Origin of the sequence: Nocardia bovistercoris (assembly GCF_015674855.1) — a bacterium.
Classification (GTDB): Bacteria; Actinomycetota; Actinomycetes; order Mycobacteriales; family Mycobacteriaceae; genus Nocardia; species Nocardia bovistercoris.
In genome coordinates this window covers 1-57671 of the sequence record NZ_JADMLG010000027.1, presented here as the reverse complement: position 1 = coordinate 57671, position 57671 = coordinate 1, and the positions used below count along the sequence as shown (strand labels likewise).

At 68.3% G+C, this 57671-nt stretch carries 56 protein-coding genes (1 of these 56 running past the window's edge); 38 read left to right on the top strand and 18 right to left on the bottom strand.

What is annotated here, in order from left to right:
• The 5 genes from IT779_RS35870 to IT779_RS35850 all read left to right on the top strand — a co-directional run.
• Nucleotides 1–413, top strand: the end of a protein-coding gene (locus tag IT779_RS35870; protein WP_332839113.1) for an aldehyde dehydrogenase family protein. 952 nt of this gene lie to the left of the window's left edge; only the last 413 of its 1365 coding nucleotides appear in the window; the start codon falls outside the window, past its left edge; it ends in the stop codon at nt 411–413.
• Nucleotides 410–625, top strand: a complete 216-nt coding sequence (locus IT779_RS35865; RefSeq protein ID WP_196153947.1) for a hypothetical protein — start codon at nt 410–412, stop codon at nt 623–625. Before IT779_RS35870 ends, IT779_RS35865 begins: the two co-directional genes overlap by 4 nt.
• Nucleotides 626–747: 122 nt before the next feature.
• Nucleotides 748–1512 carry a 3-oxoacyl-ACP reductase gene (locus IT779_RS35860; RefSeq protein ID WP_196153946.1) on the top strand — a complete coding sequence of 255 codons (765 nt, stop codon included), beginning with the start codon at nt 748–750 and terminating at the stop codon, nt 1510–1512.
• A 244-nt stretch (nt 1513–1756) separates the two neighbouring features.
• The gene (locus IT779_RS35855; RefSeq protein WP_196153945.1) at nt 1757–3106 is read left to right on the top strand and encodes an MFS transporter; all 1350 of its coding nucleotides are present in this window, start codon (nt 1757–1759) and stop codon (nt 3104–3106) included.
• Nucleotides 3107–3244: 138 nt separating this feature from the next.
• Nucleotides 3245–3595, top strand: a complete 351-nt coding sequence (locus IT779_RS35850; protein ID WP_196153944.1) for a ribosomal subunit interface protein — start codon at nt 3245–3247, stop codon at nt 3593–3595.
• Nucleotides 3596–3605: 10 nt separating this feature from the next.
• On the opposite strand, the gene IT779_RS35845 is transcribed toward IT779_RS35850, so the two are convergent.
• Nucleotides 3606–4037 (bottom strand): hypothetical protein, encoded by a 432-nt coding sequence (locus IT779_RS35845; RefSeq protein ID WP_196153943.1) that lies wholly within the window; start codon nt 4035–4037, stop codon nt 3606–3608.
• Between the two features lie 377 nt (nt 4038–4414).
• Here IT779_RS35845 and IT779_RS35840 point away from each other — a divergent pair, with 377 nt between their 5' ends.
• Entirely contained in the window at nt 4415–5269 is an 855-nt protein-coding gene (locus IT779_RS35840) for a cyclopropane mycolic acid synthase family methyltransferase (protein ID WP_196153942.1), read from the top strand.
• A gap of 147 nt (nt 5270–5416) precedes the next feature.
• Here the strand turns inward: IT779_RS35840 and IT779_RS35835 are convergent, their stop codons facing one another.
• Nucleotides 5417–6106: a hypothetical protein gene (locus tag IT779_RS35835; protein WP_196153941.1), complete on the bottom strand. Its 690-nt coding sequence runs from the start codon at nt 6104–6106 to the stop codon at nt 5417–5419.
• A 265-nt stretch (nt 6107–6371) separates the two neighbouring features.
• Nucleotides 6372–7121, bottom strand: a complete 750-nt coding sequence (locus tag IT779_RS35830; protein WP_196153940.1) for an SDR family oxidoreductase — start codon at nt 7119–7121, stop codon at nt 6372–6374.
• Nucleotides 7122–7183: 62 nt separating this feature from the next.
• Between IT779_RS35830 and IT779_RS35825 the strand changes: the two genes are divergently transcribed.
• The 4 genes from IT779_RS35825 (at nt 7184) to IT779_RS35810 (ending at nt 10800) form a co-directional block, all read left to right on the top strand.
• Nucleotides 7184–7753, top strand: coding sequence for a sigma-70 family RNA polymerase sigma factor (locus IT779_RS35825; RefSeq protein ID WP_332839112.1), 570 nt, complete (start codon nt 7184–7186; stop codon nt 7751–7753).
• Nucleotides 7754–8133: 380 nt separating this feature from the next.
• On the top strand, nt 8134–9165 hold the full coding sequence (locus tag IT779_RS35820) for an N-acetylmuramoyl-L-alanine amidase (protein WP_196153939.1): 1032 nt from the start codon (nt 8134–8136) through the stop codon (nt 9163–9165).
• A 178-nt stretch (nt 9166–9343) separates the two neighbouring features.
• Entirely contained in the window at nt 9344–10390 is a 1047-nt protein-coding gene (locus tag IT779_RS35815) for a CobW family GTP-binding protein (protein WP_408637830.1), read from the top strand.
• A gap of 218 nt (nt 10391–10608) precedes the next feature.
• Nucleotides 10609–10800 carry a hypothetical protein gene (locus IT779_RS35810; protein ID WP_196153937.1) on the top strand — a complete coding sequence of 64 codons (192 nt, stop codon included), beginning with the start codon at nt 10609–10611 and terminating at the stop codon, nt 10798–10800.
• Nucleotides 10801–10834: 34 nt separating this feature from the next.
• Here IT779_RS35810 and IT779_RS35805 read toward each other — a convergent pair whose 3' ends face one another.
• From IT779_RS35805 to IT779_RS35790, 4 genes are all read right to left on the bottom strand, one after another.
• A complete protein-coding gene (locus IT779_RS35805) occupies nt 10835–11842 on the bottom strand; it encodes an AraC family transcriptional regulator ligand-binding domain-containing protein (protein ID WP_196153936.1) in 1008 nt (335 codons plus the stop codon).
• A gap of 92 nt (nt 11843–11934) precedes the next feature.
• Nucleotides 11935–12375 (bottom strand): molybdenum cofactor biosynthesis protein MoaE, encoded by a 441-nt coding sequence (locus IT779_RS35800; RefSeq protein ID WP_196153935.1) that lies wholly within the window; start codon nt 12373–12375, stop codon nt 11935–11937.
• Nucleotides 12362–13375 (bottom strand): bifunctional molybdenum cofactor biosynthesis protein MoaC/MoaB, encoded by a 1014-nt coding sequence (moaCB, locus tag IT779_RS35795; RefSeq protein WP_196153934.1) that lies wholly within the window; start codon nt 13373–13375, stop codon nt 12362–12364. The genes IT779_RS35800 and moaCB overlap by 14 nt, the downstream gene beginning before the upstream one ends.
• 42 nt (nt 13376–13417) lie before the next feature.
• A complete protein-coding gene (locus IT779_RS35790; protein WP_196153933.1) occupies nt 13418–14623 on the bottom strand; it encodes a molybdopterin molybdotransferase MoeA in 1206 nt (401 codons plus the stop codon).
• A gap of 133 nt (nt 14624–14756) precedes the next feature.
• Here IT779_RS35790 and moaA point away from each other — a divergent pair, with 133 nt between their 5' ends.
• Both moaA and IT779_RS35780 read left to right on the top strand, forming a co-directional pair.
• Complete coding sequence (gene moaA / locus IT779_RS35785) at nt 14757–15815, top strand: GTP 3',8-cyclase MoaA (RefSeq protein WP_196153932.1); 1059 nt, start codon at nt 14757–14759, stop codon at nt 15813–15815.
• Nucleotides 15808–16050 carry a MoaD/ThiS family protein gene (locus IT779_RS35780; RefSeq protein ID WP_196153931.1) on the top strand — a complete coding sequence of 81 codons (243 nt, stop codon included), beginning with the start codon at nt 15808–15810 and terminating at the stop codon, nt 16048–16050. The genes moaA and IT779_RS35780 overlap by 8 nt, the downstream gene beginning before the upstream one ends.
• A 3-nt stretch (nt 16051–16053) precedes the next feature.
• On the opposite strand, the gene nadE is transcribed toward IT779_RS35780, so the two are convergent.
• Together nadE and IT779_RS35770 are read right to left on the bottom strand one after the other, a co-directional pair.
• Complete coding sequence (gene nadE / locus IT779_RS35775; protein ID WP_196153930.1) at nt 16054–16905, bottom strand: ammonia-dependent NAD(+) synthetase; 852 nt, start codon at nt 16903–16905, stop codon at nt 16054–16056.
• Between the two features lie 33 nt (nt 16906–16938).
• Nucleotides 16939–17595, bottom strand: coding sequence for a TetR/AcrR family transcriptional regulator (locus IT779_RS35770; RefSeq protein ID WP_408637829.1), 657 nt, complete (start codon nt 17593–17595; stop codon nt 16939–16941).
• A gap of 88 nt (nt 17596–17683) precedes the next feature.
• Here IT779_RS35770 and IT779_RS35765 point away from each other — a divergent pair, with 88 nt between their 5' ends.
• From IT779_RS35765 to nrdE, 4 genes are all read left to right on the top strand, one after another.
• Nucleotides 17684–18253, top strand: a complete 570-nt coding sequence (locus tag IT779_RS35765) for an NAD(P)H-dependent oxidoreductase (protein WP_196153929.1) — start codon at nt 17684–17686, stop codon at nt 18251–18253.
• Nucleotides 18254–18739: 486 nt separating this feature from the next.
• Nucleotides 18740–18973 (top strand): glutaredoxin-like protein NrdH, encoded by a 234-nt coding sequence (gene nrdH, locus IT779_RS35760; RefSeq protein WP_196153928.1) that lies wholly within the window; start codon nt 18740–18742, stop codon nt 18971–18973.
• A 35-nt stretch (nt 18974–19008) separates the two neighbouring features.
• Nucleotides 19009–19479: a class Ib ribonucleoside-diphosphate reductase assembly flavoprotein NrdI gene (gene nrdI, locus IT779_RS35755; RefSeq protein WP_408637828.1), complete on the top strand. Its 471-nt coding sequence runs from the start codon at nt 19009–19011 to the stop codon at nt 19477–19479.
• A 62-nt stretch (nt 19480–19541) separates the two neighbouring features.
• Nucleotides 19542–21623 carry a class 1b ribonucleoside-diphosphate reductase subunit alpha gene (gene nrdE / locus IT779_RS35750; RefSeq protein ID WP_232542412.1) on the top strand — a complete coding sequence of 694 codons (2082 nt, stop codon included), beginning with the start codon at nt 19542–19544 and terminating at the stop codon, nt 21621–21623.
• 19 nt (nt 21624–21642) lie between these two features.
• Here the strand turns inward: nrdE and IT779_RS35745 are convergent, their stop codons facing one another.
• A complete protein-coding gene (locus tag IT779_RS35745) occupies nt 21643–22728 on the bottom strand; it encodes a restriction endonuclease subunit S domain-containing protein (protein WP_196153926.1) in 1086 nt (361 codons plus the stop codon).
• Nucleotides 22725–24275: a type I restriction-modification system subunit M gene (locus IT779_RS35740; RefSeq protein WP_196153925.1), complete on the bottom strand. Its 1551-nt coding sequence runs from the start codon at nt 24273–24275 to the stop codon at nt 22725–22727. Before IT779_RS35740 ends, IT779_RS35745 begins: the two co-directional genes overlap by 4 nt.
• A 130-nt stretch (nt 24276–24405) precedes the next feature.
• On the opposite strand from IT779_RS35740, the gene IT779_RS35735 reads away from it, so the two are divergent.
• A complete protein-coding gene (locus tag IT779_RS35735; protein ID WP_196153924.1) occupies nt 24406–24621 on the top strand; it encodes a type II toxin-antitoxin system VapB family antitoxin in 216 nt (71 codons plus the stop codon).
• Between the two features lie 49 nt (nt 24622–24670).
• Here IT779_RS35735 and IT779_RS35730 read toward each other — a convergent pair whose 3' ends face one another.
• Entirely contained in the window at nt 24671–25663 is a 993-nt protein-coding gene (locus tag IT779_RS35730; RefSeq protein WP_196153964.1) for an LLM class F420-dependent oxidoreductase, read from the bottom strand.
• Nucleotides 25664–26311: 648 nt separating this feature from the next.
• Between IT779_RS35730 and IT779_RS35725 the strand changes: the two genes are divergently transcribed.
• The 8 genes from IT779_RS35725 (at nt 26312) to IT779_RS35690 (ending at nt 34770) form a co-directional block, all read left to right on the top strand.
• Nucleotides 26312–27391 (top strand): ABC transporter substrate-binding protein, encoded by a 1080-nt coding sequence (locus tag IT779_RS35725; RefSeq protein ID WP_196153923.1) that lies wholly within the window; start codon nt 26312–26314, stop codon nt 27389–27391.
• Nucleotides 27388–28248 (top strand): ABC transporter ATP-binding protein, encoded by an 861-nt coding sequence (locus IT779_RS35720; protein ID WP_196153922.1) that lies wholly within the window; start codon nt 27388–27390, stop codon nt 28246–28248. Before IT779_RS35725 ends, IT779_RS35720 begins: the two co-directional genes overlap by 4 nt.
• Nucleotides 28241–29125, top strand: a complete 885-nt coding sequence (locus tag IT779_RS35715; RefSeq protein ID WP_196153921.1) for an ABC transporter permease — start codon at nt 28241–28243, stop codon at nt 29123–29125. The genes IT779_RS35720 and IT779_RS35715 overlap by 8 nt, the downstream gene beginning before the upstream one ends.
• Nucleotides 29126–29157: 32 nt before the next feature.
• On the top strand, nt 29158–30498 hold the full coding sequence (locus IT779_RS35710) for an LLM class flavin-dependent oxidoreductase (protein WP_196153920.1): 1341 nt from the start codon (nt 29158–29160) through the stop codon (nt 30496–30498).
• Complete coding sequence (locus IT779_RS35705) at nt 30495–31733, top strand: MFS transporter (RefSeq protein ID WP_196153919.1); 1239 nt, start codon at nt 30495–30497, stop codon at nt 31731–31733. The genes IT779_RS35710 and IT779_RS35705 overlap by 4 nt, the downstream gene beginning before the upstream one ends.
• A 4-nt stretch (nt 31734–31737) precedes the next feature.
• The gene (locus IT779_RS35700) at nt 31738–33324 is read left to right on the top strand and encodes an FAD-dependent oxidoreductase (protein WP_196153918.1); all 1587 of its coding nucleotides are present in this window, start codon (nt 31738–31740) and stop codon (nt 33322–33324) included.
• On the top strand, nt 33321–33647 hold the full coding sequence (locus IT779_RS35695) for a 4Fe-4S dicluster domain-containing protein (RefSeq protein ID WP_196153917.1): 327 nt from the start codon (nt 33321–33323) through the stop codon (nt 33645–33647). Before IT779_RS35700 ends, IT779_RS35695 begins: the two co-directional genes overlap by 4 nt.
• Nucleotides 33648–33771: 124 nt before the next feature.
• Entirely contained in the window at nt 33772–34770 is a 999-nt protein-coding gene (locus IT779_RS35690; protein WP_196153916.1) for a TauD/TfdA dioxygenase family protein, read from the top strand.
• A 253-nt stretch (nt 34771–35023) separates the two neighbouring features.
• On the opposite strand, the gene IT779_RS35685 is transcribed toward IT779_RS35690, so the two are convergent.
• A complete protein-coding gene (locus tag IT779_RS35685) occupies nt 35024–35764 on the bottom strand; it encodes an IclR family transcriptional regulator (protein ID WP_196153915.1) in 741 nt (246 codons plus the stop codon).
• Between IT779_RS35685 and IT779_RS35680 the strand changes: the two genes are divergently transcribed.
• From IT779_RS35680 to IT779_RS35670, 3 genes are all read left to right on the top strand, one after another.
• Entirely contained in the window at nt 35763–36125 is a 363-nt protein-coding gene (locus IT779_RS35680) for a hypothetical protein (RefSeq protein WP_196153914.1), read from the top strand. The two genes, IT779_RS35685 and IT779_RS35680, sit on opposite strands and share 2 nt — an antisense overlap.
• A 400-nt stretch (nt 36126–36525) precedes the next feature.
• Nucleotides 36526–37911 carry a magnesium transporter gene (gene mgtE, locus IT779_RS35675; protein ID WP_196153913.1) on the top strand — a complete coding sequence of 462 codons (1386 nt, stop codon included), beginning with the start codon at nt 36526–36528 and terminating at the stop codon, nt 37909–37911.
• A 96-nt stretch (nt 37912–38007) separates the two neighbouring features.
• Nucleotides 38008–38973, top strand: a complete 966-nt coding sequence (locus tag IT779_RS35670) for a dioxygenase family protein (RefSeq protein ID WP_196153912.1) — start codon at nt 38008–38010, stop codon at nt 38971–38973.
• Nucleotide 38974: 1 nt separating this feature from the next.
• On the opposite strand, the gene nrdF is transcribed toward IT779_RS35670, so the two are convergent.
• Complete coding sequence (nrdF, locus tag IT779_RS35665; protein ID WP_196153911.1) at nt 38975–39937, bottom strand: class 1b ribonucleoside-diphosphate reductase subunit beta; 963 nt, start codon at nt 39935–39937, stop codon at nt 38975–38977.
• 415 nt (nt 39938–40352) lie between these two features.
• On the opposite strand from nrdF, the gene IT779_RS35660 reads away from it, so the two are divergent.
• Nucleotides 40353–42485, top strand: coding sequence for an MMPL family transporter (locus IT779_RS35660; protein ID WP_196153910.1), 2133 nt, complete (start codon nt 40353–40355; stop codon nt 42483–42485).
• Between the two features lie 336 nt (nt 42486–42821).
• Here the strand turns inward: IT779_RS35660 and IT779_RS35655 are convergent, their stop codons facing one another.
• Both IT779_RS35655 and IT779_RS35650 read right to left on the bottom strand, forming a co-directional pair.
• On the bottom strand, nt 42822–43883 hold the full coding sequence (locus IT779_RS35655; protein ID WP_196153909.1) for an ABC transporter substrate-binding protein: 1062 nt from the start codon (nt 43881–43883) through the stop codon (nt 42822–42824).
• Nucleotides 43884–44205: 322 nt separating this feature from the next.
• Nucleotides 44206–45000 carry a VOC family protein gene (locus IT779_RS35650; protein WP_196153908.1) on the bottom strand — a complete coding sequence of 265 codons (795 nt, stop codon included), beginning with the start codon at nt 44998–45000 and terminating at the stop codon, nt 44206–44208.
• Nucleotides 45001–45276: 276 nt separating this feature from the next.
• On the opposite strand from IT779_RS35650, the gene ctaD reads away from it, so the two are divergent.
• The 9 genes from ctaD to IT779_RS35605 all read left to right on the top strand — a co-directional run bounded on the left by ctaD (nt 45277) and on the right by IT779_RS35605 (nt 56014).
• A complete protein-coding gene (gene ctaD, locus IT779_RS35645; protein ID WP_196153907.1) occupies nt 45277–47013 on the top strand; it encodes an aa3-type cytochrome oxidase subunit I in 1737 nt (578 codons plus the stop codon).
• A gap of 143 nt (nt 47014–47156) precedes the next feature.
• Entirely contained in the window at nt 47157–48380 is a 1224-nt protein-coding gene (gene serB, locus IT779_RS35640; RefSeq protein WP_196153906.1) for a phosphoserine phosphatase SerB, read from the top strand.
• Nucleotides 48381–48769: 389 nt separating this feature from the next.
• A complete protein-coding gene (locus tag IT779_RS35635) occupies nt 48770–49225 on the top strand; it encodes a protease inhibitor I42 family protein (RefSeq protein ID WP_196153905.1) in 456 nt (151 codons plus the stop codon).
• Between the two features lie 372 nt (nt 49226–49597).
• On the top strand, nt 49598–50380 hold the full coding sequence (locus IT779_RS37315; RefSeq protein ID WP_408637827.1) for a peptidyl-tRNA hydrolase: 783 nt from the start codon (nt 49598–49600) through the stop codon (nt 50378–50380).
• A 560-nt stretch (nt 50381–50940) separates the two neighbouring features.
• Complete coding sequence (locus tag IT779_RS35625; RefSeq protein WP_196153904.1) at nt 50941–51774, top strand: ABC transporter ATP-binding protein; 834 nt, start codon at nt 50941–50943, stop codon at nt 51772–51774.
• A 118-nt stretch (nt 51775–51892) separates the two neighbouring features.
• Complete coding sequence (locus IT779_RS35620; RefSeq protein ID WP_196153962.1) at nt 51893–52663, top strand: NUDIX hydrolase; 771 nt, start codon at nt 51893–51895, stop codon at nt 52661–52663.
• A 174-nt stretch (nt 52664–52837) separates the two neighbouring features.
• A complete protein-coding gene (locus tag IT779_RS35615; protein ID WP_196153903.1) occupies nt 52838–53614 on the top strand; it encodes an enoyl-CoA hydratase-related protein in 777 nt (258 codons plus the stop codon).
• A 234-nt stretch (nt 53615–53848) separates the two neighbouring features.
• On the top strand, nt 53849–54826 hold the full coding sequence (locus tag IT779_RS35610; protein ID WP_196153902.1) for a class I SAM-dependent methyltransferase: 978 nt from the start codon (nt 53849–53851) through the stop codon (nt 54824–54826).
• Nucleotides 54827–56014: a THUMP-like domain-containing protein gene (locus tag IT779_RS35605; protein ID WP_196153901.1), complete on the top strand. Its 1188-nt coding sequence runs from the start codon at nt 54827–54829 to the stop codon at nt 56012–56014.
• Nucleotides 56015–56042: 28 nt separating this feature from the next.
• Here IT779_RS35605 and IT779_RS35600 read toward each other — a convergent pair whose 3' ends face one another.
• Both IT779_RS35600 and IT779_RS35595 read right to left on the bottom strand, forming a co-directional pair.
• Nucleotides 56043–56582, bottom strand: a complete 540-nt coding sequence (locus IT779_RS35600) for a DUF1697 domain-containing protein (RefSeq protein WP_196153900.1) — start codon at nt 56580–56582, stop codon at nt 56043–56045.
• A 64-nt stretch (nt 56583–56646) separates the two neighbouring features.
• Entirely contained in the window at nt 56647–57396 is a 750-nt protein-coding gene (locus IT779_RS35595) for an acyltransferase (protein WP_196153899.1), read from the bottom strand.
• Nucleotides 57397–57671: the final 275 nt, after the last annotated feature.

Genomic DNA, 57671 nt, shown 5'->3' with positions numbered 1-57671 from the left:
TGGGCTTCGTGGAGCCGTCGACGGTCGCCTACACCGGCGCGTGCCCCTCGGGGCCGGGTTTCTGGTACCCGCCGACTGTCGTCCTGCCGAACGGCGCGAGCGACCGTGTGCTGACCGAGGAGGTGTTCGGCCCGGTCGTCGCCGTGCTGCCCTTCGAGGACGAGGCGGACGCCGTGCGGATCGCCAACGCCACCGACTACGGGCTGTCGGGGTCGATCTGGACTTCCGATGTCGGTCGGGCGCTGCGGGTTTCGCGCGCGGTCGAGGCCGGGAATCTGTCGGTCAACTCGCATTCGTCGGTGCGGTACTGGACACCGTTCGGCGGATTCAAACAGTCCGGACTCGGTCGCGAACTCGGCCCGGACGCGGCGTCGGCCTTCACCGAGACCAAGAACGTCTTCATCGCCACATGACAAGCCGCGGCGATCTGACCGGACACGGCGTTCCGATCGGGCACGGCGTTCCGATCGGGCACGGCGTTCCGATCGGGCACGGCGTTCCGATCGGGCACGGCGATCCGATCGGGCACGGCGATCTGACCGGGCACGGCGATCTGACCGGGCACGGCGATCTGATCGGGTGCGGCGACCTGGCCGGGCGCCGTCACTCGACCGGACGCGGCTAGCTGCTCGGCTCGCCGCTGCGTGACACAACTGCCATCCGGAGCTCCGTCGAACGAGACCTCGGGCCGACGAGACCTCCATCATCCGACCCCCATCGAGACAGTCCCGCTGAGAAGGAGATGCGTTGCAGCGCTTACAGGATCGAGTCGCCGTCGTGACCGGCGGCGGTAGTGGTATCGGGTTGGCGACCGCGCGGCGGTTCGCGGCCGAGGGCGCGAAGGTGGTCGTCGCCGATATCGACGTCGCTGCGGGCACGGCCGCTGCGGGCGAGGTGGACGGCGGTTTCGTCGAGGTCGACGTCACCGACGAGGAGCAGGTGCGCGCCCTGTTCGACACCGCCGCGCGCACCTACGGCGGTGTCGACATCGCGTTCAACAACGCGGGAATCTCACCGCCGGAGGACGATTCGATCCTCACCACCGGGATCGAGGCGTGGCGGCGGGTGCAGGAGGTCAATCTGACCTCGGTCTACCTGTGCAGCAAGTACGCGATCGAGCGGATGCTGGAGCGCGGGCGCGGCTCGATCGTGAACACCGCGTCCTTCGTCGCGGTCATGGGTGCGGCCACCTCGCAGATCTCTTACACCGCCTCCAAGGGCGGCGTGCTCGCGATGAGTCGCGAACTCGGCGTGCAGTTCGCCAGGCAGGGGATCCGGGTCAACGCGTTGTGTCCGGGGCCGGTGGACACGCCGCTGCTGCGCGAGCTGTTCGCCAAGGATCCCGAGCGGGCCGCGCGGCGCCTCGTGCACATTCCGCTCGGCCGGTTCGCCCGCCCGGAGGAGATCGCGGCGGCGGTGGCCTTCCTCGCCAGCGATGACGCCTCGTTCATCACCGCCTCGCAATTCCTGGTCGACGGCGGCATCTCGGGCGCCTATGTGACGCCAATCTGAAACGGCGGAAATCGCCCCGAAGATCGGTATGTGATCTATTTCACAATGCCCGATGTAATGGCAGGTAGCTCGGGGTGTGCGAAAGGGGTACGTGACGGGTCGATAGTTTGCTGCGGTGAATATCCGGGTATCGGTCCGTTCCGTGCCGGTTCATGAGAATTTCCCGTCCGCTCCGCGAGCCGCGCCGATGGTGGTCCGCCCGGACGGGCCGGACCGTGGGGACGGGCCGGAAGAGGAGACGCGCATGGCCGACAAACCCCCTGACTCCGCACCCCTTCGACCCGCGGTGCTGCGGCGCTCGGTCGCGGCATCGGCCATGGGTAACGCCACCGAATGGTTCGACTACGGCGTGTACGCGGCCACCGCCACCTACCTCACCGACGCGTTCTTCCCCGGCGACCTCGGAACCCTGGGCACCATGCTGGGTTTCGCGGTGTCGTTCCTGCTGCGTCCGCTCGGCGGCATGGTCTGGGGCCCGCTGGGCGATCGCGTCGGCCGAAAAGCGGTGCTGGCCACCACGATTCTGCTCATGGCCGCGGCCACCGGCGCCATCGGCATCCTGCCCGCGCACTCCAGCATCGGTGTCGCCGCGCCCATTCTGCTGATCCTGCTCCGGGTCGTGCAGGGCTTCTCCACCGGCGGCGAATACGGCGGCGCGGCAACCTATCTCGCCGAATGTTCGACCGACCGCAAACGCGGATTCTTCGGCAGCTTCCTGGAATTCGGCACCATGGCCGGATTCGTGGGCGGTACGGCGGTGGTGCTGGTCTGCCAGCTCGCGTTCGGATCGGAGGCGATGCACGACTGGGGCTGGCGCATCCCCTTCCTGCTCGCCGTGCCGCTCGGCCTCACCGGCTGGTATCTGCGTGCGCGACTGGACGAATCGCCGGTCTTCGAGGAGATCGCCGACGAGGAGAAGTCCAAGGGCGGCCTGATCGAGCTGATCACCACCTACCGCCGCGAGATCCTCACCCTCGGCGGACTCGTGGTCGCGCTCAACGTGGTGAACTACACCCTGCTCACCTACCAGCCGACCTACTTGCAGAACACCATCGGCATGGGGGAGTCGACGACCACGGCCATGATGCTGATCGGCCAGCTCGTGATGATGCTGGTGCTGCCGTTCTTCGGCGGCGTCTCCGATCGCGTCGGGCGCCGCCCGATGTGGCTGATCTCACTGGTCGGGCTCACGGTACTCGCGGTGCCCATGTACTGGCTGATGGGGCAGGGCACCTTATGGGCCATCGCGGGCTTCGTCGTGCTCGGCCTGCTCTACGTACCCCAATTGTCCACCATCAGTTCGACTTTCCCGGCGATCTTCCCGACCCACGTCCGCTACGCCGGGTTCGCCCTCGGCTACAACGTGTCCACCGCGCTGTTCGGCGGCACCGCGCCACTGGTCAACGAGGCGGTCATCGAGGCCACCGGCTGGACGCTGTTCCCCGCGGTCTACATGGTCGGCGCCTCGCTCGTCGGGCTGGTCGCGTGGTCGTTCCTGCGGGAGACGGCGGGCGCGTCACTGCGCGGCACGACGGTGCCCGATGCCGATGCCGATGCCGACGCACCGCCACTGTCGGCGAAGGTCGCCACCTGACGGATTCGGCTCGAAGCCGTCGGGTTCGAATATCCCGGAAACGGGTATCGTCGAAATCGCGGAAAGATTGCCATGGAAATCGATCTTCGCGATTTTCGGATATCGCGAACCGATCGCCCGGACGGAATGGAGACGCGCGTGCAGATTCAGATCAACACCGACAGCAATATCGACGGCGGCGAAGACCTGATTCGGCGGGCGTCCGACCGGATCTCCGGCATCCTGGAACGCTTCGAATCGCAACTCACCAGGATCGAAGCGCACCTCAGCGATCAGAACGCCCACAAGGGCGGTCCCGAGGACAAGCAGTGCGTCCTCGAGGCGCGCCCGAACGGGCAACCGCCGGTCGCGGTGACGCACCGCGCCGAGACCGTGGAGGACGCCTACACCGGCGCCGCCGACAGCATGGCGAATCTGCTGGACAGCCGGTTCGGGCGTCTGCATCAGACCAAGGGCGGCGAATCCATCCGGCATCTGCCGGTCGAATGAGCGGATCCGGTCATCGATTGTCCTGGAGGAGTCCGTAATCGATGAAGATCTCCGCGGCGGTCGCGGCGTCGTAGGCGGGTTCGGCGATCGCGCGCGGATCGGGCCAGCGGTCGGCGATGATCAGGCCACCCGCGCGCACCGTCGCCGAATAGCTCTCGGCGACAAGGGTGACCGGGTAGGTGGGCCAGAACGACACCGCGCCGGTGTCCTTGTCGATGACGTACACCGATCCGCCGACGGTCGGCGGCGGGAGGACCCGAGGGTCGGCGGCGGGCGTGCCTCGGACGCCGATCACCGTGAATCCGGTGTCGAATTCCGTGATGACGCGCGTTATCCCGGCCGCGCGGTCACCGGGTTCGGACAGGTGCCGATCGACTATGCGCCGGGCCAGGTCGAGGTCGACCGGGCCCGACACATCGGTCGGATAGGCGTGGACGTACATGTTGCCCCTTTCGCTGGGCCCCTGCCTACCACCGATACGCCGCACGCGGAAGGCGATGGCGGCGAATTCCGGGATCGGTGACCAAAGGCCCTACGGTGCGCAGCGGGTCGTTGGCCCCGGCGGGCGTCCTGCTCCCCCCTCCTGGGGCAGGCTCCGCCGGGGTTGGGAAAACCATGCCCCGGGTACCTTGACAGGGCCTTAAAGAGGGCTTAAGGGCGTCGGGCGCCCGCGCGGGCGGCGATATGTCGCTATTGTGTGTGTTCACAGGCCGAATCGGGTCCGGTGGATCAGAAATTCCGGATTTCCAGGGGAAATTCGAACCGAGCGAGGCGCTGATTCGTACCATCTTGTAGTCCATCACAAGCGAGGAGCCTCTTATGGCCGCTTTGAAACCGTTCTACAAGGATGTGCAATCCCACTACGACCTGTCCGACGAGTTCTACCGGCTTTTCCTCGACCCCTCCATGACCTACAGCTGCGCGTACTTCGAGCGACCCGAGATGACGCTCGAGCAGGCGCAGCTCGCCAAGGTCGACCTCGCGCTCGGCAAACTGGACCTACGGCCGGGCATGACCCTGCTCGACATCGGATGCGGTTGGGGCTCAACGCTTTTCCGTGCAGCCGAACGATACGGCGTGCGTGCCGTCGGGCTCACGCTGAGCCGTAATCAGCACGATCACGTGCGCGCCGAGATCGACCGGCGCGGCCTCGACGCGCAGGTGCGGTTGCAGGGCTGGGAGGAATTCGACGGCCGCGCCGACGCCATCGTGAGTATCGGTGCGTTCGAACATTTCCGGCACGAGCGCTACCCGGACTTCTTCCGCCGGTGTCGTGCGATCCTGCCGTCGGGCGGACGAATGTTGTTGCACACCATCATCGGTAATTCCCTCGAGGATATGCGCCGCCTGAATATCACGGTGACTCGCGAGGACGCGCTGTTCCACATCTTCGTCAAGCGGGAGATCTTTCCCGGCGGACAGCTGCCGCAAGCTGCCGAGGTCACCACCCTCGCCACGGGCGCGGGCTTCGAAGTCGAACGGGTGCAAGCACTTCAGCAGCACTACGCGCAGACCCTCGACCTGTGGGCGCTGGCGCTGACCGAGCGCCGCGCCGAAGCCGTCGCGCTGACCTCCGAACAGGTCTACGACCGCTACCTGCGCTACATCACCGGCTGCGCCGATCGGTTCCGGCGCGGCATGCTCGACGTCATGCAGTTCACGCTGACCGCCTAGTGCTCCCGGGTCGGTGACCTCGGCGACCGGAGAGCCCGCATAGTTCTGCACCGCGATGCGGATGCGGGGAACCGTGACGAGGAGCCCAGACGCCCCGATGCCCGGTGCGCAGCGCACCGGGCATCGGGGAGAGCGGACAGGCCGGGCTCAGGCGCCGTAGACCGCGCTGAAGAACTGGATCGCGCTGGCAACGCCGACCGGCACGCCGACGAGAAGCATGCCCGCGGCCGCGCCGAGGGTGATGCCGACGCCCGCACCGGCCAGGCACAGGCCGATCGGTCCGGCGAAGAAGGTCGGAACGACCAGTGGCGCGCCGATGATCGCACCCGCCACGCAGCCGAGGACACCGCCGATCAGGGTGCCGACGAGGGTGCCGACACCGGTCGCGAGGCCGAACTGGGTGGCGGCCGTGCTCAGCGAGGTATTGAAGTCGGCGCCGACGGTCTGCGCGTCGACCGGCTGCAACATGGTCGCCGGACGGGCGTCGGCCGGATTCGTGCTCGGGGTGAATGTCGCCGTATTTCCCTCGACCTGGGCGGCGATCGGCCATTCCATGCCGTCTTTGAGATAGGTCAGCGGCATTCCGGCTACCAGATTGCCCTGGCCGTCGAGTACCTGGAACTGGGTTCCCTGCGTGGTGAGCGAACCGGCGTCGGTCTTCAGGACGACCGAGTTGTCCACGATATTGGCGGTGTAGTGGATGCCGGGCAGAATATCGGTCTGGATGGTGGTGCCGGGCGCCGGAGCGGGCGCGGGCGCCGCGTAGGCGGTCGCACTCGAGATGCCGACCGCCGCGATGAGCAGGGCAGACGTTGCAGCGATTTTCTTGATCTTCATCAGCTTCGAACACTTTCCTCAGCGGTCGCCTTCGGGCCTCGAGGTGGCTCCAGCCGGCGCGGTTCACATCGGCGAACCTGTCAAAAGGCTGAACTCAGTCTATTACGAAGAGGTAACATAACCCGCAAATAAAGTGTCAAATTGAAGTGAACCATGTTATGAAAGCGTAAATTCGGACATTTGGCTAACTTTCAGCTTCCAATATGTGACGGGGATAACGCCATCGGCGGCCAGCGCGAGCGGCGATTATGCGGGAAGGGTGCTGTCAACTGATCCGTGCGACGACGGCGCCGGGAAGTAGCGGCAGGACGATATCGAGCGCCCGCCACGGCCACGCGGGCACGCACGCGCGGGTCCGCTCCTTCTCGATGGCGCCGACCATTGCCGCCACACCCTTGTCCAGCGGCGCGACGAGCCGGGTGGCGCCCGAGGTCGCGGACATATCGGTGGCGATGAAACCGGGCAGCAGGGTCGTCACCGCGATCGGCGTGCGCGCCGTCTCCACCGCCAGCGCCTCGCCGAGGGCAGCGAGACCGGCCTTGCTCGCCGAATAGGCGGCCTTCTTGCCAGGTAGGCCGCGCACCGCGCTCATCGAGGAGACCAGCACCAGATGCCCCGCGCGCCGCTCGCGGAAGATGGCCATGGCGGCCTCTACCTGGGCCAGGGCGCCGACGAAATTCGTGGCGGCGGTCGCGAGATTGGCCTCGGCGCGTCCGGTGCCGATCTTCGCGCCCTTGCCGATGCCCGCGTTGACGATCACCCGGTCCAAGTCGCCGAGTTCGTCGCGCAGTTCGCCGAAGACCCTCGGCACCGCCGCGTGGTCGTCGACGTCGAGCGCGCGCACCGCCACCGTGATCCCCGGATGCGCGGCCAGCAGTTCCGCACGCAACTCCTCGAGCAGTTCGACCCGTCGTGCGCACAGGGCAAGGTCACGGCCGCGAGCGGCGAAATCGCGCGCCATCGCGGCGCCGAGTCCGGCGCTGGCTCCCGTGATCAGAATCTTGGTCCTCGTCATGAGGTGACGATAAATCCGCGCGCGAGGATGTCATTCGGCGGGCTCGCCGCGATAACCCTTATGTGAGATGTGATCGGCCGGTCACCGCGCGCACGCGCCCGACCTGCGGCGTGTCCTGTGCCGGACTGTGCACCGACGGCGGTATCGCCGCGGTGCTCGCCGCCGACCGCGCGCTGCTGTACTGGCGCGCCATGCGCGGACTCGGCGACAGCGGCCTGGCCGAACAGGTGGTCCAGGAGACGTTGCTGCGGGCCTGGCGCTCCTGTGACCGGTTCGACTCCGGCAAGGGTTCGGTGCGCGCCTGGCTGCTGCGCATCGAACGCAATGTGCTGATCGATCTGGCGCGGGCGCGGGCCGCGCGGCCGGGTGAGGTCGGCTGGGACGATTCGCGCGAAACAGCGGAATCACGGTGCGTGAGTCCCGATTTCGCCGACAGCCTGTGCGACGGACTGCTGGTCGCCGACCTGCTCGCGGCGCTGCCGGGGCCGCAACGCGCGGCGGTGGTCGAAGTGGTCATGCGTGACCGGGCCTATCAGGAGGTCGCCGACGACCTCGGCGTGCCGGTCGGCACCGTGAAGACGCGGGTGCACTACGCCCTGCGCTCGCTGCGCAAGCTGCCGCGCGGGGCCTGAACGGTTCCCCTCGACTGACCCTGCCGTATCGACTGACCCTGCCGTATCGACTGACCGCTGCCGTGCTTGGCGGGTGTCGATGGTTCCGCGTGCGATCCCTGGACCGGGACAGACCGCCCACTCCGGTCGCCGAACAGGCATTTCGGACCGGCCACCGGGCGCGAGATCGGCGGCCGCGCTCGGGCGTCGCGCACCCGCGGCAGGGCGATGGAGATCTCGGTGGCGGCGGCTGATCTGGCGCGATGCGGTCCGGGAAAGGTGGCGTAACATCTCGGCAACGTGGCTTGCGCGGCCGAGACGGCGTTGCCAGAGTTAACCACTGGGTTTGGTGTTACTAGTGAGAAGGGAGTGGCGTCCCGTTCCGGGCGCCGAGACCGCACATGAAGCCAACCATCATCAAGACCGGTCTGCGCGCCGCCCTCGCCGCGGCGGTGGTCGTGAGCGTGTCGGCGGTGGCGCCCGCCGCCGTCTTCGCCGACCCGGTCCCGCCGGACGTCGCGAACAAACTCGCGGGCCGCACCGTCTTCGTCGACCCGGGGCACCAGGGGACCGGTCACGGCGAGAACCTGTCCCGCCAGGTCGACAACGGACGCGGCGGCGCCAAGGACTGCCAGACCACCGGCATGACCTCGCTCAACGGCATTCCCGAGCACACGATCAACTGGAACGTCGCGCAACTGGTCAAGACCGCGCTGGAGAGCCTCGGCGCGCGGGTGGTGCTCAGCAGGCCCGACGACACCGGCTGGGGCGGCTGCGTCGACGACCGCGCGCGGGCCGCGAACGCCTCGGGCGCGGCCGTCGCGGTCAGCATCCACGCCGACGGCGCGCCCGCAGGCGCGCGCGGTTTCCACCTGATCGTCCCGCAACTCCCGATCCCGGACGCCGTCGCGGACCGGGTGCAGTCCACCGAGGGACTCGCCGCCACCAAAGCGGTGCGCGACGCCTACGTCCAGGCCGGATTCCAGCCCGCGAACTACGCGGGCGTGCAGGACGGACTCCAGACCAGGGCCGATATCGCCGGTCCCGCGCTCACCAGGGTGCCCGGCGTCTTCGTCGAGATGGGCAACGGCGGCGACCCGCAGGACGCGGCGGTGCTGGAATCGCCCGACGGCCAACTGAAGCACGCCGTCGCCATCACCACCGGACTGGTCGGCTACCTGCTCTCGGCCAACCCCGCGGGCACGACCGGTTCGGCGCCCGACCGCCCCGCCACCGCACCCGACCCGGCGGCCCCGAAGTCGCCCGCCCCGTCCACGCCGAGCCCCGAGGACGGCGGCGACCTCGTCGCCATGGTCACCAGACTGCTGTCCCCGCTGACCAGGGCGCTCGGCATCGACGACACCATGCTCACCACCCAACTGATCAACATGGTCTACAGCCTCGCAGGCATGCTGTCCCGCCCCACCGGATAGCGCCCGAGTCGCGCCGTCGGACACCGAGGGCGGACACGCGGAGCCGGGCACCGCCGCCACGGTGTCCGGCTCCGCGCCGTCCGGGGATCCTCGCGGATTCGCCGTTTTCGGAGGTGTCCGGTCACCGCGCGGCGCCACAGCCTCGCGCTTGGAAGTCTTCGCCGCGCCCCCGACTAGGGTGGTCCGGGTGGCCGAGCGGATTCCTGTTCTCATCGTGGCCGGATTTCTCGGATCCGGGAAGACGACGCTGCTCAACCATCTGCTGCGCGACAATCGCGGCACTCGGATCGGGGTGGTGGTCAACGACTTCGGGGCCGTCAACATCGACGCGATGCTGGTCGCCGGGCAGGTGGACGCGACGGTCTCGCTGAGCAACGGATGTGTGTGCTGCGCGGTGGACATCGGCGAACTCGACGAGATGTTCGCCCGCCTCGCCCATCCCAAGTCGCGCATCGACGTGATCGTCGTCGAGGCCAGCGGCCTTGCCGAGCCGCGCAATCTGATCAGGATGGTGATCGGCAGCGACAATCCGCGCATCCGCTACGGCGGACTCGTGGAAGTGGTCGACGCCGAACAGTTTCCGGAGAGCGTGCGTCGCCATCCGGAACTGGCGACCCACCTGCGGCTCGCGGATCTGGTGGTGCTCAACAAGGCCGACCGCCCCGGCGCCGCCGAACTCGACCGGTTGCGCGCCGAGATCGGCGAAATCGTCGGGCAGGCGCCGGTATACGCGACCACGCACGGCCGCATCGACCCCGGTCTGCTGTTCGACGAGCCGCTGCGCGCCGCGCCGACCGTGGCCGAGCAGCTGAGTTTCGACGCGTTGCTCACCGAACACGACCACGACGGGGAGCACAGCGGGCACCGGCATCTGCACGACGACTACACGAGCGTGTCTTTCACCAGCGACCGCGAACTGGACCCGCGCCGCTTCGTCGGATTCCTGGAGGATCCGCCGCCGGGCTTGTTCCGTGCCAAAGGTTTCGCGGCCTTCGGCGTCGCCGAGGAGCGGCGCAAGTTCGTATTCCACATGGTCGGTCGCCATATCGTGTTCGAGCCGAGCGCCTGGGGGCGCGGTGAGGCGCGCGCCAGCAGCCTGGTCCTGATCGGCGCCGGACTGGAGCCGGAGTCGACGCTGCGGCGGTTGCACGAGACCGTGCACACCGGTGCGGACGGTCTCGATCCGCAGGCCATGCTCGGGGTGTGGCGGTACACGCCGCACTGAACGACGCGCGCGAGGCACATTGGCGCGTTTGCGCCGAAGCCGGCGCGTTCGGTGCTTGGCCCGCCGCGGGTGGCGGACAAGACTGTGATGAGGCCCGCCGTGTCGGCGTCCCCGCGGTGTGAAAGCGCGGTGCGACGGCCGCCGCGTGTCGAGCCGGGTCGGGTCGGGGCCCGAGAACTGAGTTCGCCGTTCTGTCTTGCGACCGATGGGAGAGTTCCGTGTCCGAAACCTGCGAGAGCGCCACCGCCTATGTGATCGCCGCATTGGAGGCCAAGGGCACCGCGACCCGCGACGACTTCGATGTGCCCGCGATCGTGGCCGCCACCAGGGATATCGCCGACACCTGGGATTTCGCCAGCATCGAGGACGCCACCTTCTGGCGGATCGCGGCCACGTTTTTGAAAGTGTGAGCCTTGAAGGTGTGAGGCAGTTCCGAAGGCGGGATCAATCGAAGCGATCGGCGCGCGACGTGCTGTCCACGGCGGTCCACCGACGGGCCGCGCGGCGCACCGCACCCGCGTCGGAGTAGCCGAGCAGTTGCGCTTGGCGGGCGCGGCTGAGCGGCCCGGTGGCGACGGCTTGGCGCAGGCGGGCGTCGCGGGCCCGGTCCAATTCCTTGCGCCAAGTGGTCCCGGCTTCCATGAGCCTGCGTTGCAGGGTGCGCGGACTGGTCGCCAACGTGCGCGCCACCCGATCCAGGGAGGCGTCGCCCGTCGCGAGCGCTTCGGCGAGGGTGTCGGCGACGCGCTGCGGCCATGCGGTGGCCAGCGGCGGTGGCGGGGGGAGCGCTTCGGCGAGCGGACGCAGGATGCCGGCGAGCACCGGGTCGGCGGTGGTGAGCGGGCGGTCCATATCCGAGGCGAGGAAGGTCATGGCGTCGATCTCCGCCTCGAAGGTGATGTCCGAGGTGCCGAATACTTCCACGAAGATGTCGCGGCGGGCGGGCGCGCGCTGCCGCAGTGTGACCCGCACCGGGGCGAGCGGGCCTTCGACCACCCGCCGGGCGCGGCTCAACACCGCCGACAGGCCCCACAGCTGGGTGAGGTCGCGGCCGAGGCCGTCGCCCTCGATCATGTCCAGGGTCAGGCTCATCTCGCCTTCGCCCGCGCCGACCAGGTCGAAGCGGTGGTTGGTCGTGACGGCCGCGACGTAGGGACCGCAGGTCGCGAGGCCCGCGCCGAGGGTGGGTGCGGTGGAGAACAGGTAGTCGTACAGACCGAGACTGGACAATTCGTAGCGACGGGCCACCTGCAGCGCGACACTCGGATCCGCCAATCCGTGCGCGCCCAATTCCCACAGCCGGGAGAACATCTCCCACGGCAGGTGCATATCGTCGCCCGCCATCGTCCACTCGGGCAGGCCGGTATCTCGAATCAACTGATCCCGATCCAGCCCGGCCGCGCTGAGCTGCGATATCACGAATCGATGCAGCAGTACTTGATCGGTGCCCACGCGTCCTCCTGCAACACAACCGGATGAACACTTTGGGCGAGAACGCTAGCCGCGCCGTTTTGATTCGTCATTGGAATCACGTCACGGAATGGTTAATGCGCGCAGGCATTGACCCATTCGGACAGTCCGTCGGCGAACAATTGGCGTTTCCAGATCGGCACCTCGAGTTTGATGCGGTCGACCAGTTCGGCGCACACCCGGAACGCCTCGGCCCGGTGCGGCGCGGCCACCGCGACCACGATGGCGAGATCGCCGATGGTCAGCGCGCCGACGCGGTGCACGGCGGCCACCGGAAGTCCGGCCGCGGCGGCGACCTCCGCGCAGCAGGTCCGCAGGAACCGGTCGGCGTCGGGATGGGCGGAGTATTCGAGCGCCGACACCGCCTGGCCGCCGTCGTGGTCGCGCACCTTGCCGGTGAACACGACGACCGCGCCGTGTTCGGGTCCGGTCACGGCCGCCTCCGCCGCGGCGGGGTCGAGCGGCAGATCGCTGATTCCGGCTGCGCGGACGAGTGCGTCCTCACGTGTTGTCATGGCTGCCGCCTCCGGCTACTTGCGCCAACAGATGATCAAGGAGTGGCTCGAGCACGGCCATACCGTCTTTCACCCCGCCCGGCGATCCGGGCAGGTTGACCACGACCGACCGGCCCGCCAGTCCCGCGACGCCGCGACTCAGCGCGGCCAGCGGGAATTTCGCCGTGCCGCGCTGCCGGATCGCCTCGGCGACGCCGGGCAGTTCGCGGTCGAGCAGGGCGAGGGTGGCCTCGGGGGTCGCGTCGGTGGGCGAGGCGCCGGTGCCGCCGGTCGTGACGACCAGCGACGGTGCGAGATGCAACGCGTCGGCGAGTCCGACGGTGATGTCGGCGTCGGCGTAGACCAGCGGTCCGCGCACCGAATAGCCGAGTCCCGCAAGCCATTCCGCGAGGACCGGGCCGGTGGTGTCGACGCGGGTGCCCGCGGCGGCGCCCGTCGAGGCGACCACGACGGTTGCGGTCCGCAGCTCCGCGTCCGGATCGTGGGTTGCGGTGTCGGACGTCGGCGGCACGGGTGTGTCCGAGGTCGAACCGGAGCGGGTCCAGTGCCCGCGCTTGCCGCCGTCCTTGGTGAGCAGCCGGACACCGTCGAGTACGGCCTCGGGATCGACGGCCTTGACCATGTCGTGCAGGGTGAGCCCGGCCACGGCGACCGCGGTGAGCGCCTCCATCTCGACTCCGGTGGGGCCCTTGGTCTTCGCGGTGGCCTCGATGGTGATGGCACGCTCGGTGAAGCCGAATTCCACCCGAACCGAGGACAGCGCGAGCTGATGGCACAGCGGGATCAGTTCGGAGGTCTTCTTCGCCCCCGCGATGCCCGCGACGCGTGCGGTGGCGAGCACATCCGCCTTGGGCAGTCCGTCGGCTCTGACCAGGGCGACCACCTCGGGCGTCGTCCTGAGTTCCCCGGCGGCGACGGCGGTGCGCACGGTGTCGGACTTCGCGCTCACGTCGACCATCCGGGCCCGGCCCTCGCGGTCGACATGCGACAACTCACTCATACTTTCCACCCTGGCACAATCCGGTCCGGTACAGCTCGGCGGTCACAGCACCCGCACGTGCACGGTGGCGCCCGCGGGCAGGTCGGTGGCCTCGGCCGGTATGTCGATGAGGACGTCGGCCCACGCCATCCCCGCCACCAGATGCGAGCCGGGTCCCGACACCGACTCCACGCCCGCTTCGGTGAGCCGCCCGCGCAGGAACTGCCGCCGTCCGGCGGGAGAGCGCACCGGTTCCACCAGTCGTTCCGCGCGCACGGTCACCGGGGGCAGACCGGCGAGTTCGCGCAGGACCGGCCGGGCGAACACCTCGTAGGACACCATCGTGCTCACCGGATTGCCCGGAAAACTGAGCACCGGCACGCCGTCGAGCACGGTGAGCCCCTGCGGCCCGCCCGGCTGCACCGCGACCGAGCCGAAGACCCCGCCCAGCGGTGCGAGCACATCCTTGACCACCTCGAAATCGCCCTTGGACACCCCGCCCGAGGTGAGCACCACATCGGCGGATCGGGTCGCGGTGGCGAGCAGGTCGCGGAACACGCGGGGATCGTCGACGCTGTGCGCGACCGAGACGACCGCGACGCCGTCGGCCCGTGCCGCCGCCGCGAGCGCGATGCCGTTGGAGTTGTAGATCTGGCCGGGCCGCAACGGTTCTCCCGCCGCGACGAGTTCGTCGCCGGTGGTGACGATCGCCGCGCGCACCGGCGCGAAGACCGGCACCCGCGCCAGCCCGACGGCGGCGAGCGCGGCGATATGCCGCGGCGCAAGGACCGTGTTCGCGGGTACGAGCAGTTCGCCGACCTTGACGTCGGTTCCAGGTTCGCGGACGAATTCGCCCGAGGAACGCCCACGCAGCACGGTGACCGTGGCGCCGTCCGCCTCGGTGTCCTCCACCGGGATCACGCAGTCGGCGCCGGGCGGTATCGGAGCGCCGGTCATCACCTTCACGGCCGCGCCGTCGGGCAGTGGCGCGCGACCGTCCTGGCCCGCCGCGATCACGCCCGCGAGCGGCAGTGTGACGGGTGCCACCACCACCGAGGCGGCCCGCACCGCGTATCCGTCCATGGCGGAATTGCGGAAGACCGGCAGCTCGACCGGCGACCGCAGATCGGCCGCGAGCAGCCTGCCGAGCGACTCGGGCACCGCGACGGCTTCGGTGGCGCGCGCCGCCAACGGCCGCAGCAGAGCCTCGATGGTCTCGCGGTAGTCGTCGACGGACCGTGCCGAGGTGCGGGCGGGCCGAGCGTTCATGCGAGCCAGCCTATCGCCCTCGGGAAGGGACGCGATGTGTGCCGCAACTCACCGGACACATTCGTCCGGTGTGAACCCCACGGAGATGGCCGCGCCCATTGTGAGAGAACCGTGTCTGGTCATAATGGGAAACGTGACGTTGGTCGAGATGGGCATTCCTACCGTACGATCCCGTCCGCCCTCGCTCGACGGTCGGCCCGATACGCCGCTGCTGGTGGATCGATTCGGGCGGACGGCCCGAGACCTGCGCGTCTCGATCACCGAGAAATGCACGCTGCGCTGCACGTATTGCATGCCCGAGGAGGGTCTGCCGCCGATACCGCAGCACGAACTGCTGACCGTCGACGAGATCGTCCGGCTGGTCGGACTCGCGGTGGAGGAACTCGGTGTGCGCGAGGTCAGGTTCACCGGCGGCGAACCGCTGGTGCGCCGGGATCTGGAACGGATCATCGAGGGGTGTCACACGCGGGTGCCCGACACCCCGCTGGCCATGACCACCAACGGGGTCGGTCTCGTGCATCGCGTCCACGGACTCGCGCGCGCCGGGCTGAGCCGGGTCAACGTGTCCCTCGACACCGTCGACCGCGCCGATTTCGCCCGTCTCACCCGCCGCGACCGCCTGAACTCGGTACTCGCGGGCATCAAGGCCGCCCGCGCCGCCGGACTCGCGCCGGTCAAGGTGAACGCGGTGCTCATGCGCGAAACCCTCTCCGGTGCGGCCGACCTGCTGCGCTGGTGCCTCGACGAAGGCTGTGAACTGCGCTTCATCGAGGAGATGCCGCTCGACGCCGACCACGAGTGGGCGCGCGCCAATATGGTGACCGCCGCGCAACTGCTCGACGTGCTCGGCGCCAGGTTCACCCTCACCGAGGTCGGTCGCCCCGACCCCGCCGCACCCGCCGAACGCTGGCTGGTCGACGGCGGACCGGCCACCGTCGGCGTGATCGCCACGGTGACCCGCAAATTCTGCGACACCTGTGACCGCACCCGGCTCACCGCCGACGGAATGCTGCGGTCGTGCCTGTTCAGCGACGAGGAATTCGATGTCCGCGCGGCCTTGCGCGCGGGCGCCACCGACGACGAGATCGCCACCATCTGGCGCGGCGCGATGTGGAACAAATGGGCGGGCCACGGCATCGACGCCGACAATTTCGTGCCGCCCGAACGCACGATGGGAGCCATCGGTGGTTGAGATCCGCTACTTCGCCGCCATCGCCGACGCCGTCGGCAAGGACAGCGAAACCCTCGACCTACCCGCGGGCGCGACCATCGCCGACCTGCGGCTCACCCTGGCGAGCACCTACGGACCCGACCTGGAGACCATGCTCGGTGTCTGCGCTTACCTCGTCGGCGATGAACTCACCCGCGACCCGTCCGCCGCCCTCACCCCCCGCGTGGACGTATTGCCCCCGTTCGCGGGCGGCTGACCCTCACTGCCACCAGGTGTCGAGCGGGGTCACGGGGACGGTGCGCTTGTGGCGGGTGTCGCGGTAGATCGTCTCGATCTTCTCCGCGACCTCGGCGGTGACGGGTTCGCCCTCGAGGTAGTCGTCGATCTCGCTGTAGCGCAGGCCGAGCGCTTCCTCGTCGGGAAGGGCGGGCCGGTCGTCCTCGAGGTCGGCGGTCGGCACCTTGGACGAGATGGTTTCCGGGGCGCCGAGTTCGCGCAGCAGTGCGGCGCCTTGGCGTTTGGTGAGTCCGGTGAGCGGGGTGAGGTCGACGCCGCCGTCGCCGTGTTTGGTGAAGAATCCGGTGACCGCCTCGGCCGCGTGGTCGGTGCCGACCACGAGCAGGTTCTCCTGTCCGGCGATGGCGTACTGGATCACCATGCGCTCGCGGGCTTTGACGTTGCCGCGCACGAAATCACGCAGTTTGTCGACCGAGAGCGCGGCGGCGACCTCACCGGCGACCGCGTTGGCGCTCGGCCGCACGTTCACCACCACGGAACGGTCGGGCTGCACGAACCGCATGGCGACGCGCGCGTCCACCTCGTCGGACTGCACGCCGTAGGGCAGCCGCACCGCGACGAAGGTGGCCTCGGCGCCCTCGGCGCGCAGCTCCTCGGCCGCCAACTGGCACAGCCGCCCGGTCAGCGCGCTGTCCTGGCCGCCGCTGATCCCGACCACGTAACCGCGCGCGGGCGTGGCGCGCAGATAGTCCTTGAGGAAGTCGATCCGGCGGCGCACCTCGACCTTCGGTTCGATACTCGGCTGGACGCCCAGTTCGGCGATGATCTGTTCGCGGACACCGGATGCCGGGAGAGATGAGATAGCGCTTGCCATGGCAGGTCACTCTACTGGCGTGCGCCGTAGTGACTACGCCGGAGCACCGACGATCCGCGCCACCACGCGGTCCCAGTTGGCGCCGATCTGCTCGCGGCTGTAGCCGAGTACGCGCATCTGGTACATCAGCAGCGGGGCGTCGAGACCGGCGAGCAGCGAGTCGGCGAGCAGCGCGTGGTCGCCGTCGACGCCCGCTTCCCGCAGCAGCAGCACGACGTGGGATTTCAGTAGGTTGTACGGTGCGCCGGTGTAGCGTCCGTCCCCTTCGCTGATTTCGGCGGCGCGATGGAGTTCGCCTTCGACCTCGATGTCGAGCAGGCGGGCGCGGCCGAAGGCGACGAGTCGCTCGACCGGCGGCGCGCCGGGCCCGAGCGGCGGCGGCCCGAAGATGAACGCCTCCTGGTATTTGCGTTCGGAGTGGTCGAGCAGCGCGCGCATCAGTCCCGATCGGTTGCCGAAGCGGCGGAAGACGGTGCCTTTGCCGACGCCCGCCCGTTTGGCGAGTTCGTCCATGGTCAGCCCCTCGACGCCCTGTTCGCGGACCAGCTGCTGCGCGGCGTCGAGGAGCAGGCGCCGGTTGCGGGCGGCGTCGGCGCGTTCGACCTGGGCCTCCGCGTCGGGCAGTGACGGGCCGATGGGCAGCAGCAGCGGCCGGTCGCCGTTCGGAGGTGTGCTGTACGTCACAGGGATCACGTGCCTTCGGGGGAATGTAATCGGACCGTGGTCCGGTTGATGTCGGTGAAAGGTCGGATACCGCATCAGTACATCAGGAGTCGTCATGAGCCAGCCGCGCATCCTCGCACTCGTCGGAAGCCTGCGCGCCGAGTCGATCAATCGAAAACTGGCCGAGGCCGCGGTGCAGACCGCCCGCGACGGGGTCGAGGTCACCTTGTACGAGGGTCTCGGTGACATCCCGTTCTACAACGAGGACCTCGACGTGCCGGGCGCCGTGCCCGCGGCCGCGCAAGCTCTGCGCGACGCCGTCGCCGCCGCCGACGGACTGCTGCTGGTCACCCCCGAGTACAACGGCACGACGACGGCGGTGCTGAAGAACGCCATCGACTGGACCTCGCGGCCCTACGGCGCGGGCGCGCTGCGGGATCTGCCTGTGGCCGTACTCAGCGCGTCGATCAGCCCGAACGCCGCGAAGTGGGCGCACGGCGACACCGTCAAGGCGCTCGGCGTCGCGGGCGCGAAGGTGGTCGAGAGTGCGCACGTACACTTCGGGGCCATCGGTGAGCGCTTCGCCGACGCCCACCCGCGCGAGGACGCCGAGGCGCTGGCCCAGCTCGCGGGCGCCGTCGCCGAACTGGTGGCGGCCGCGCGGCCGGGCCTGGTCTCCGCCTGACCCGACGCGCACACGAGGCCGCCCCCGTTCTTTCGCCGAACGGGGGCGGTCTCGTGTGTCCGGTGTTCCGAAGTACTGCGGGAGGGGTTGCCGATGCGGATGTGACGCAGGTGTCCAGAGTGTTTGCCGGGAAGACGCTAGGGTGCGAAATTGTGATCTGTGCCACGGCTGTGTCGGTTGCCGAATCGACTGTGCTGGGACTTACCGCACCGAAATTTCATCTTTGTGACTCGCAACATCTCGTGTTGTTCGTATCTGTCGGCCACTAGGTGTAGTGTCTTGCTCACTGGAAGACGGCACGGAGTCATCGAAGGAACGGCTCGGCTCCACCCGGTTTCGGGAGAGCTGAACAGGGGTTTCCGGACCGGATCCAGGAGTTTGCGCAGCGTACGTCGGAGCATGTATCGGAGGCGGCCATCGGTCGCCCGGAACGATCGGCATACGGATCACAGGCTGTGGATCAGGCATAGGAGAGAGGGACGTCTTTTGACCATCACCGTGTACACCAAGCCCGCTTGCGTCCAGTGCAATGCCACCTACAAGGCCCTCGACAAGGTCGGGGTCGACTACGAAGTCGTCGACATCTCCCAGGACGACGAGGCGCGTGACTACGTCATGGCGCTCGGCTACCTCCAGGCGCCGGTCGTCGTCGCGGGCGAGGACCACTGGTCGGGCTTCCGCCCCGACCGCATCAAGTCCCTGGCGACCGTGGCGGCCTGACCGCCCGTCGTCCCGCTACCGGGGGAGGGGAGGTGATCGCCGTGACCGATCGAACACCCGGTCTGGTCTACTTCTCCAGCGCCTCGGAGAACACGCACCGCTTCGTCGAGAAGCTGGGTCTCCCGGCAACTCGCATACCGTTGCACACTGCGGACACGCTGCGCGTCGACGAGCCGTACGTGCTGATCGTCCCCACCTACGGCGGCGGTCGGCACGTGCTCGGTGGCGAGCGCTCCGACAAGGATTTCGTGCCGCGCCAAGTCGCCAAGTTCCTCAACGACCCGCACAATCGCGGCCTGCTTCGCGGCGTGATCGCCGCGGGCAACACGAACTTCGGCGACACCTATTGCTTTGCGGGGGAGGTCATCTCGCGCAAATGCGCGGTGCCGTACCTGTACCGCTTCGAACTGATGGGAACCGCGCAGGACGTCGAACGCGTCCGAGAGGGATTGGGATTGTTTTGGCAACAGCAACGACAGCGCCGACCGGAAAATCAGCTCGTCTAGAGCAGCCCGCGACGCGCGGTTCCGAATCCGACGAGGTGCTCGACTACCACGCCCTCAACGCGATGCTGAACCTGTACGGTCCGAACGGGGAGATCCAGTTCGACAAGGACCGCGAGGCCGCGCACCAGTACTTCCTCCAGCACGTGAACCAGAACACGGTCTTCTTCCACAATCTCGAGGAGAAGCTGGACTACCTGGTCGAGGAGAACTATTACGAGGCCGAGGTCCTCGACAAGTACGACCGCGCGTTCATCAAGTCGCTGTTCAAGCAGTCCTACGCCAAGAAGTTCCGTTTCCCGACCTTCCTCGGCGCGTTCAAGTACTACACCTCGTACACCCTCAAGACCTTCGACGGCAAACGCTATCTCGAACGGTTCGAGGACCGCGTGGTCATGGTGGCCCTCACCCTCGCCGACGGTGACAGAGACCTGGCGGGCCTGCTCGTCGACGAAATCATCGAAGGCCGTTTCCAACCCGCCACCCCGACCTTCCTCAATTCGGGCAAGAAACAGCGCGGCGAGCCGGTCAGTTGTTTCCTGCTGCGCATCGAGGACAATATGGAGTCCATCGGGCGTTCCATAAATTCCGCGCTGCAACTGTCGAAGCGCGGCGGCGGAGTCGCGTTGCTGCTCAGCAATATTCGTGAACACGGCGCCCCGATCAAGAAGATCGAGAATCAGTCCTCCGGCGTGATCCCGATCATGAAGCTGCTCGAGGACTCGTTCTCCTACGCCAATCAGCTCGGCGCGCGGCAGGGCGCGGGCGCGGTGTACCTGCACGCGCACCACCCCGACATCTACCGCTTCCTCGACACCAAGCGGGAGAACGCGGACGAGAAGATCCGCATCAAGACCCTCTCGCTCGGCGTGGTGATCCCCGACATCACCTTCGAGTTGGCGAAGAAGAACGAGGACATGTACCTGTTCTCGCCCTACGACGTGGAACGCATCTACGGCAAGCCGTTCGCCGATATCGACGTCACCGAGAAGTACTACGAGATGGTGGACGACAAGCGGATCCGCAAGTCGAAGATCAAGGCGCGCGAATTCTTCCAGACCATCGCCGAATTGCAGTTCGAGTCCGGCTACCCGTACATCATGTTCGAGGACACGGTGAACCGGGCCAACCCGATCGCGGGCAAGATCACCCATTCGAATCTGTGCTCGGAGATCCTCCAGGTCTCCACCCCGTCGGAATTCAACGACGACCTGTCCTACGCCAAGGTGGGCAAGGACATCTCCTGCAACCTCGGATCGCTCAATATCGCCAAGGCCATGGACTCCCCGGATTTCGCGCGCACCATCGAGGTGGCGATCCGGGCGCTCACCGCGGTGTCGGACCAGACCCACATCTATTCGGTGCCCTCGATCGAGCAGGGCAACAACCAGTCGCACGCGATCGGCCTCGGGCAGATGAACCTGCACGGCTATCTGGCGCGCGAACGGGTGCGCTACGGGTCCGAAGAGGGTATCGACTTCACCGATATCTACTTCTACACCGTTGTCTACCACGCGATTCGGGCGTCGAACCGGATCGCCATCGAGCGCGGCAGCTCGTTCGGCGGCTTCTCCGAATCCCAGTACGCCAGCGGCGAATACTTCGACAAGTACACCGAACGGGCGTGGGAGCCGAAGACGGAGCGGGTGCGGGAGCTGTTCGCCGACGCGGGCGTGCACATCCCAACCCGGGACGACTGGCGTGAGCTGCGCGCCTCGGTGATGGAACACGGGATCTACAACCAGAACCTCCAGGCGGTGCCGCCCACCGGTTCGATCTCCTACATCAACCACTCCACCAGCTCGATCCACCCGGTGGCGTCGAAGATCGAGATCCGCAAGGAGGGCAAGATCGGCCGGGTCTACTATCCGGCGCCCTACATGACCAACGACAATCTCGAGTTCTACGAGGACGCCTACGAGATCGGTTTCGAGAAGATCATCGACACCTACGCCGCGGCGACGCAGCACGTCGATCAGGGGCTCTCGCTCACGCTGTTCTTCAAGGACACCGCGACCACCCGCGATCTCAACAGGGCTCAGATCTACGCCTGGCGCAAGGGCATCAAGACCCTCTACTACATCCGGTTGCGCCAGATGGCGTTGGAGGGCACCGAAGTCGAGGGTTGCGTGAGCTGCATGCTGTGACGCGTCGGCATCCGCGCCTTCACTCGCCGGTGAAGGCGCGGTAGCGCAACGTCGCGAAAAGTGCGTCGAGCTCGCGCGATTGGGCGCGTTGGGTCCGGATCCGCTCGTGCAGCACCGAAGCTCGGCGGGTGAACGCGCGCTGGACCGGCGCGGGCGGCACCGGCACCCGCAGCGCCGCGAGGTCCTTCTTGTTCAACTGCGGCATCGAACTGCCGGTCGCCAGCGTCGTCAGGTCGATGCCGCGCAGCCATTCGAACAGGTAAAGCAGTTCGACGCCGTGCGGTCGAATCGCCATCAGATTGGGGTCGAGCACCACCGGCCGCGTCGTCAGCCTGCGCTTGTTGGTGGCGATCGCGCCGCCGCGCTTGGGGATCACGACGCAGCCTGCCGGGCAGGTCGCCCCGCGTGCGCCCGGCGTCGCCGACCAGCGGCGCGCGGCCCCGAGTTCGATATCGTTGCCGTCCACGGTGAGATCGGCGACCTTGAGCAGCAGGTGGCCGCCGGGCTGTCCGGTGAACTGCTCGCCCGAGGGAAGGGCCGCGCCGGAATGGAAGTCGGCGATATCGTCGAGGTCGGCGTGCGGCGGATCGAGGTCGCCGAAGGTCTCCATGAACAGGGTGCGCAGCAGTTCTTCCATCAGCGTCAGCGCGGTACGGCGCTGCACCGCAAGGGTTTCCGCGCGGTCGAGCAGATCCGCCACGCGGCGCTGGACGGGTGGCGGCGGCGCGGGGAACGCGGTGTCGGCGAGGAATTTGAAATGCCGCGCGTAGCCCGCGTCGGGCAGGTCGAGCGCGGCCAGCGCGTGGTAGAGGTAGCGCGCGTCGAATCCGGGACGCGGATGCAGCACCTTCACCCCGTCGGCGCCGACGGCGAACCGGTAATCGATGTATTTGACGCGCCGCGTGTGGTCGCCGAAGACGAGTACCGGTAGCGGGCCGGTGTATTCGTGGCGGCGGTCGTCGGTGTAACCCGCAGGCGTCGCGCCGCCCTGATCCACGATCGGCAACGCGCCCGCGGCCGAGTACCGCGACCGCGGGATACCCCGATGGCGCGGTGAGCGATCGGTGAACAACTCGGCGAAAGCGGCGCTCGGCCATGCGTTCACCACAGCAGTTCCTTCAATTCATCGATCCCGCGCTGGATCTGGGTCTCCAGCCGCTCGATCTCGGCGACGATCGTGCGCGAGTCCCGGAATTCGGCCGGAGCGCTGCGGATCTCGCGATAGCGATGCAGGGATAGATCGAAATCGCGCGCCATGATCTCGGCGACGGGCACGCAGAAACTCTGATCGGCACGAGTACGGTCGCGCTCGCCACCGGCGCGATCGGCCCACCTGCGCAGGACATCGGGAATGTTGTCCGCCGTGTGCGCGGCCTCGCTCGTTCGAGACGGTGTGTTCGTCGTTTCGCTCGCGGGACGGCGGCCGACATCGTCCACATCGGCTGCGGTGATGCCCGACTCCGCGCCGACATCGTCGCAGGCGGTCACGCCCGCTCGGGGGACACGGCCGCCGTTCGACGCGTACTCGGCTCGAGTCGGCGGATCGGTGCGCAGGGGCCTGCGGCGGTCGTCGAGGCTGTAACCGTCGGCGCGCACGTCGTAGAACCAGACTTGTTCGGTGACATCGCCTTTGGTGAACACCAGGATCGCCGTCGACACCCCCGCGTACGGTTTGAACACTCCGCTCGGCAGTTTCACCACCGCGTCGAGCCCGTGCTGTTCCACGAGGGTCCTGCGCAGCGTCCGGTGCGCGCGGGTCGAGCCGAACAGCACGCCTTCGGGCACGATCACGGCGGCGCGTCCGCCGACTTCGAGCGCGCGCAAGATCTGCGCGAGGAACAGCAGTTCGGATTTCCTGGTCGGCACGGCCGCCGACAGGTCGGGGGCGATGGTCTCGGCGTCGATGGCGCCCGCGAACGGCGGATTGGCCAGGATCATCGAATACGCGCCCGCGTCGATGCCTTCGGTGAGTGCGTCGCGGTAGCGGATCTCGGGCCGGTCGACCTCGTGCGCGAGCAGGTTCATGCCCGCGATGCGCAGCATGGTGGCGTCGATGTCGAAGCCGTGGCAGCGGTCGGGGCCGGCATCGTGGTGCGCGCGCACGTATTTCGCGGCCGCGACGAGGAATCCCGCGGTGCCGCAGGCGGGATCGCAGATCCGGTCGTGTCGGCCCGGCGCCAGCATCGCCACCATGAGGTCGATGATGTGGCGCGGGGTGCGGAACTGCCCGTTCTGGCCCGCGGTCGCGATCTTGGACAGCATGTATTCGTAGAGGTCGCCGGTGGTGTCGCCGTCGTCGTAGGTCATGCGGTCGAGCAGGTTGACCGCCTTGGCGAGCAGGGCGGGCGTCGGGATGGTGAACCGGGCCGAGCGCATGTGCTCGGCGTAGCTGGAATCCGCGCCGCCGAGGGCGCGCAGCCACGGGAACACTTCGTCGCGGACGAGGGCGAACAGCGCGGCGGGATCGGATTTCGGCAGTCGCGACCAGCGCAGGTGCTCGAATTCCGGTGCGGTGCTCTGGAGGTCGTCGAGTCGGCGCAGGAACATCAGGTAGGTGATCTGCTCGACCGCCTCCAGCGGGTTGGAGATCCCGCCGGACCAGAACGCGTCCCACAGCCGGTCGATCCTGGTGCGCAATTCGCCGGTGATCACCGTGGGGAGGGTATCGGACGGGCCGCCGGTTCGGGGCCGCGTCGTGACGTTTCTGATCGGAAGGAGTTCTGTGCGCGACCGGTTCGCCCTACCATCGAAGCGGGGTGGGCGGTGTTCGGGAGGTGCGGAAATGTCCGAGGTGACGGTCGAGGTGGACGATGCGGTGCTCGCGGTGGCAGGCGCGCTGCTGGGAACCTCGACGCCGGAGGAGACCGTGCGTACCGCGCTGCGCGAGATCCTGGTGCAGCGCCAACGCATGGCGGTGCTGGAACGGATGATGGTGCGGTCCAACGAGCGCGTCACCGACACCGCCGACCGGTGGCGCAAAACCCCCGCATGGCGATAGCGGCCTCCCGTGGTTCACCGGCCGGGCCCGGTGAACCACGAGGGCGTGCTCAGGCCAGGGCGGGGGCGACTTCGCGCTCGAACAGTTCGATGGCGGAGGTGTCGTAGGCGGCTTCGGCGAAGTTGAAGATCGCATACTCCAAGCCGAGCGCCCGCACCTTCGACAGGTTCTCGATGACCTGTTCCGGCGTGCCGACCGCGGCGGTGCCGCGATAGGTGTTGTTCACGAACCCGGCGGCCCCCTCCGCGCCGAGGAACGGGGTGGCGCGTGCCTCGATGTCGCGCAGCCGCTGCTCGACCTCGGCCTCGGTCGCGCCGAGGGCGACATTGAAGTTCGAGGAACGGACGATGGCGTCGAAATCGGTGCCGACCTCGGCGCAGTGCGCCCGCAGCAGCTCCGACTTGTGCGCGAACTCGTCGGGGACGCCGACGAAATTGGTGTAGCGCGCGTACTTCGCGGCGATGCGCAAGGTCACCTTCTCACCGCCGCCCGCGACCCACAGCGGAATTCCGCCCTCCTGCAATGGCAGCGGCCGCACGATCGCGCCGTCGACCTGGTAGTGCTTCCCGTCGAGGGTGGCCACACCTTTGGTCCAGGCCTGCTGGAAGATCTGCACGCCCTCGTCGAGGCGGCGCAGCCGGTCACCGGCGGAGGGGAACCCGTAGCCGTAGGCGCGCCATTCGTGCTCGTACCAGCCGCCGCCGATACCCATCTCAACGCGACCGCCCGAGATCAGATCGACCGTCGCCGCGACCTTCGCCAGATAGGCCGGGTTCCGGTAGCTCATCGCGGTACACATCTGACCGAGTCGGATACGCGAGGTGGTGGCCGCGAACGCCGACATCAGCGTCCACGCCTCGTGCGTCGCCTCCTCGGTCGGCACCGGAACGGTGTGGAAATGGTCGTACACCCACAGCGACTCCCAGACCGACCCCGCGTCGGCGCGCTGGGCCAGATCGCGCATCACCGCCCACTGCCGCGCGGGATCGATACCGACCAGGTCCAGTCGCCAACCCTGCGGGATGAAGATGCCGAAACGCACAGATATCTCCTTGTCGTACGCCCGAGCGTCGTTCACTCGGGCATCGTGTGGCGCGCGGTGGGCCGCCGAACACTGTGATGTCTCTGGACCCACGCGTCAACGGTTCGGCGCGATCTGATTCGGAGGGCGGCCGTATCTCCGACAGTAGCGTCGATTCCCGTCCCGGTTCTCGGGTGCGATCGATGCCGCATCGGTGCCCCCGGGTATCCGGTCGGCGGTCGCGTACCCGTCGGCGGCGTGAATCCCGGTGATCGGAACCCTTCCCCGATCGTCGTCGTCCTTGTTGGCTGAGTGCATGAAGCGTTCGGACATCAGCCCAGGTCAGGGGAATAAGAATCACCCCGATTTTCACAATGTGGAATGGCTGTTGTCTGGCGTCTCGGGTCACCACACCATGGGAAGCCACGGCTGAAATCGTCCCCAGTCACCAGCTCACGAAGGTTGCCGACGTGTTGATTCGCACCGCGCTCGTTCGCCGCAGGGCGATCGATCTGATGCGCGTTCCGCACGGAATCTGTCACCGCTGACGTGCGCGGCCGTCGCCGCGCACGGCTCGATCCGACCGCAGACAACTCCACCGGGTGAACCAACCCGGTGTCCTCGGCGACGCCACGACCTAGTTCGGCGCGCCTTCTCGAAGGAAGCTCCATGTCCTCCACCGCTTTATCGCGGCGCGTGTACAGATTCACCGCCGCCGCACTCAGTCTCGTAGCCAGTGTTTCCGTGCTGAGCGCGTGCGGCAGTTCCGGTACGACCACCACCGCCGACGGTAAGACCGTGCTGCGCTATCAGGGCAGCACCGGTCAGGTCTCCGCGTTCGAACTCGCCGACGACCTCGGCTACTTCAGCAAGATCTCGCTGAAGTGGGAGGGCGACACCACCAGCGGGCCCGCGAATATCCAGGCCGCGGCGACGAATCAGATCGAATTCGGCAGCGCGTTCAACGGCGCGGTGGTGAAACTGGTCTCCGGCGGCGCGAAGGTCACGTCGGTGCTGAGCTCCTACGGTGCGGACGACAAGTCCTTCAGCGGCTATTTCGTGCGCGAGGATTCCGATATCAAGTCCGCGCGCGATCTGATCGGCAAGAAGGTCGCCGTCAACACCCTCGGTGCGCACCACGAGTTCATCACCAGGGAGTGGCTGCATCAGCAGGGCCTGACCGAGGACGAGATCAAGCAGGTCCAGCTGGTCGTGGTGCCGCCCGCCAATACCGAGGACGCGCTGCGCAAGGGGCAGGTCGAGGTCGGCACGCTCGGGTCGGTCTTCCGGGAGACCGCCGTCGAACGCGGCGGCATTCGTCCGCTCTACACCGACAAGGCGATCTTCGGTGAGTTCGATTACGGCACTTTCGTCTTCCGCGACGATTTCATCGCCAAGAACCGGGACGCGGTCGCGGATTTCGTGCAGGGCACCGCGCGGGCGACGCGCTGGTTGCAGGTCACCCCGCGCGAGGAGGTGGTGGCTCGTTTCAAGACCATCATCGAGAAGCGCGGCCGCGCCGAGAACACCGAGCTGTTGAAGTACTGGCGCAGTTCGGGACTTCCGGTGCCGGGAGCGGTGATCGCGGAGAAGGAACTGCAGATCTGGATCGACTGGCTGGTACGCAACGGTGAGCTGAAGCCGGGCCAGTTGAAGGCGGCTGATCTGTTCACCAACGAATTCAACCCGTACGCCAACGGCACCTACCAGCCCACCAGCGGACCGACCGGAGAGGCGGTTGCCAAATGAGTTCCACGACACCGAAACTCGCGCTGAAGGCGGTGCGCAAGGAATTCTCCGTGCGTGACTCCGCCGAACGTTTCGTCGCGGTCGAGGACATCACCCTGGATTTGCACGAGGGCGAGTTCCTGGTGCTGGTCGGGCCGAGCGGTTCGGGCAAGTCGACGCTGCTCGACCTGCTCGGCGGGCTGAGCAAGCCCACCTCGGGGGAAATCTTGCTCGACGGCGCGCCCATCACCGGTCCCGGTCTGGATCGCGGCATCGTATTCCAGCAGTACGCGCTGCTGCCGTGGCGCACCGCGCGCACCAATATCGAATTCGGCCTGGAGGCCAAGGGGCTGCGGCGCAAGGAGCGTCGCCGGATCGCCGACGAATACCTGGAACTGGTGGGGCTGAGCGGATTCGGCGACCGCTATCCGCACGAACTGTCCGGCGGTATGAAGCAGCGCGTCGCCATCGCGCGCAGCCTCGCCTTCGACCCCGAGGTGCTGCTGATGGACGAGCCGTTCGCCGCGCTCGACGCCCAGACCAGGGAGTCGCTGCAGGACGAGCTGCGCCGGATCTGGCAGGCCACCGGCAAGACCATTCTGTTCATCACCCACGGCATCGACGAGGCCGTGTACCTGGGTCAGCGCGTCGCGGTGCTGACCTCGCGGCCCGGCCGGGTCAAGGCGACGCTCGATGTCGACATCGACCGCGACACCGGCGAGGACCTGCGTTCGAGCGAAGTCTTCCGTTCCTACCGGCACGACATCTGGACCTTGCTGCACAGTGAGGTCGAGCGCGCGCAGGGCCTGGAACGGCGATCCCTCTCCGACAGCACCACCACCGAAGAAGTACGGACCGAGAGGCCGATCCATGTCTAGCGCAACCCAGCTCATCGACAAGCCCGTGCCCGTCGAGACCCCCGCGCCGACCGAGCCCGCCGCACCCGTCGCGGCCGGGCCCTCGGTGGCCAAGCGCGTCGGCGGTGTGATCGCCCGCACCGCGTGGCGGCTGGTCAAGCCGTTCGTCGCCATCGCCATCTTCCTGCTGATCTGGCAGTTCGCGCCGGGCACCGGCCTGGTGGACGAGGTGTTCCTGCCGCCGTTCAGCACGGTCGCTCGCGCCTTCGTCGACCTGGTCGCCAGCGGGGAGATGTGGACCCACGTGTCGGCCAGCCTCAACCGCTCGCTGACCGGTTTCGTGCTGGCGCTGGCGATCGCCGTCCCACTCGGCATCGCCATCGCCTGGTACAAGCCGGTGGCCGATCTGCTCAACCCGATCCTCGAGCTGTTCCGCAACACCGCCGCGCTGGCGCTGCTCCCGGTGTTCGTGCTGATCCTCGGCATCGGCGAGACCTCCAAGGTCGCGCTAGTGGTGTACGCGAGCACCTTCCCGATCCTGCTCAACACCATCACCGGTGTGCGCACGGTGGATCCGCTGCTGGTGAAGTCGGCGGCCTCGCTCGGACTCAATCCGCTGCGGCTGTTCCAGAAGGTGATCCTGCCCGCCGCGATCCCCTCGATCTTCACCGGCCTTCGCATGGCCGCGGCGAGTTCGATCCTGGTATTGCTCGCCGCCGAGATGGTCGGCGCGCGAGCGGGTCTCGGCTATCTGATCACCGCGGCGCAGCAGAACTTCCAGATCCCGAACATGTACGCGGGCATCCTGGCGATCTCCCTGCTCGGCCTGGCCTTCAACGGCATCCTGGTCGCGCTCGAGCGCCGCTTCTCGCGCTGGCGCGTCGATCCGAGCCAGTAGCGTCACCGATAGCAGCAAGGAACTGAAAAACAATGTCCCCGAAGCAATTCCATCTCAATGCTTTCCTCATGGGCGTCGGTCATCATGAAGCCGCCTGGCGGCATCCGCGCACCGAGGAACGCGATGTGCTCGACGTGGCCCACTTCCAGGAGCTCGGCCGCATCGCCGAACGCGGCAAGCTCGACTCGGTGTTCTTCGCCGACGGGCTCGCCGTCGGCCCGCGCATCGAACGCAACACCCTCGCGGTGTTCGAACCGGTGACGCTGCTCTCGGCCATCGCCGCGGTCACCGCCAAGGTCGGCCTCATCGCCACCGCGTCCACCAGCTACAACGAACCGTTCAACCTGGCGCGCAAATTCGCCTCGCTCGACCACATCAGCGGTGGCCGGGCGGGCTGGAACATTGTGACCTCCGCGGGGGAGGACGAGGCGAGGAACTTCGGCTACACGGAATTGCCCGAACACGCGCGGCGCTACGAACGCGCACAGGAATTCGTGGATGTCGCGTTGCGGCTGTGGGACAGTTGGGAGTCCTCGGCCGTGGTCCTCGATCCGGAGCGCGGCGTGTTCGCCGATCCGTCGAAGGTGCACACCGTCGACTACGACGGCCCGCGCTTCACGGTGCGCGGACCGCTCAACTCCCCGCGCACGCCGCAAGGTCATCCGCTGCTGGTGCAGGCCGGATCCTCGGAGAGCGGAAAGGATTTCGCAGCGCGCTACGCCGAGGCCGTGTTCACCGCGCAGCGCACCCTCGCCGAAGGGCAGAGCTTCTACCGGGATCTCAAGTCCCGCTTGGCCAGATACGGCCGCGCGGCCGACGAGCTCAAGGTGTTGCCCGGCCTTGTGCCCTACATCGCCGACACCGAGGCCGAGGCGATCGCGCTGGAACAGGAGTTCACCGACCTGATCTCGCCCGACTACGCGCTGGGCCAGCTGTCCAGGATGCTCGGTGTCGACCTCACCGAACACGCGCTGGACGCCCCGCTGCCGCCGCTGCCCGAGATCACCGACTTCGAGGGCAACAAGAGCCGGTTCGAACTGGTCAAGGAACTCGCCGAGAACGAGCGCCTGACCGTGCGCCAACTCATCGGCAAACTCGGCGGCGGGCGCGGGCACCGGTCCTTCGCGGGCACCCCGACCCAGATCGCCGACGAGCTGCAGAGCTGGTTCGAGAACGGCGCGGCCGACGGATTCAACATCATGCCGCCGTACCTGCCCGGCGGTCTCGAGGACTTCGTCGACAAGGTCGTGCCGATCCTCCAGGAGCGCGGACTGTTCCGCACCGACTACGAATCCGACACGCTGCGTGGACATTACGGACTCGAGCAGGTGGAGAGTCGGTACGCCGAGACGCGTTCCGAAGTGAGCGCATGACCGCCTGTCCCGCACCGCTAACGGAGCCCATCGATTCCCTGCGCCCGCTGGTGTTCCCGGTCTACGTGCCGACACTGGCTCGGGGGATCGGCATGGGCGCCGGTGCACCGGTGATGACACTGGCCGCGGTGGATCTGGGTGCGTCCACCGCGGTCGCGGGACTCGCCGTCGCCCTGGTCGGATTGGGCCAGGTGCTCGGCGACATCCCGGCCGGACAGCTGGTGGCGCGGATCGGCGAACGGGCATCGACCATCGGCGGCACGGCCGTCGGCCTGCTCGGCGTGCTGCTTTGCCTGCTCGCGCCCAATGTCGCGATGCTGTGCGTCGGCCTGCTGATCATCGGATTGTCCAATGCCGTATGGGGATTGGCGCAGATGACCTTCATGGCCGAGGCCATCGCCTTCGGGCGGCGGGCGCGCGCCATGTCGCTGTTCGGCGGGGCGATGCGGCTTGGATTCTTCGCCGGGCCGTTCATCGGCGCGCTGGCGATTCTCGCGATGGGCACCAAAGGCGGCTTCGCCGTACAGTTCGTGGCCTTCCTGATCGCGGGCTGGATGATGGCGAGGATGCCGCTGCCGAACACGGGAGCGCCCTCGGGTCTCTCCGCGGCGCCGCTTTCGCTGCTCGGGGTGGGCAAGCTGCATCACCGCGTGCTGTTCACCCTCGGCGCGGGCTCGCTGATGATGGGTGCGGCGCGCACCTCGCGCGAGGTGATCCTGCCGCTGTGGGCGCACCACATCGGGATCGGCGCGGCCACCGCCAGTGTGCTTTTCGGCATCGGCGCGGCACTGGAGCTGGTATTCGCCTATCCCGCAGGACATCTGATGGACCGCTTCGGCCGAGGACCCGTCGCGATACCGTCGCTGGCCATCCTCGCCGTCTCCTACGTCGCCGTGCCGTTCACCGCGACCACGGCGGCGCTCGGCGCGGTCGCGGTGGCGATGGGCATCGGCAACGGGGTCGGCAACGGCGTGATCATGACCCTCGGCGCCGATATCGCGCCCGCCGCCATCCGCTCGGAATTCCTCGCCGCCTGGCGACTGACCCACGACGGCGGCTCCTTCGTCGGACCACTGCTGATCGGCGCGCTCGCGGGCGCCGCGCCGTTGGCCGCGGCCTCGGTGACCATCGGCGCCATCGCGGCGGTCGGCGCAGGCGTGATGGCCCGCTACATCCCGCACTACAGCCCATGGCCTCCACCGAACAGAACACTCGAACCCTCCGACGGAAGGTGACATCATGAGCGAAACCGATGTACTGGTGATCGGCGGCGGACCCGCGGGCACCTGGGCCGCGTTGAAGGCCGCCGCGGCGGGCGCCACGGTCACGTTGGCGGACAAGGGTTTCTGCGGCAGCAGCGGCGCGACCGCAGCCGCGGGCACCGGGATCTGGTACGTGGAACCCGAACCGGAGCTGCGCGAGCGTGCCATGGCCAGTCGTGAAGGCCTCGGCGGCTACCTGGCCGACCGCGACTGGATGGCCAGGGTGCTCGACGAAACCTACGAACTCGTCAACGAACTCGCCGAACAGGGCCGCTACCCGTTCCCGGTGACGCCGGAGGGCAAATCGCTGCGCACCGGCGTCCAAGGCCCGGAATACATGAAGCGCCAACGGCTTCGGGTTCGTCGCGCCGGCGTCCGCATCCTCGACCACACCCCGGCCGTCGAACTGCTGCGCACCGCCGACGGCACCGTGGCGGGCGCGCGCCTGCACCGGCTCTCCGACGGCGCGCGCGTCGACGTGCACGCCCGCGCGGTCGTCCTGGCCACCGGCGGCTGCGCGTTCCAGTCGAAAACCCTCGGCTGCGACGTGAACACCGGCGACGGCGCGCTCATGGCGGTCGAGGCGGGCGCGGAACTGTCGGGGATGGAGTTCTCCAACGCCTACGCCATCGCGCCCGCGTTCACCTCGGTCACCAAGACCGCCTACTACTCCTTCGCCACCTTCTACCTCGGCAACGGCGAGCCGCTGGAAGGCGCGTCGAGCAAGGGCGGACGCTCGGTGATCGCGCGCACCCTGCTCGACGAACCGGTCTACTGCACATTGGATCTGGCCGACGAAGCACAGCGGCGGGCCATGCGGCGCGGACAGCCCAATTTCTTCCTCACCTTCGACCGCCTCGGCATCGACCCCTTCACCGAACGGTTCCCGATCACCCTGCTGCTCGAGGCCACCGTGCGCGGCACCGGCGGCGTGCGGGTCGCGGGCGCGGACTGCTCCACCGGCGTCCCCGGCCTGTTCGTGGCCGGTGACGTCGCGACCCGCGAGCTGATCTGCGGCGGCTTCACCGGCGGCGGCAGCCATAACGCGGCATGGGCCATGTCCTCGGGCAGTTGGGCCGGCGCGGGCGCGGCCCGGTTCGCCCGGCGGCAGTCGAGTGCGTCGGCCGAGCGCAGACGCGTCGGCGCGGGCGGTGTCGGTCTGCGCCCAACCGGCCGCCCCGACGCGGGTCTCACGCACACCGAGATCGTCGCGGCCGTGCAGCGCGAAGTACTGCCCTACGAGAAGAACTACCTGCGCCACGGCGACCGGTTGCGTCCGGCGCTGGCCGCACTCGACGAGATCTGGCGCGCCGCGCGCACCGGACTCGACCACACCGAAGCCGATCCGTCGAAGGTGCGCTCGGCCGCCGCGATGACCGCGCACGCTCGCTGGATGTACAACGCGGCGCTGGCCCGCACCGAATCCCGAGGCATGGCGCGGCGCGAGGAATACCCCGACCTCGATCCGGCCCAGCACCACCGGATCATCACCGGCGGACTCGACGAGGTGTGGACCGCGCCGGAACCGGTCTTCCTGGCCGCGGGCGAACGGGTTTCGGCATGATCGAGGTCGTCTCCGCCGAACGCTGCATCGCCTGCGACGCCTGCATCGATGTATGCCCCACCCACGTCTTCGATCGCGGCGCGGACGGGGTGCCGGTGCTCGCCCGCCGCTCGGACTGCCAGACCTGCTTCATGTGCGAGGCGTACTGCCCGGTCGACGCCCTGTTCGTGGCGCCGCGCACCGAAGCGCTGCCACCGGAGGATCCGCAGCGCGAGGAGTCCTACCTGATCGAGCACGGCCTGCTCGGCAGCTACCGCAGCGAACTCGGCTGGGGCGGCGGACGACTCGGCGCGCGCTTCGCCATCGGCCCGGAACTGCCGTGACCGCCCGCCCCCCTGTGCCCGCGCTGACCCGGCGGCGCGCGGTCGACTTCATGCGAATCTGCCGCAGCGCCTGTCGCTTCGGCGCAACTCCCGCCCGAACCCGTTCTCCCCAAGTGAGTTTGCCATGACCGCAGTGCACGAAAACCCCGTCACCACCGCCGCCGACAGTCTCGGCACCGATATTGCCGCCGACAGTCTCGGCACCGATATTGCCGCCGACACCGTTCAGGTCACCCCCGTCGCAGGCCATATCGGCGCCGACATCAGCGGTGTCGACCTGCGCGAAACCCTGACCGAGGCGCAGGTCGCGACGATCTCCGCCGCGCTCTACGAATACAAGGTGCTGTTCTTCCGCGACCAGCACATCGGTCACGCCGAACAGATCGCGTTCTCCCGCCGGTTCGGCGCCGTCACCCCGTCGCACCCCTACGACGACGACGCGCCGACCGAATTCCCGGAGATCCTCGCCGTCGACAGCCGCCTCTACGAAAAGCGTTTCGGCGTAAAGAAATTCAGCTACACCAACCAGTGGCACACCGATGTGTCCCCGCTGATCAACCCCCCTGCGGCGTCGATCCTGCGCGCCGAGATCGCCCCGGAACGCGGCGGCGACACCCGCTGGACCAACCTGGTCGCCGCCTACGAGAACCTGCCGGACGCGTTGCGCCGCTTCGTCGACGGACTGCGCGCCGAACACCGCTTCGGCGGCAGCAGGCCGGTGTGGGACGCCGACAGCGACTATGCCAAGAAGGTCGCCACCGCCCCGCTGGTCACCGAACACCCGGTGGTCCGCGTGCATCCGGTGACCGGCGAACGCGCCCTGTTCGTCAATCCCGGCTTCACCACCCGCATCGTCGGCCTTCGCCCCGACCAGTCCGACGCGATCCTGAAACTGCTGTTCGACGAGATCGCCCAACCCGCCTACACCGTCCGCTTCCGCTGGGAGCGGGGCAGCATCGCGTTCTGGGACAACCGCGCCACCGCGCACCTGGCCCCCAGTGACCTCGACCACCTCGACGTCACCCGCGTGCTCTACCGCACCACCCTCGAAGGCGAGATCCCCGTCGGCATCGACGGCCAACCGTCGACCCCGATCTCGGGCGCGGCGTTCAAGGGCGCGTAGCACCCCGGAATCCGGCCGGACGATCCCGTCCGGCCGGACCACTCCCGTCGCGATCGGCGCCGCCCTGTGAGCTCCTCGGTCACGAGGTTTCACTCAGTGCGGGTGGACATTTCGAACCCGACCGCCCGCGCGCAGACCGTCGGCGGCGTCGACATCGCGCGCCGGTGTGACGGGTATGCCCGCTCCCGGTGTGCTCGGAAAGGGTCGCTGTGAATCCTGGCGAGGACAGGGCTCGATCCGGGGTGGCGCTTCGCTACTCCGCGGTCGCGCAGGAGTTCCTCTGGACGACGGTGCCGATGCGGCCCGCTATCTGGCGCATGGCGGGCAGGATTTCGCGGATGAGGACGTCGTCGAGGCGGGCCGAGCGGGCTTGGACGCCGAGTGCGCCCCACACCTGGCGGTCGCGGCCGAAGACGGGGACGGCGATGGAGCGGACCGGGTCGTTGTCCTCGGGGTCCTGCCATTCGAATTCCTCGACCGCGAAACCCTTGCGGCGCACCAGGTCCAGATCGGTGCGCAGGCCGCTGTCGGCGGGGGACCAGGCGAGCAGGGCGCGGCCGGTGGCACTGGAGCGCAGCGGTCGACGGGCGCGCGGCAGTTGGTGGAAGCAGAAGTGCACGGGCGGACGGGCTTGCAAGACGGTGACCGCTTCGTCGGCTTCGGCGACGCTGAGGGTGGCCGTGATCTTGATGCCCGCGGCCAGCGCGTACATATGCGGCGCGGCGGAATCCAGGCCGAGCCTGGTCAGCGCGGGACGGGCGAGGACGGCGAGACCGTGCCCGACCCGGTAGCGATCGGTGATCGGATCCTGTTCCAGCAGTCGCCCGCGCACCAGCGCCTGCGCGAGCCGGTGCGCGGTGCTGACCGGTACGCCCGCCAGATGCGCGAGCTGGCTGATCGACAGTTCCGGATCGTCGCCTTCGAAGCAATTGAGCAGGTGGATGGCCCGTTCGACGGCCTGCGAACCCGAACGGGGCTGGTCGGTGGTGGCCATGGCGTCGTCCTCGCATCTCCGGGCCCGCCGGTTTCGGCCCCGCGCGCAACTGTCCCCGCTCGCGCAGGCACGGACAACCGTTCGACGCTCGCTGCGCGTAACCCTCCTGCTCAGCGGCATCCCGCGCGCGAACGTGCGTTTCTGCCGCGCCCGCGCGGAGAAAGCCGTGCACTGCGCGCGGTTGTCGGTCACGCACATGATCGACGACCGTCTCGACGTGCACCGGGCGCTGTACCCGCAGGTCGCGCACCTGTTCCTGTTCGGCGTCCAGACCGAGCCCGTGCCCGACCGGGTGTGGCACACCGCGACCCGGCCGGAGGTCGAGACGGCCGTCGCGGCCACCCTTCTCGCCCAACCGTGAACACGCGGCGGCGAATTCGCGTCGCCGACCCCGCGCGATATCGGTGCGGTGCACGCCCGGCGTCGGTGCGGTGAAGTTTCGGCGGTGGCTCGGCCTCGGCGCGCCCGCCGATGTGGTGTGCGGCGTCGGCGCATGTATCCTTCCTGAGGAAGCAGCGCACCCGGCATGGGGCGCGAGGCGGAAAATCGACGGTGGCGATCGCCGTCGTGACGACGACCAGGAGGTGGGTGCCATGTGCAGTGAACCTCCCAGTCGAAGGCCGCGCGGCGCCGCTCCTTCGTACTGACCGAACGTCTTTCTCCTCGGCATTTCGCTGAATCGGTCGTGAGCGGGCGCCTCGCGGTGTGACCACGTCGTCATCGATTCACTCCTTCACCCCGCCGTGTGCTGAGGATCACCCATGTCGCAGACCGATCTCGTCGAAGTACGTCCGCCGCGCGTCGAAGACCGCCCGACGCTGTCGGACTCCCTGCGTGACATCGCCGAAACCCACCGGGTCGACGCCGCGCTGGACTGGCTCGGCGACCACCCGCCGCATGTCATCGCCGATCAACTCGCCCGTATGGACGCCGTGCAGGCGGGTGTCGCGTTCCGGCTGCTGCCCAAGGACCGGGCGCTCGCGGTGTTCGAGGAACTCGAGCCCGTCGATCAGCAGCAGATTCTGGAAGGGTTGCGCGACCAGAGTTTTCGCGATCTGGTCGAGCGGATGGCGCCCGACGACCGCGCGCGGATGCTGCACGAGGCGCCCGCCAAGGTCGCCAAGAAGGTGCTGGCCGGGCTGAGTCCGCGCGAGCGCAGGATGACGGCGTCGCTGCTCGGCTACCCCGAGGGTTCGGTCGGCCTCTACATGACGCCGGAAGTCGTTGCGCTGCCGCGCAATCTGACGGTGGCCGAGGCCCTGCACACGGTGCGGGCCAAGGGCGTCAACGCCGAGACGGTGTACACGCTGCCGGTCGTCGACGCGGGCCGCCGCCTCATGGGCATCGTGGAATTGCGCGAGCTGGTGCTCGCGGGCCCCGACACCGAGGTCGCCGCATTGGTGGTGACCGAGCCCGCGTTCGTGCGCGCCACCGATTCGGCCGAGCGCGCGGCCAGGCTCATGCGCGAGACGAACGACCTGAACATGCCCGTCGTGGACAGCGAGAACCGCCTGGTCGGACTGCTCACCATCGATGACGCGGTGGAGGTCATCGAGGCCGCCGACAGCGAGGACGTCGCCAAACAGGCCGGTTCGGCGCCGTGGGCCGGGCACTACATGGCGGCCGGGGTCTTCCAGTTGGCCCGCTACCGCGCGCTGTGGCTGCTGCTGTTGCTGTTCGCGGCCACGCTCACGGTGAGCGTCACCGATTTCTTCCAGGGCACCCTGGAACAGGCCGCCCACCTGGCCCTTTTCATCCCGCTGCTGATCGGCGCCGGCGGCAACGCGGGCGCGCAGGCGGCCACGGCGTGCGTGCGCGCGGTCGCGGTCGGCGAGGTGCGCGGATCGGATCTGCTGCGGGTCATCTGGCGTGAATGCCGGGTCGGGCTGGTGCTCGGCGCGATGCTGGCCTCGGCGGGCGTGCTGATCGGCGCGCTGTTCGTCGGCGCCAAGATCGCCATCGTGGTCGGCATCACCCTGGTCCTGATCTGCGGTTGGGCCGCGACGATCGGCGGCACCATGCCGCTGCTCGCCAAGAAGGCCCGCATCGACCCGGCCGTGGTCTCCGCGCCCATGGTGACCACCCTCGTGGATGCCACCGGCCTGATCATCTACTTCACCACGGCCAAATTGGTGCTCGGCATCTGACCGGAGGATCCACTCGCAGCGAATTGCCGGCATCATCACCGGAACCGAGGAGTTCGCCTTCCTAGCGTCGATGCGGAAACGACGAAAGGAATGCGAATGAGTCCCTTCGCACGACGCGGGACGGGTGACGCGCACGAACACGATCTGGGTCTGGCCCACGATCTGCGGGTGATGTCACGTCGGCGAGCGTTCTACCTGATGGGGGCGGCGGGCGCGGGCATCGCCGCCGCGGCCTGCTCGACCGCCGACGAGGGGTCGACGGCGGGCGGGTCGACGGCAGGCGGGTCGACGGCAGAGGTCGCGACAACCGACTCGGCGACGGCGACCATGCCGCAGGAGACGGCCGGTCCGTATCCCGGCGACGGGTCCAACGGCCCGAATGTCCTGATCGAATCCGGGGTCGTCCGCTCCGATCTCACGAGCAGCTTCGGAGCGTATTCCGGTGTCGCACAAGGCGTCGTGACCACGTTGCGCCTGCGGATGCTCGATCTCACGCGCGACGGCGCGGCGGGCGCGGGCATGGCCGTCTACGTCTGGCACTGCGACCGGTCCGGCAAGTATTCGCTCTATAGCGACGGCGTCACCGACCAGAACTACCTGCGCGGCGTCCAAGTGGCCGACGACACCGGAACCGTCACCTATACCACGATCTTCCCCGCCTGCTACGACGGGCGTTGGCCGCACATCCATTTCGAGGTCTTCGACTCGCTGGAATCCGCCGTCGCGGGCGACAACGCGCGCCTCACGTCCCAGATCGCGCTGCCGCAGCAGATCTGCGAACAGGTCTATGCCCACGATTCGGGCTACTCGCGAAGTGTGAGCAACCTGTCAGGCGTGAGTCTGGCCTCCGACAATGTATTCGGCGACGGCTGGGACGCCGAACTCGCCGCCGTCACCGGAACACCCGCCACCGGACTCGACATCGCCCTGACCGTCGGCGTCGCAGCGAAATCCGCGAACGCCGGATCGGGCAACGCCCCCGGTCGCCCACCCGGCGGCGGGGGACCGGGCAGTGGCGGGGGACCGGGCGGCGGTCCCGGTGGACCGCCACCGGGACGCTAGCTCAGAACTCCCAGTCCTCGTCCTCGGTATTGACAGCCTTGCCGATGACATAGCTGGAACCCGATCCGGAGAAGAAGTCGTGGTTCTCGTCGGCGTTGGGGGACAGCGCGGACAGGATGGCCGGGTTGACCTCGGTCTCGTCCTTGGGGAACAGGCCCTCGTAGCCGAGGTTCATCAGTGCCTTGTTGGCGTTGTAGCGCAGGAACTTCTTGACGTCCTCGGTGAGACCGACCTCGTCGTAGAGGTCCTGGGTGTAGTCCACTTCGTTGTCGTAGAGCTCGAAGAGCAGTTCGAAGGTGTAGTTCTTCAGCTCGTCGCGCTCGGCCTGGGTGACCTGTTCCAGTCCTCGCTGGTATTTGTAGCCGATGTAGTAGCCGTGCACGGCCTCGTCGCGGATGATCAGGCGGATCATGTCGGCGGTGTTGGTGAGCTTGGCTCGCGAGGACCAGTGCATCGGCAGGTAGAAGCCGGAGTAGAACAGGAAACTCTCCAGCAGGGTCGAGGCGACCTTGCGTTTGAGCGGGTCGTCGCCGTTGTAGTAGCCGAGGACGATCTCGGCCTTGCGTTGCAGGTTGGGGTTCTCCTCCGACCAGCGGAACGCGTCGTCGATCTCGCGGGTCGAGCACAGCGTGGAGAAGATCGAGCTGTAGCTCTTCGCGTGCACCGACTCCATGAACGCGATATTGGTGAGCACCGCCTCCTCGTGCGGGGTCAGCGCGTCGGGGATCAGGCTCACCGCGCCGACGGTGCCCTGGATGGTGTCGAGCAGGGTGAGTCCGGTGAACACCCGCATGGTGAGCTGCTTCTCGTCGGCGGTGAGGGTGTTCCACGAGGGGATGTCGTTGGAGACGGGCACCTTCTCCGGCAGCCAGAAGTTGCCGGTGAGTCGATCCCAGACTTCGGCATCCTTCTCGTCGGGCACCCGATTCCAATTGATGGCCGACACCCGGTCGATAAGCTTCATCCTGCCTTCACACCTTTCACCGAGGACGCTCGTTCACCGAGGAACGCAACGAGGCCGTTGCTTCGCACGGGATCCGAGGGAACGCTGCCGCCGCCGACAGCTCGCTTCCGAACACTACCCCTTGGGTCTGACATGTCCACGCAACACAACACCTAGTGTCGTCGGGGGTCGACCCGCCGGGTGGAAGATGCCGATGCGCACGGTCGGCGGCAACTCATTGTGCGGCACGCGCCGCCGCGTCGGATCGCGGGTCCCCGCAGCCGAATCGGGGTACGGATCCTCCGCGCGGCTCGGTCGACTCGGGGGTGGGATTTCGGCCGGAGGCAGCCGTGAACGCCTCGACAAGATCACAGGCGCGATCGGCGACTCCGGGACGTACGATACTGCCGTACCTGAGTCGCACGAGGGGGGCGAGATGGCCGCACCGACCGATCCCGACATGACCGACCTGCTCGGCAAGCTCGCGCGCGTCCCGAGCGGACGGCGCGGCAAGTGGGTTGTGCTCGGCGTGTGGATCATCGCGCTGCTCGCCCTCGGTTCCTTCGCGAGCAAGCTCAGCGGCGCGCAGGAGAACGACAACGTCAACTGGTTGCCCGACAGCGCCGAATCCACGCAGGCGTACCGGCTCGCGGAATCCTTCGGCAACAGCGATCACGTGCCGGTGGTGCTGGTCTACGAGCGCACCAGCGGGATCACCGACGCCGACCGCGCCGCCGTCGCCGCCGACGCGCAGCGGTTCAAGCAGATCGAGCATGTCATCGGGGACAAGATCTTCGGGCCGGTGCAGTCGCAGGACGCGCAGGCCGTGGAGATCCTGATCCCGATCGACATGGGTTCGGAGGGGTGGGATCGGCTGCTGAAGGTCGTGGAGGAGATGCGGTCCGTCGCGGGTGAACACCCCGATGGCCTGTCCTTCCACGCCACCGGCCCCGCCGGTTTCGCCGCCGAATTCGGCGAGGCGTTCGAGGGCATCGACGGACTGCTGCTGTACGCGGCGGCGGGCGTGGTCATCGTCATCCTGGTCCTCACCTACGGGCCGATGCTGTGGATATTGCCGCTGTTCACCGCGGGTTTCGCGCTGATCGTCGCGCAGAGCGCGGTCTACGGCGCGACCAAGATCGGCCTGACCATGAACGCGCAGAGTCAGGCCATCCTCACCGTGCTGGTATTCGGCGCGGGCACCGACTACGCACTGCTTCTGGTTGCGCGCTACCGCGAGGAACTGCGCCGCCACGATGACAAACACGAGGCGATGGCGGTCGCGCTGCACCGGGCCGGACCCGCGGTGCTCGCCAGCGGCGCCACCGTGATCGTCGCGATGCTGGCGCTGCTGGTCGCCGAGATGAACTCCACCAAGGGCATCGGGCCGGTGTGCGCGATCGGCATCGCGGTCGCCCTGCTCGCCATGCTCACCTTGCTGCCCGCGCTGCTCGTCATCGTCGGGCGCTGGATCTTCTGGCCGCGCCGCCCGGCCATGGGCACCGCCGACCACACCGAATCCGGGATATGGGCGCGCGTCGGCTTCGGCGTCGCGCGCAGGCCGCGCACCGTGTGGATCGCTACCGTCGTCGTCCTCGGCGTGCTCGCCTTCGGCGTCGGCGGCCTGGAAACCGACGGCATCGCCAACAAGGACTCCTTCGTCGGCTCATCGGAGGCCGTCGACGGCACCGAGATCCTGGAACGGCATTTCGACGCGGGCACCGGCAATCCGGTCATCGTCATCGGCCGCGCCGAACGCGCCGACGCCGTGATCGCGGCGGTGCGTTCCGCGCAGGGCATCGGCGCCACCGCGCCGCCGGTCACACAGAACGGTCGCTTCTACGTCGAGGCCACGCTGACCGATCCGCCGGACAGCGACGCGGCATACGCCACCATCGACCGGGTGCGCGCGGCCGTGCGCGCGGCCGACGACCAAGCGCGCGTCGGCGGGCAGAGCGCCGTCGTCCTCGACGTCGACCGTGCGGTCGCCCGCGACAACAAGGTCATCGTGCCGCTCGTGCTCGCCATCGTCATGGTGATCCTCATGCTGCTGCTGCGTTCGATCCTGGCGCCGATCCTGCTGACCGCGACGGTGGTGCTGTCCTACTTCGCGGCGCTCGGCGCGAGCCGGTGGATATTCGACGCCGTCGGATTCGTCGGCGCCGACCCCGGACTCCCGCTGATCGCCTTCGTCTTCCTGGTGGCGCTCGGCATCGACTACAACATCTTCCTCATGTCGCGCGTGCACGAGGAGACGATCAAACACCGCACCAAGGCGGGCGCGCTGATCGGACTCGCGGCGACCGGCGGCGTGATCACCTCGGCCGGGCTCGTGCTGGCGGGCACCTTCGCGGTCTTCACCACCCTGCCCGTCGTGACATTCGCCGAACTCGGCATCGTGATCGCCTTCGGCGTCCTGCTCGACACCATTATCGTGCGCGCGATCCTGGTGACGGCCCTGACCTTGGACATCGGCGACAAGATCTGGTGGCCGAGCGCATTGTCCCGACCTCGCGCCAACGTCCCGAGCGCCGATCCGAGACCGGAGGAACCCGCGTCGGTGGGGTGAGGTGAGTCGCGGCCCGGTCGGCGGCGCTGCGGCGCGGGCGTCGGCAGCCCGGCACGTGGAGCCCAGGGCGCTGGTCGAGTCGGGTGGAGCGCTACCCCGGTTCGGTCCGCGACGCTCGGTGTCGAGGTTCGTCGCGGTCTCATCCGTTCTGCGGGTGCCTCCGCCGATTCATCCGGCTGAGTGCATCCGGTCGAGCACCGGAACCGCGAATTCCGGATATCGCCGGGTTGGGATTGCCGAACAGGGCGGTCGCCGTCCGCGGAGGTCGGTCCGCGGTGCGGACGTCACCCGGCTCGGTCCGCGCCGGAGTGCGTGCGCTGCACCCAGATGCCGCGCTCAGTCGGTGACGTAACCGTTCAAACTGCCTTGGAGGTCGAACACCAGCGCGCGGGCTGCGGTGAGTCCGCTGCCGTGCCAGACGGAGTCCTCGATCGCGAACACACGGTGGTCGCTCGCCGCGCCGAGGTCCTTCCACGCATCACCGCGCAGGATCTTCTCGCCGTAGTGCTTACCGTCCTCGCCGACGAAATCGACGTAGATGATGTCGCCTTCGGCCTTGGTGGCGAGTTCGTCGACGGTGATGTCGACGGAGGGGCCGCGCTGGGCCGTCGGCCGCTGGACGCCGACATCCGCGAGCACCTGACCGGCGAAACTGTCCGCGCCCTGGATCCGGATGACATCCGGAGTGAAGCGCAGCACCGAAGCCTGACTCTGATTCGCCGCGATGGTCGTGCCGACCTCGCGCGCGTACCCGCGATAGGCATCCAGCGCGCTCGCGGCCGCCTCGCGCCGGTCCATCCCGGCGGCGAAGGCGGTGAACTGCGCCTGCCAACTGGGTGACGTGCCGACCAGCACCGTCGGCGCGATGGCCCGCAGCGCGTCGAAAGTGGCCGCGCCCGATGGCACTTCGCCGAGGATCAGGTCGGGGTTCAGTTCCGCGATCCTGGCCGGATCGGGTTGCCCGAGCACACCGACGCTCGGGATCTTGTTCACGCCGTAGCCGAGATACAGCGGCTGCGCGCGCGGACCGTCGGCGGTCGCCGCGCCGATGACCCGCTCCCACAGACCGAGCGCGCAGGCCGCGTCCAACGCCGAGGTGCTGAGCACCACGATGCGTTTCGGATCGGCGGGAACCTCGCTGACCCCGGCGGCGTGGGTGACGCTGCGGGTACCGCCCGCCTGATCGGGCGCGCTCGGCAGCGGGCACGCCTGCGCGGTGTCGCGGTCGAGTCCGACGACGCCCGCGCCCGCGATATTCGTGGTGGTGCGCACGATGGAACTCACCTCGTCGGCCTGACCGCCGCACCCGGCGACCAGCACGGCACAGGCCACGGCCAGCGCGGCCGTGCCATATCGGGTGGTGCGGTTTCGGATTCGGACGAACGCGGTCACCGACATGCGGGTGAGATTACCTTGTAGGGGATTGTGTCCCCCGCGAGGTAATACCCACGCATACCGCACCATTCTCGTGCCGCTCGTGCCGCTCGTGCCGCTCGTGCCGCTCGTGCCGCTCGTGCTCGCCGTGCCGCCTCATCCGCCCCGCGCCCCGCGCTCGGATTCGCCGGTGACGCGGTCGCGGTGGGATGAGCACCGAGAACATGTCCGTGGTGGTGCGCGCGCCGGATGTCGATGATCGTGCGGCGGCGCGGAGGATCTTCGTCGAACCACGCGACTGCCCAGCTGTGGATGGCCGCGACCCCTCGCCGCGGCCACACACGAGTCAGGCGGCGTCGCCACCCAGGCTGAATCGCGCGCCGGTGACATCGGCGACCGAGGCCATTCGCCCGTAGGGAGTGTCCTCGGCGGGCGCGAGCACCGTGCCGCCGAGTTCGACCACCTTCGCCACCGCCTTGTCCACGTCGTCGGCTCCGAAGTACACCATCCAGCCGAGTGGCGAATCCGCGGGCAGGACCGACGCGTCCATGACCCCGCCGAGCATCGGGCTGGTGGAACGGATGGTGGTGTAGCGGAAACCGGCCTCGACCGGCATGGCGAAGGTGTCGCTCCAGCCGAAGACGTCGCGGTAGAACGCCAGGACGGCGTCGTAGTCGCGGGTATGCAGTTCGAACCAGGACGGCGCGCCGTCGTGGTCGCGCCACGAGCCGTCGTTCACGATGGCGGCGGTCTCGATCCCGCCGAAGGATCCCGACTGCCAGATGCCGACGCCCGCGCCGCCAGGATCGGCGAGTACCGCCATGACGCCGAGGTCGCCGACGGGCATGGCGGGCACGATGGTGTCGGCGCCCGCGGTCGCGGCGGCGTCGGCGGTGGCGCGTGCGTCCTCGGCGGCCAGGTAGACCGTCCACCGGTCGGGTCCGTCGGAGTCGTCGGGCTGCCTGCCCATGCCGCCCGCGACGGCCTTGCCGTTCTTGCGGAAGGTGATGTAGCCGCCGAATTCGGGGCCACCGCGTTCGGCCGTCCAGCCGAACAGTTCGGTGTAGAAGGCGATGCTGCGGTCGGGGTCGGCGGTGAAAAGGTCGACCCAGATCGGATCGCCGGGCTTGGGAGCTGTCATGTCGAGTCTCTCTTCGCAGGTGTTGGGACAGGCACTCGCATGGGTGGAGACGGGTGGGGGCGCGGGAACTCATCGGTGCGTCGAGCGCGGATTCCGGTCGGTCGCCGTCGCCGCCGCATCAACGAAATACGACAGAGAGTAGGACCAGTGCGGACCGCCGGGGCCGCACGGTTTACGATCACAGGAGCGCAAGCTAACTGTCGTCTGTTCCGGTGCCGGGACAGACCCACGCAGCGGAGCCTGCGGAGCGACCTACAGGCATCTTCAGGAGGATCAGTGACTGCGGTAGAGCCCAGACCAGTCCCTCAATTGGAAGCGACTCGACCGTATCCGGCTCGAACCGGGCCGAAGGGTTCGTTCCTCTACAAGATGGTGACGACCACCGACCCCAAGGTCCTCGGCGTCATGTACATCGTCACCGCCACCAGCTTCTTCCTCATCGGCGGCCTGATGGCGCTGCTGATGCGCGCCGAACTGGCGCGGCCGGGCCTGCAGTTCCTGTCGCCGGAACAGTTCAACCAGCTGTTCACCATGCACGGCACGATCATGCTGCTGTTCTACGCCACCGCGATCGTGTTCGGCTTCGCCAATATCGTGCTGCCGCTGCAGATCGGCGCGCCCGACGTCGCCTTCCCGCGCCTGAACGCGTTCAGCTACTGGCTGTACCTGTTCGGCGCCTCCATGGCGACCGCGGGCTTCATCACCCCCGGCGGCGCCGCGGACTTCGGCTGGACGGCGTATGTGCCGCTCACCGACATCCTGCACTCGCCGGGCGTCGGCACCGACCTGTGGATCCTCGGCCTCGCGGTCTCCGGCCTCGGCACCATCCTCGGCGGCGTCAACATGCTCACCACCGTGGTCTGCCTGCGCGCGCCCGGTATGACCATGTTCCGCATGCCGATCTTCACCTGGAACATCGCCGTCACCAGCGTGCTGGTGCTGCTGGCGTTCCCGCTGCTCACCGCGGCGCTGTTCGGCCTGGCCTACGACCGCCACCTCGGCGGGCACATCTACGATCCGGCCACCGGCGGCATCCTGCTCTACCAGCACCTGTTCTGGTTCTTCGGCCATCCCGAGGTCTACATCATCGCGCTGCCGTTCTTCGGCATCGTCTCGGAGATCTTCCCGGTCTTCTCGCGCAAGCCGATCTTCGGCTACACCACGCTGGTCTACGCCACCCTCGGCATCGCGGCGCTGTCCATCGCGGTGTGGGCGCACCACATGTACGCCACGGGCGCGGTGCTGCTGCCGTACTTCTCGTTCATGACCTTCCTCATCGCGGTGCCGACCGGCGTGAAGTTCTTCAACTGGATCGGCACCATGTGGCGCGGCCAGCTGACCTTCGAATCACCGATGCTGTGGTCGCTCGGCTTCCTGGTGACCTTCCTCTTCGGCGGTCTGTCCGGCGTCATCCTGGCCTCGCCGCCGCTGGACTTCCACGTCACCGACTCCTACTTCGTGGTCGCGCACTTCCACTACGTGCTCTTCGGCACCATCGTGTTCGCCACCTTCGCAGGCATCTACTTCTGGTTCCCGAAGATCACCGGGCGCATGATGGACGAGCGACTGGCGAAGTGGCACTTCTGGACCACCTTCATCGGCTTCCACACCACCTTCCTCGTGCAGCACTGGGTTGGCGCGGAAGGCATGCCGCGTCGCTACGCCGACTACCTGCCCTCCGACGGGTTCACCACCCTGAACACCATCTCCACCATCGGCGCGTTCATCCTCGGCGCCTCGATGCTCCCGTTCGTGTGGAACGTGTTCAAGAGCTACCGCTACGGCGAAGTGGTCACCGTGGACGACCCGTGGGGCTACGGCAACTCCCTGGAGTGGGCGACCACCTGCCCGCCGCCGCGGCACAACTTCTACGAACTGCCGCGCATCCGCTCCGAGCGTCCCGCGTTCGAACTGCACTACCCGCACATGGTCGAGCGCATGCGCGCCGAGGCCCACGTCGGCTGGGGTTCGGGCAAGCACGCCAACGAGCCGGAGGCCGTCGCCGCGAAGTAGTTCCGTACTAGGATTTGTGCGACGAGTGTGCACCCGCTGGTCATCCAGTGGGTGCACACTCGTTCGGTGAGGTAGCTAGCCCAGAACGGAAGCGGCAACGGCGACGCGGCACAGGAGGGCGGACAGACTTGGAGCACTTCGACTTGACTGAGACCATCGTTCTCGTCACCGTGACCGGCCCCGACCGCCCCGGCGTGACATCTGTCCTGCTGACAGCGATGTCGCGCCACCAGGTCAGCCTCCTCGACATCGAACAGGTGGTCATCCGCGGCCATCTGACCCTCGGTGTGCTGGTCACCTGTCCCGGCGATTCCGAATCGCTGCAGGACGAGCTGGAAGAGGCCATGAACACCGTCGGCATGAATGTCGTCGTCGAGGTCGACGCGCAGATCGGCCGCCCGCCCATCTCCACGCACGCCGTCGTCGTGCTCGGCAGCCCGGTGACAGCGCGCGCGTTCAGCAACGTCTCCCGGCAGTTGGCGGTACTCGGCGCCAATATCGACACCATTCGCGGCATCGCCGACTATCCGGTGACCGGGATGGAGCTGATGGTGTCGGCCACCGACACCGGCGTCGACACCGATTCGCGGCTGCGCACCGCGCTGGCCGAGGTCGCGGTGGCCGAACGCATAGATATCGCGGTGGAACGCGCCGGACTCGCGCGACGGGCCAAGCGGCTCATCGTCTTCGACGTGGACTCCACCCTGATCCAGGGCGAGGTCATCGAGATGCTCGCCGCGCACGCAGGCGTGGAGGAACAGGTGCGGGAGGTCACCGAGGCGGCGATGCGCGGCGAACTCGACTTCGCCGAATCGCTGCGACAGCGGGTGGCCACCCTGGAAGGGCTCGACGAATCGGTGATCGAGGAGGTCGCCGACCGGATCGAGCTGACGCCGGGCGCGCGCACCACCATTCGCACGCTGCGCCGCATCGGTTTCCGCTGCGGTGTGGTCTCCGGAGGTTTCCGCCAGGTCATCGAACCGCTGGCGCACGAACTGGAATTGGATTTCGTGCAGGCCAACACCTTGGAGATCGTGAACGGCAAGCTCACCGGCCGCGTGGTCGGCGATATCGTGGACCGGGCCTACAAGGCCACCGCGCTGCGGAAGTTCGCGTCGGAGGCCGGTGTGCCGATGGAGCAGACGGTGGCGGTCGGCGACGGCGCGAACGATATCGACATGTTGAACGCGGCGGGTCTCGGTGTGGCGTTCAACGCGAAACCGGCGCTGCGCGAGGTGGCCGACGCGGCTCTGTCGCATCCGTACCTGGACGCGGTGTTGTTCATTCTCGGTGTGACTCGCGACGAGGTCGAGGCGGCCGATGCCCGCGACGGTGGGGTACGGCGGGTTCCTCTGGTCGGCAGCTGAATTCGGCAAATATCAGGCGACCGGTTCGATAGGTTCTCGCGGAGTTGCGGGGTTATCGGATCGGGTGTCAGTTGCGGCCCCTCGTCGCGGACTGGTCGGTCTTCACTGTCGTCGAGTCGCGGTAATAGCTGTACCCGCGCAAGTGACGACTGTCGCTATCGAGGTAATCCTGGGGCGGCAGCGAGTTCTGAGATTGCTAATCGATCTCTCGTTCGGGTCTCTGTCGGTGTGGTGGCCTGCTGAGAGGTCCGTGAAAGTGTCTCTACGACCTTATTTCTCGCAATTCTCCTCGAAACCCCGCGCGTGCGATGAAGTTGCTCCATGATTACCCGTGGCTCGTATCGGTAGGCGCGGGCTATCGACCACAGGGGCGGATCGGAGGGGGCGACGTGCGGAGAATCGGTACGGTCGTCGTGCTCGCGGTCGGTATCGCCGGATGCGGCGCCCCCGAGAGCGGGATTCACGAGGCGGACGGCGTGCGATCGCCCGCCCGCGCCTTCGCCGCCGACCATGTTCTCGCACTGGTCGTCACCGAAGCCGATGACGGCAGTCGCCGGAATCTGGCAATCGATCAGCGACTTACCGTCGCCCTGCCCGCGGATCCGTCCACCGGCTACCGATGGCGACTCGCGCACCTCGATCCCACGATCGTGAGACCGATCGGCCACCCCGACAGCGGCGAGGACTCCGCGGTACCGGAACCGCCCGGATCGGCGGGCATCGAGACCTGGACCTTCACCGGGAATGCGGTGGGCAGCGGCCCGCTTGTGATGGAGTACGCGCGGCCGTGGGAGCACGATGTGCTGCCCGCGCGGACATTCACGGTGACGATCGAGGTGAACTGAGTGAGCGGGGAGTACGGCGCATCCGAATCCGGGAGCGCGACGGTGACGGAATCGACCATGGGCCCGAAGGATTCGACTGCCATTGCGAATTCCACGGCCGGAGATGCGGTATCCGCGGATGAGGCGGCGACCGAGTCGGCGGGCGCGGAAGATTTGCCGGATACCGGAGGATCGGTTGTCGCGGGGAACTCGGCGGTGGCCGGGAATTCCGGCGCGACAACGGTTTCCGCGAATGCCGGAGATTCGGCGGGAGCGGGGCGTTCGCCGGTCACCGGGAACGCATCGGGCACCGAGGATCCGATCGGCGGCAGGGCTCCGGTAGTCGCGCGGGATGTCGCGGCCGCGCAGGGCTCGGCGGTCCCTGCGGGTTCGGTGCACGCGGAAGATACGGCCGGCCGGTGGGATTCGGCGGATCCCACGGCGGAGTTCCGTGCGCTGCACGCGGAATTGGCGCGCGGCTACGGCGGTGCGGGCGATCCCGACGACCCGGATCTGGTGCAGGCCATGCAGATGGTGCTGCACCTGCCGAAGGTCGATCCGCCCGCGCGCAGTGCGGTGCTCGCTGCCGCCGCCGCTGCCGCTGTCGCGGTGTGCCTGGACGAGCGGTCCGGTCCCGGCGGCGTCTGGGAGGCGCGGTATCTGGCGTGGAAGCGGGCCAGGATTCGCAAGGTCGCCCGGCGGGCGCGCGGCGCGCAGTGGCGGGCGGCTCATGAGGTGGACGGTGTGACGGTGGAGATCGGCGGCGCGCTGGCGCGCGCACTGGCGCCGAGCACGGTCGGCGCGGTCGACGCGCGGATCCGGCGCTTGCAGATCGGCGGCACCGACCTGGCACACGACGAGCCGGGCCCGCCCGATCCGGAGTTCCCGGTGCTGTGGGTCGATCCGCGCCTGGGTATGACGGTCGGCAAGGCGGCGGCACAGGTCGGACACGCGAGCATGCTGCTCGCAGGCGCCCTGCCCCTCGAAGCCGTGTGGCGATGGTCGCGCGCGGGATTCGCCTGCTCGGTGCGCGACGCCGACGCACGGCAGTGGGCGGCGCTCACCGACCGTGTCGCGGCAGGCGCCGCGGTAGCGGTCCGTGACGCCGGATTCACCGAGATCGCACCCGGCTCGCTCACGGTGATCGCCGTGCCGCCCCAGGCCCCGGCGCCGTGATGCGACGCAACCGCGCGTTCGGCGGTCTTGCCACACCCGACGAACGCCGCCGACGACCACGCCGATGCGCAACCGGCCCCGCGCGCGATAAGTGAACAGACCGCATCAGCGAAAGGAGATCGCAGACGAAATGTCCGTTTCATCCCGTGGCCGGGTGTGGCCACGGGGACATCCGGGTATCCGTCCGTTCAGAGGACTGCCCCCAAACTGTTGCGGAGGACGTCACACCATGTCCACAGTCTTGCTGATTCTCGCCGTTTGGTTCGTGCTGTCGATTCCACTGGCGCTGCTGGTCGCCCGCCTGTTCCGAGGCCGCGGCGGTCCTACGGCCGAGCGCGAGCGGCCAACCACAGAGCCCGAGCGATCCGGGACCGCCGAGCGCGAGCGATCCGGGACCGCCGAGCGTGCGCGACCAGAGGGTGCCGAGCGTGCGCGATCCGAGGATGCCGGGCCCGAGGGATCCGAGTACGAGGTCGCGAGCCGTCGCCGTCCGCGCTACCGCGGCGCGATGTCGCGACCCGCGTGGGTCGATCGGGCATCTGGACCTCATGTGAGCCAAGATGGAGCGCGTGCCGCAACCGGATCCCGATCTGCTCATTGATTTCACCGATGTGACCATCCGACGCTCGGGGCACACCCTCGTCGGTCCGGTCACCTGGCAGGTCGAGCTCGACGAACGATGGGTAGTGCTAGGACCCAACGGCGCGGGCAAGACCTCGCTGCTCCGCATGGCCGCCGCCGAGGTGCACCCGACCTCGGGTATCGCACATCTGCTCGGCGAGATACTGGGTAAAACAGACGTCAGCGAACTGCGTCCGCGCATCGGACTGTCCTCGGCGGCCGTGGCGGCCCGCGTGCCGCGCGAGGAGAAGGTCAGCGACCTCGTGGTGTCCGCGGGGTACGCGGTGCTCGGGCGCTGGCGCGAACGCTACGAGGACGTCGACACCGACCGCGCCATCGACATGCTGGAAAGTCTGGGCGCCGAACACCTTTCCGACCGCACCTACGGCACCCTCTCGGAGGGGGAGCGCAAACGGGTGCTGATCGCGCGCGCTCTCATGACCGATCCCGAACTGCTGCTGCTCGACGAGCCGGCCGCCGGACTCGATCTGGGCGGCCGCGAGGAACTGGTGGAGCGGCTCGGCGATCTCGCCGCCGACCCGGATTCGCCCGCGATGGTGCTCGTCACCCATCACGTGGAGGAGATCCCGCCCGGTTTCACGCACGGGCTGCTGCTCAACGAGGGCGAGGTGGTCGCGCAGGGTCTGCTCAGCGACGTGCTCACCGCGCAGAACCTGAGTGACGCCTTCCGACAGTCGATCACGCTGGATCGGGTGGACGGTCGGTACTTCGCGCGCCGCAGCCGCAGGGCGGGCAAACACCGCTCGCGCTGAGCCGCGACCGTGGGCGGGCACCGGGATTCGTACAGCGTATGGTGCAAGTGTGAGTGAGACAGATTCGCCCGCCGACTCTCAGCCGCAGGATCCGCCGATCCGAGACGCGTCCACCGTCATGCTCCTGCGCGACGGCGCGTCCGGCCCCGAGGTCTTCCTCCAGCGCCGGGTCGACGCCATGGCCTTCGCCGCGGGCATGACGGTGTTCCCCGGCGGCGGCGTCGACCGCTCCGACGGCACCGCCGACATCGCGTGGAGCGGACCCGACCCGGCGTGGTGGGCGCGGACGTTCTCGACCACCGAGGAACGCGCGAAGGCGCTGGTCTGCGCGGCGGTGCGGGAGACCTTCGAGGAATGCGGCGTGCTGCTGGCAGGCCCCACCGCGGACACCGCTGTCCGCGACACCGCCGAATACCGGGACGACCGAGAGCGACTGGAGCGCCGCGAGGTGTCGCTGGCCGTATTCCTCGCCGAGCGCGGGCTCGTGCTCCGCTCGGATCTGCTGCGGCCGTGGGCGAACTGGATCAGCCCGGTGATCGAACCGCGCCGCTACGACACCAGGTTCTTCGTCGCGGTGCTCCCGCACGGTCAGATCGCCGACGGCGCGACCTCCGAAGCGGCGGACGTGGGCTGGCGCACACCGGCCCGTGTGCTCGAGCAGTGGCGCGGCGGCGCCGATGTGCTCTTGCCGCCGACCTGGTCGCAACTCGACGCGCTCGCACGTTTCGGGTCGACCGCCGAAATCCTCGCCGCGGACCGGGTGATCGAGCCGATCATGCCGGTGCTCGGCGGCGGTGCTCTGCCGGACCGCCTTCATTTCCCGAACAACGAGCGTTTCTTCGCCGAGGTGCCCGACGCGAGTCTGCTCAGAGGTTCGGCCCGTCGCTGATATCGCTGTAGGTGTCTCGCCACCGTCGTGGGCCGCGCGGATATGCTCGGCCGCCGCGCGATACGCCGGTCGCGCAGTTTTCGGCCGAGTTCGTGGCGGCTGGGCCGACGCATCACGTCGGCCGATATGGGGCGTCATGATGGTGCGGTGGGATGGGCGCGGTAGGTTGCCCGCATGGCCGAATTCGTGACCCTGGAGCGTCTCGACGCCGCTGCCGAGCGTGGCGTCGCGGTGCTGCGGATCGCCCGCCCGCCGCTGAATCTGCTGAACGCGCAGGTGTTGCTCGAGGTGGCCGCGGCCGCCGAACAGGTCGCGGGCGATCCCGCCGTCGCGGCGCTCGTGGTCTACGGCGACGAGCGGGTGTTCTGCGCGGGCGACGACCTCGCCGAACTCGCGACCCTGGGCCGCGACCGGGCGAGCGCGATGGCCGAGGACCTGCAGTCCGCGCTCGGCTGCCTGGCCCGCGTCCCACAGCCGACCGTTGCGGCCATCAGCGGGTACGCGCTCGGCGGCGGTCTGGAGCTCGCGCTCGGCGCGGACCGGCGGATCGTCGGCGACAATGTCAAACTCGGTCTGCCGCAGATCACTTCGGGACTGATCCCGTTGGCGGGCATCCGCGAGCTGTCGTCCCTGATCGGACCCGGCCACGCGAAGGACCTGGTCTACACCGGTCGTTTCGTCGAGCACGCCGAAGCGCTTGCACTGGGCTTGGTGGACGAGGTAGTGGCCCCCGACGACGTATTCGCCGCCGCTGTGCGCTGGGCGTCCCGCTTCACCGACGGCCCCTCCCGCGCCCTCGCCGCCGCCAAGGCGGTGTTCGAAGCCGGACCCGACGGCCCGCGTCGCGCCCGCGAGCAATGGACGGAACTCTTCACCACCGAGGACCGGCGTCGAGGACTCGAATCCGCCCTCGCGAACGGTCCGGGTTCCGCGGAGTTCGTCGGTCGCTGAGTCCGGGGGCGGCCGCAAGTGCGCGTCGGCTGAAGCGCCGCGTAGTCGGCGGATATCGGGTGCAGGCCGCAGCCGAATCGGACGGTTCCAGCGCGAACACGGTGGCGCAGGTCGAGGGCTGAGCGGCGACGCAACCGGACCGGGTTCGCCCGCGACCGTCGACCATACGGTAGGTTCCTGTGCGACCGGACCGGCTGGACACCGGAGAGCGTGGAGAAGATAGGCTACGCATCCATGACGGTCCACCCCGACGACCCCGCGCCGAATCCGCACGCCACCGAGGCCGAGGTCGAAGCCGCGCTCAAGGATACGAAGCTCGCCCAGGTCCTCTACCACGACTGGGAAGCCGAAACCTACGACGACAAGTGGTCGATCTCCTACGACGAGCGCTGTATCGATTACGCGCGCGGCCGCTTCGACCTCGCCGTCGGCCCCGCGCCGCTGCCCTACGACCGGGCGCTCGAACTCGGCTGTGGAACCGGATTCTTCCTGCTGAACCTCATGCAGGGCGGTATCGCGAAATCGGGATCGGTCACCGACCTGTCGCCGGGCATGGTGAAGGTGGCGTTGCGCAACGCCGAGAACCTCGGGCTCGATGTCGACGGCCGGGTGGCCGACGCCGAGACCATCCCCTACGACGACGACACCTTCGACCTGGTCGTCGGCCACGCCGTGCTGCACCACATCCCCGACGTGGAGTTGGCGCTGAAGGAGTGCCTGCGGGTGCTCAAGCCCGGCGGGCGGTTCGTCTTCGCGGGTGAGCCAACCACCGTCGGCAACTTCTACGCCCGCTGGCTGGGTCGCATCACCTGGAAGGCCACCACCACCGTCACCAAGCTCGGCCCGCTCGCGGGCTGGCGGCGTCCGCAGGCGGAGCTGGACGAATCCTCGCGCGCCGCGGCCCTGGAAGCGGTCGTCGACCTGCATACCTTCGACCCGGGCAAGCTGGAGGCGATGGCGCGGTCCGCCGGCGCCACCGAGGTCAAGGCCACCACCGAGGAGTTCGCCGCCGCGCTGTGGGGTTGGCCCGTGCGCACCTTCGAGGCCGCCGTGCCCGACGAGAAGCTCACCATGGGCTACCGCATGGCGATGTTCCGTGCGTGGCTGCGACTGAGCTGGGTGGACGAGAACATCATGCGGCGTGTGGTGCCGCGTCAGTTCTTCTACAACGCCATGATCACCGGCGTGAAGCCGGGTGCGGCAGGCAAGTAGGTGGGTTACGGCTTCGGCCGGGCCGACGTCGAGTTCCTCGGCGACGCGCGCGGTCGTGCCGCACTGGACGAGGCGAGCGGGCTGGAGCTCACGCCCGCGACGCATCTGCGCGATCTGGAACGCGCGCGTCGCTCGTACGGTGAGTTCGCGCCCGCCGTGATCGAGACCGTGCGGCTGCGGCGTCGCGCGGCGGGCAAACTCCTCGACGCGCGGAACTGGCTGTTCACCGACGACGCGCTCCAGCAGGCCACCCCGACCCTGGTCGCCCGGCATCGGGCGCGGCGGCTGGCCGGTCGTGCCGTCCACGATGTCACCTGCTCGATCGGCGCGGAACTCGCCGAACTCGCACGCGTATGCCCGTCGGTGCTCGGCAGCGACCTCGATCGCGTGCGCTTGGCCATGGCCGCCCACAACCTCGCGGACGAGTCGGTGCTCTTGGCGGCGGCCGACGCGTTGCGCCCGGTCAGCGTCGGCACGACTGTGATCGCCGATCCCGCGCGCCGGGCCGACGGCAGACGCACCGCCGACCCGGCGCGTCTGCTGCCCCCGCTGCCCGACCTGCTCGACGTCTACGCGGGCCGCGACCTCGCCGTGAAATGCGCTCCCGGCCTCGACTTCGACCGGCTGGACTGGGCGGGCGAGATCGAGGTGGTCTCCCTCGACGGCGCGGTGCGCGAGGCGTGCCTGTGGTCGCCGGGGCTCGCGGGAACAGGCGTCACCCGCCGCGCAAGCGTGCTCTCCACCTCGGGACCCGCCGTTGAACTGACCGACGCCGACCCCGACGAGATCCCCGAGCGCCCACCCGGCCCGTGGATCGTCGACCCCGACGGCGCGGTGGTGCGCGCGGGCTTGGTCCGCCACTACGCCGCCGCGCACGGCCTCTGGCAACTCGATCCGCGCATCGCCTACCTCACCGGCGACCGAGTGCCCGATGGCATGCGCGGATTCGCCGTGCTCGACCGCATGGACCTGCGGGAGAAGTCGCTGCGCCGGGAACTGGCCCGCCGCGACTGCGGCGCGCTGGAAATCCTCGTCCGCGGCGTCGACCTCGACCCGGACGCCCTGCGCAAACGCCTCAAACCGCGCGGAACCCGGCCCTACACCCTCGTGATCACCCGAATCGGCCGAGCCGCGACGGTGTTTCTCTGCACCGCCGTGGCAGCTTCGGAAACCGCGGCGCGGGCCTGACCGCGCACGCGCCGAACCCGCCCCGGGCTCACGCCTCGAGTTTCTTGACCACCTTCTGGATCGTCAACCAGGTGCGGGTGGTGATGTCCTTGCCGTACGTCTTGTCCAGCCACGCCATGAAGTCGGGGGTGCGCGGGGTGCTGTTGTCGATCACGGTGAGGAACGCGCGGGCTTCGGCGTCGTAACCGATGATCTCGGTGAGTTCGTCGGCGGCCTCGGGGGTGGCGACCTCGGGATGCCGGTCCTTGAAGAAGGTCACCGTGAGATAGGTGCCGCGTTCGTGGGTGCGTCCGGCGAACGGGTCGCGATCGATGAGCGCCCGCAGATCTTCGTGGCCGCGCACGATGGTGCCGCCCGCGATGCCGAGTTCCCGGTTCAGCGCCTCCTGGATGCGGTCCTCGAGTTCCGCCTCGTCGGAATCCGCGCACCGGAACACCACATTGCCGCTGGACAGCAAGGTGGCGACGCGATCGAAGCCGAGCCCTTCGAACACCCCGCGCAGCTTCTCGTTGCGCATGTTCGGATTGCTCGGCATGATCCCGCGCAGCAGCGCCGCGTAGCTGTTCATAGCGCGACCGTAGCCGATCGGTCCGACACCGACCGGAAGCCGAGACGGATTCGGCCGCCGACGCTCACGCCTGCTGCGCGACCCCGTTCTTCTTGCGTTCGATGTCCTCGAGCGCGGCGATGTACTCGGCGCGCTGCTCCGCACCGGCCTCCCACGCGGCCTTGCGGTTCTTCACGACCTTCGCGGGCGCGCCCACCGCGATGCTGTAATCCGGGATCTCGCCCTTGACGACCGCGTGCGCCCCCAACACGCAGCCGCGCCCGACCCGCGTCTCGCGCAACACCGTGACCTTCGCGGCGATCCAGGTGTCCGGGCCGATCCGCACCGGGCCCTTCACGATGCCCTGATCCTTGATCGGCGTGTCGACGTCGTCCATGCGGTGGTCGAAATCGCAGATGTAGCACCAGTCCGCGACCAGCGTCGACGCGCCGATCTCGATGTCGAGGTAGGTGTTGACCACGTTGTCCTTGCCGAAGACGACCTTGTCGCCGATTCGCAGCGAACCCTCGTGGCAGCGGATGGCGTTCCCGTCGCCGATGTGTACCCAGCGGCCGATCTCCATGCGGCTCAGCTCGGGGGTCGCGTGGACCTCCACGTTCTTGCCGAGGAACACCATGCCGCGCAGGACGATATGCGGGTTGGAGAGCTTGAATTTGAAGAGGCGGAAGTAGCGGACCAGGTACCACGGTGTGTATGCGCGGTTCGTGAGGACCCAGCGCAGTGAGTCCATGGTCAGAAATCGCGCTTGCTGGGGATCGCGGCGGCGTGAGCCGCGCCACCGTGAGCGCAACGGTGCGCCCCACATGCTCGTCACGAATCCGTCTCCCGTCGTACACCCGAGCCCGGGTCTCTGTCCATTCAGCTGAACAGCCTACTTGCCTTACCTTTGGCCACTGCACTACAGGGAACCCCGGCGACCGGGTTCGGTGTGGGTGGGAGTTTCACCGCGGCTCTTCGTAATGGTGTGCCCGCGGCTGTGTTTATTGGCGTCGCCTTCGGCGCCGCGGGTTCGCGGCCCTGGGGGTCTCGCGTCCCAGCGGTCGATACTTGCTCCTGCGTCGCATTGTCTCGACCGCTGGGACGCGAGAC

Coding starts and splice junctions, on each gene's coding strand:
- IT779_RS35865 (WP_196153947.1), top strand. CDS start 410: ATGACAAGCCGCGGCGATCTGACCGGACACGGCGTTCCGATCGGGCAC.
- IT779_RS35855 (WP_196153945.1), top strand. CDS start 1,757: ATGGCCGACAAACCCCCTGACTCCGCACCCCTTCGACCCGCGGTGCTG.
- IT779_RS35845 (WP_196153943.1), bottom strand. CDS start 4,037: ATGTACGTCCACGCCTATCCGACCGATGTGTCGGGCCCGGTCGACCTC.
- IT779_RS35840 (WP_196153942.1), top strand. CDS start 4,415: ATGGCCGCTTTGAAACCGTTCTACAAGGATGTGCAATCCCACTACGAC.
- IT779_RS35835 (WP_196153941.1), bottom strand. CDS start 6,106: ATGAAGATCAAGAAAATCGCTGCAACGTCTGCCCTGCTCATCGCGGCG.
- IT779_RS35830 (WP_196153940.1), bottom strand. CDS start 7,121: ATGACGAGGACCAAGATTCTGATCACGGGAGCCAGCGCCGGACTCGGC.
- IT779_RS35820 (WP_196153939.1), top strand. CDS start 8,134: ATGAAGCCAACCATCATCAAGACCGGTCTGCGCGCCGCCCTCGCCGCG.
- IT779_RS35800 (WP_196153935.1), bottom strand. CDS start 12,375: ATGACAACACGTGAGGACGCACTCGTCCGCGCAGCCGGAATCAGCGAT.
- moaCB (WP_196153934.1), bottom strand. CDS start 13,375: ATGAGTGAGTTGTCGCATGTCGACCGCGAGGGCCGGGCCCGGATGGTC.
- IT779_RS35790 (WP_196153933.1), bottom strand. CDS start 14,623: ATGAACGCTCGGCCCGCCCGCACCTCGGCACGGTCCGTCGACGACTAC.
- nadE (WP_196153930.1), bottom strand. CDS start 16,905: ATGGCAAGCGCTATCTCATCTCTCCCGGCATCCGGTGTCCGCGAACAG.
- IT779_RS35765 (WP_196153929.1), top strand. CDS start 17,684: ATGAGCCAGCCGCGCATCCTCGCACTCGTCGGAAGCCTGCGCGCCGAG.
- nrdE (WP_232542412.1), top strand. CDS start 19,542: ATGCTGAACCTGTACGGTCCGAACGGGGAGATCCAGTTCGACAAGGAC.
- IT779_RS35735 (WP_196153924.1), top strand. CDS start 24,406: ATGTCCGAGGTGACGGTCGAGGTGGACGATGCGGTGCTCGCGGTGGCA.
- IT779_RS35725 (WP_196153923.1), top strand. CDS start 26,312: ATGTCCTCCACCGCTTTATCGCGGCGCGTGTACAGATTCACCGCCGCC.
- IT779_RS35720 (WP_196153922.1), top strand. CDS start 27,388: ATGAGTTCCACGACACCGAAACTCGCGCTGAAGGCGGTGCGCAAGGAA.
- IT779_RS35715 (WP_196153921.1), top strand. CDS start 28,241: ATGTCTAGCGCAACCCAGCTCATCGACAAGCCCGTGCCCGTCGAGACC.
- IT779_RS35710 (WP_196153920.1), top strand. CDS start 29,158: ATGTCCCCGAAGCAATTCCATCTCAATGCTTTCCTCATGGGCGTCGGT.
- IT779_RS35705 (WP_196153919.1), top strand. CDS start 30,495: ATGACCGCCTGTCCCGCACCGCTAACGGAGCCCATCGATTCCCTGCGC.
- IT779_RS35700 (WP_196153918.1), top strand. CDS start 31,738: ATGAGCGAAACCGATGTACTGGTGATCGGCGGCGGACCCGCGGGCACC.
- IT779_RS35695 (WP_196153917.1), top strand. CDS start 33,321: ATGATCGAGGTCGTCTCCGCCGAACGCTGCATCGCCTGCGACGCCTGC.
- IT779_RS35690 (WP_196153916.1), top strand. CDS start 33,772: ATGACCGCAGTGCACGAAAACCCCGTCACCACCGCCGCCGACAGTCTC.
- IT779_RS35680 (WP_196153914.1), top strand. CDS start 35,763: ATGGCGTCGTCCTCGCATCTCCGGGCCCGCCGGTTTCGGCCCCGCGCG.
- IT779_RS35685 (WP_196153915.1), bottom strand. CDS start 35,764: ATGGCCACCACCGACCAGCCCCGTTCGGGTTCGCAGGCCGTCGAACGG.
- mgtE (WP_196153913.1), top strand. CDS start 36,526: ATGTCGCAGACCGATCTCGTCGAAGTACGTCCGCCGCGCGTCGAAGAC.
- IT779_RS35670 (WP_196153912.1), top strand. CDS start 38,008: ATGAGTCCCTTCGCACGACGCGGGACGGGTGACGCGCACGAACACGAT.
- nrdF (WP_196153911.1), bottom strand. CDS start 39,937: ATGAAGCTTATCGACCGGGTGTCGGCCATCAATTGGAATCGGGTGCCC.
- IT779_RS35660 (WP_196153910.1), top strand. CDS start 40,353: ATGGCCGCACCGACCGATCCCGACATGACCGACCTGCTCGGCAAGCTC.
- IT779_RS35655 (WP_196153909.1), bottom strand. CDS start 43,883: ATGTCGGTGACCGCGTTCGTCCGAATCCGAAACCGCACCACCCGATAT.
- IT779_RS35650 (WP_196153908.1), bottom strand. CDS start 45,000: ATGACAGCTCCCAAGCCCGGCGATCCGATCTGGGTCGACCTTTTCACC.
- IT779_RS35625 (WP_196153904.1), top strand. CDS start 50,941: ATGGAGCGCGTGCCGCAACCGGATCCCGATCTGCTCATTGATTTCACC.
- IT779_RS35620 (WP_196153962.1), top strand. CDS start 51,893: ATGCTCCTGCGCGACGGCGCGTCCGGCCCCGAGGTCTTCCTCCAGCGC.
- IT779_RS35615 (WP_196153903.1), top strand. CDS start 52,838: ATGGCCGAATTCGTGACCCTGGAGCGTCTCGACGCCGCTGCCGAGCGT.
- IT779_RS35610 (WP_196153902.1), top strand. CDS start 53,849: ATGACGGTCCACCCCGACGACCCCGCGCCGAATCCGCACGCCACCGAG.
- IT779_RS35600 (WP_196153900.1), bottom strand. CDS start 56,582: ATGAACAGCTACGCGGCGCTGCTGCGCGGGATCATGCCGAGCAATCCG.